The 48551-nt window shown below is 68.0% G+C and carries 50 protein-coding genes, 1 tRNA gene and 1 pseudogene; 16 read left to right on the top strand and 36 right to left on the bottom strand.

Annotated elements, in window-relative coordinates; all coding sequences use genetic code 11:
• Positions 1–525: 525 nt before the first annotated feature.
• On the top strand, positions 526–654 hold the full coding sequence (locus ACE3TL_RS06320) for a hypothetical protein (RefSeq protein WP_374577874.1): 129 nt from the start codon (positions 526–528) through the stop codon (positions 652–654).
• Between the two features lie 29 nt (positions 655–683).
• On the opposite strand, the gene ACE3TL_RS06315 is transcribed toward ACE3TL_RS06320, so the two are convergent.
• Positions 684–1952: a TCR/Tet family MFS transporter gene (locus ACE3TL_RS06315; protein ID WP_269628993.1), complete on the bottom strand. Its 1269-nt coding sequence runs from the start codon at positions 1950–1952 to the stop codon at positions 684–686.
• A 703-nt stretch (positions 1953–2655) separates the two neighbouring features.
• On the opposite strand from ACE3TL_RS06315, the gene ACE3TL_RS06310 reads away from it, so the two are divergent.
• Together ACE3TL_RS06310 and ACE3TL_RS06305 are read left to right on the top strand one after the other, a co-directional pair.
• The gene (locus tag ACE3TL_RS06310) at positions 2656–3180 is read left to right on the top strand and encodes a helix-turn-helix domain-containing protein (RefSeq protein ID WP_269628992.1); all 525 of its coding nucleotides are present in this window, start codon (positions 2656–2658) and stop codon (positions 3178–3180) included.
• A gap of 915 nt (positions 3181–4095) precedes the next feature.
• Positions 4096–4890: an SDR family NAD(P)-dependent oxidoreductase gene (locus ACE3TL_RS06305; protein WP_374577873.1), complete on the top strand. Its 795-nt coding sequence runs from the start codon at positions 4096–4098 to the stop codon at positions 4888–4890.
• 31 nt (positions 4891–4921) lie between these two features.
• Here the strand turns inward: ACE3TL_RS06305 and ACE3TL_RS06300 are convergent, their stop codons facing one another.
• From ACE3TL_RS06300 to ACE3TL_RS06285, 4 genes are all read right to left on the bottom strand, one after another.
• Positions 4922–5830: a U32 family peptidase gene (locus ACE3TL_RS06300; protein ID WP_374577872.1), complete on the bottom strand. Its 909-nt coding sequence runs from the start codon at positions 5828–5830 to the stop codon at positions 4922–4924.
• Positions 5827–6777, bottom strand: a complete 951-nt coding sequence (locus ACE3TL_RS06295) for a peptidase U32 family protein (RefSeq protein ID WP_374577871.1) — start codon at positions 6775–6777, stop codon at positions 5827–5829. The genes ACE3TL_RS06300 and ACE3TL_RS06295 overlap by 4 nt, the downstream gene beginning before the upstream one ends.
• Before the next feature lie 38 nt (positions 6778–6815).
• Complete coding sequence (locus ACE3TL_RS06290) at positions 6816–7331, bottom strand: SCP2 domain-containing protein (protein WP_374577870.1); 516 nt, start codon at positions 7329–7331, stop codon at positions 6816–6818.
• Between the two features lie 298 nt (positions 7332–7629).
• Complete coding sequence (locus ACE3TL_RS06285; protein ID WP_374577869.1) at positions 7630–9204, bottom strand: carboxylesterase/lipase family protein; 1575 nt, start codon at positions 9202–9204, stop codon at positions 7630–7632.
• Between the two features lie 92 nt (positions 9205–9296).
• Between ACE3TL_RS06285 and ACE3TL_RS06280 the strand changes: the two genes are divergently transcribed.
• Positions 9297–10598, top strand: coding sequence for a sorbosone dehydrogenase family protein (locus ACE3TL_RS06280; protein ID WP_374577868.1), 1302 nt, complete (start codon positions 9297–9299; stop codon positions 10596–10598).
• Positions 10599–10600: 2 nt separating this feature from the next.
• Here ACE3TL_RS06280 and ACE3TL_RS06275 read toward each other — a convergent pair whose 3' ends face one another.
• The 7 genes from ACE3TL_RS06275 to ACE3TL_RS06245 form a co-directional block, all read right to left on the bottom strand.
• Complete coding sequence (locus ACE3TL_RS06275) at positions 10601–11296, bottom strand: SDR family NAD(P)-dependent oxidoreductase (protein ID WP_374577867.1); 696 nt, start codon at positions 11294–11296, stop codon at positions 10601–10603.
• 16 nt (positions 11297–11312) lie between these two features.
• Positions 11313–12485, bottom strand: a complete 1173-nt coding sequence (locus ACE3TL_RS06270; RefSeq protein WP_374577866.1) for an acetyl-CoA C-acetyltransferase — start codon at positions 12483–12485, stop codon at positions 11313–11315.
• 116 nt (positions 12486–12601) lie between these two features.
• A complete protein-coding gene (locus ACE3TL_RS06265; RefSeq protein ID WP_374577865.1) occupies positions 12602–13072 on the bottom strand; it encodes a VOC family protein in 471 nt (156 codons plus the stop codon).
• 82 nt (positions 13073–13154) lie between these two features.
• Positions 13155–14066 carry a hypothetical protein gene (locus ACE3TL_RS06260; protein WP_374577864.1) on the bottom strand — a complete coding sequence of 304 codons (912 nt, stop codon included), beginning with the start codon at positions 14064–14066 and terminating at the stop codon, positions 13155–13157.
• Positions 14063–14995, bottom strand: coding sequence for a glycosyltransferase family 2 protein (locus ACE3TL_RS06255; protein WP_374577863.1), 933 nt, complete (start codon positions 14993–14995; stop codon positions 14063–14065). The genes ACE3TL_RS06260 and ACE3TL_RS06255 overlap by 4 nt, the downstream gene beginning before the upstream one ends.
• Positions 14996–14999: 4 nt before the next feature.
• A complete protein-coding gene (locus tag ACE3TL_RS06250) occupies positions 15000–16148 on the bottom strand; it encodes a GNAT family N-acetyltransferase (protein WP_374577875.1) in 1149 nt (382 codons plus the stop codon).
• A 56-nt stretch (positions 16149–16204) separates the two neighbouring features.
• Positions 16205–16702: a GAF domain-containing protein gene (locus tag ACE3TL_RS06245; protein ID WP_374577862.1), complete on the bottom strand. Its 498-nt coding sequence runs from the start codon at positions 16700–16702 to the stop codon at positions 16205–16207.
• 148 nt (positions 16703–16850) lie between these two features.
• Here ACE3TL_RS06245 and ACE3TL_RS06240 point away from each other — a divergent pair, with 148 nt between their 5' ends.
• Positions 16851–17237, top strand: coding sequence for a DUF3597 family protein (locus tag ACE3TL_RS06240; protein WP_374577861.1), 387 nt, complete (start codon positions 16851–16853; stop codon positions 17235–17237).
• A 65-nt stretch (positions 17238–17302) separates the two neighbouring features.
• Here the strand turns inward: ACE3TL_RS06240 and ACE3TL_RS06235 are convergent, their stop codons facing one another.
• Entirely contained in the window at positions 17303–17470 is a 168-nt protein-coding gene (locus ACE3TL_RS06235; protein ID WP_374577860.1) for a hypothetical protein, read from the bottom strand.
• Between the two features lie 325 nt (positions 17471–17795).
• Between ACE3TL_RS06235 and ACE3TL_RS06230 the strand changes: the two genes are divergently transcribed.
• The 3 genes from ACE3TL_RS06230 to ACE3TL_RS06220 are packed head-to-tail and all read left to right on the top strand — an operon-like array spanning position 17796 to position 22449.
• On the top strand, positions 17796–19574 hold the full coding sequence (locus tag ACE3TL_RS06230; RefSeq protein ID WP_374577859.1) for an FAD-dependent oxidoreductase: 1779 nt from the start codon (positions 17796–17798) through the stop codon (positions 19572–19574).
• Entirely contained in the window at positions 19571–21397 is a 1827-nt protein-coding gene (locus ACE3TL_RS06225) for a 2-oxoacid:acceptor oxidoreductase subunit alpha (RefSeq protein ID WP_374577858.1), read from the top strand. The genes ACE3TL_RS06230 and ACE3TL_RS06225 overlap by 4 nt, the downstream gene beginning before the upstream one ends.
• On the top strand, positions 21394–22449 hold the full coding sequence (locus tag ACE3TL_RS06220) for a 2-oxoacid:ferredoxin oxidoreductase subunit beta (protein ID WP_374577857.1): 1056 nt from the start codon (positions 21394–21396) through the stop codon (positions 22447–22449). Before ACE3TL_RS06225 ends, ACE3TL_RS06220 begins: the two co-directional genes overlap by 4 nt.
• 1 nt (position 22450) lies before the next feature.
• Here the strand turns inward: ACE3TL_RS06220 and ACE3TL_RS06215 are convergent, their stop codons facing one another.
• Entirely contained in the window at positions 22451–22576 is a 126-nt protein-coding gene (locus ACE3TL_RS06215; protein WP_374577856.1) for a hypothetical protein, read from the bottom strand.
• Between the two features lie 263 nt (positions 22577–22839).
• Complete coding sequence (locus ACE3TL_RS06210; protein WP_374577855.1) at positions 22840–24237, bottom strand: short-chain fatty acyl-CoA regulator family protein; 1398 nt, start codon at positions 24235–24237, stop codon at positions 22840–22842.
• A 125-nt stretch (positions 24238–24362) separates the two neighbouring features.
• Here ACE3TL_RS06210 and ACE3TL_RS06205 point away from each other — a divergent pair, with 125 nt between their 5' ends.
• On the top strand, positions 24363–24848 hold the full coding sequence (locus tag ACE3TL_RS06205; protein ID WP_374577854.1) for a MerR family transcriptional regulator: 486 nt from the start codon (positions 24363–24365) through the stop codon (positions 24846–24848).
• 3 nt (positions 24849–24851) lie between these two features.
• Here the strand turns inward: ACE3TL_RS06205 and ACE3TL_RS06200 are convergent, their stop codons facing one another.
• The 5 genes from ACE3TL_RS06200 to ACE3TL_RS06180 form a co-directional block, all read right to left on the bottom strand.
• On the bottom strand, positions 24852–25595 hold the full coding sequence (locus ACE3TL_RS06200) for an SDR family NAD(P)-dependent oxidoreductase (protein ID WP_374577853.1): 744 nt from the start codon (positions 25593–25595) through the stop codon (positions 24852–24854).
• A 20-nt stretch (positions 25596–25615) separates the two neighbouring features.
• Positions 25616–26230, bottom strand: coding sequence for a 2-hydroxychromene-2-carboxylate isomerase (locus ACE3TL_RS06195; RefSeq protein WP_374577852.1), 615 nt, complete (start codon positions 26228–26230; stop codon positions 25616–25618).
• 95 nt (positions 26231–26325) lie between these two features.
• Positions 26326–26817 (bottom strand): winged helix-turn-helix transcriptional regulator, encoded by a 492-nt coding sequence (locus ACE3TL_RS06190; RefSeq protein ID WP_374577851.1) that lies wholly within the window; start codon positions 26815–26817, stop codon positions 26326–26328.
• A 69-nt stretch (positions 26818–26886) separates the two neighbouring features.
• Positions 26887–27438, bottom strand: coding sequence for a gluconate 2-dehydrogenase subunit 3 family protein (locus tag ACE3TL_RS06185; RefSeq protein ID WP_374577850.1), 552 nt, complete (start codon positions 27436–27438; stop codon positions 26887–26889).
• Entirely contained in the window at positions 27438–29171 is a 1734-nt protein-coding gene (locus ACE3TL_RS06180; RefSeq protein ID WP_374577849.1) for a GMC oxidoreductase, read from the bottom strand. The genes ACE3TL_RS06185 and ACE3TL_RS06180 overlap by 1 nt, the downstream gene beginning before the upstream one ends.
• A 179-nt stretch (positions 29172–29350) precedes the next feature.
• Between ACE3TL_RS06180 and ACE3TL_RS06175 the strand changes: the two genes are divergently transcribed.
• On the top strand, positions 29351–30157 hold the full coding sequence (locus ACE3TL_RS06175) for a DUF1080 domain-containing protein (protein ID WP_374577848.1): 807 nt from the start codon (positions 29351–29353) through the stop codon (positions 30155–30157).
• Here ACE3TL_RS06175 and ACE3TL_RS06170 read toward each other — a convergent pair.
• From ACE3TL_RS06170 to ACE3TL_RS06155, 4 genes are read right to left on the bottom strand one after another with little or no spacing between them, the layout of a single operon-like run.
• Positions 30154–31209 (bottom strand): sugar phosphate isomerase/epimerase family protein, encoded by a 1056-nt coding sequence (locus ACE3TL_RS06170; protein ID WP_374577847.1) that lies wholly within the window; start codon positions 31207–31209, stop codon positions 30154–30156. The genes ACE3TL_RS06175 and ACE3TL_RS06170 overlap by 4 nt on opposite strands.
• The gene (locus tag ACE3TL_RS06165; protein ID WP_374577846.1) at positions 31206–32348 is read right to left on the bottom strand and encodes a Gfo/Idh/MocA family protein; all 1143 of its coding nucleotides are present in this window, start codon (positions 32346–32348) and stop codon (positions 31206–31208) included. The genes ACE3TL_RS06170 and ACE3TL_RS06165 overlap by 4 nt, the downstream gene beginning before the upstream one ends.
• A complete protein-coding gene (locus ACE3TL_RS06160; protein WP_374577845.1) occupies positions 32348–33361 on the bottom strand; it encodes a sugar phosphate isomerase/epimerase family protein in 1014 nt (337 codons plus the stop codon). The genes ACE3TL_RS06165 and ACE3TL_RS06160 overlap by 1 nt, the downstream gene beginning before the upstream one ends.
• A 26-nt stretch (positions 33362–33387) precedes the next feature.
• Positions 33388–34635, bottom strand: coding sequence for an MFS transporter (locus tag ACE3TL_RS06155; protein ID WP_374577844.1), 1248 nt, complete (start codon positions 34633–34635; stop codon positions 33388–33390).
• A 178-nt stretch (positions 34636–34813) separates the two neighbouring features.
• Here ACE3TL_RS06155 and ACE3TL_RS06150 point away from each other — a divergent pair, with 178 nt between their 5' ends.
• The gene (locus ACE3TL_RS06150; protein ID WP_374577843.1) at positions 34814–35821 is read left to right on the top strand and encodes a LacI family DNA-binding transcriptional regulator; all 1008 of its coding nucleotides are present in this window, start codon (positions 34814–34816) and stop codon (positions 35819–35821) included.
• A gap of 13 nt (positions 35822–35834) precedes the next feature.
• On the opposite strand, the pseudogene ACE3TL_RS06145 reads toward ACE3TL_RS06150, so the two are convergent.
• From ACE3TL_RS06145 to ACE3TL_RS06135, 3 genes and pseudogenes are all read right to left on the bottom strand, one after another.
• Positions 35835–36538 (bottom strand): annotated as a pseudogene (locus tag ACE3TL_RS06145) (IS5 family transposase).
• A 136-nt stretch (positions 36539–36674) separates the two neighbouring features.
• The gene (locus ACE3TL_RS06140; RefSeq protein WP_374577842.1) at positions 36675–37469 is read right to left on the bottom strand and encodes a DUF1080 domain-containing protein; all 795 of its coding nucleotides are present in this window, start codon (positions 37467–37469) and stop codon (positions 36675–36677) included.
• Between the two features lie 114 nt (positions 37470–37583).
• On the bottom strand, positions 37584–40133 hold the full coding sequence (locus ACE3TL_RS06135; RefSeq protein ID WP_374577841.1) for a hypothetical protein: 2550 nt from the start codon (positions 40131–40133) through the stop codon (positions 37584–37586).
• Between the two features lie 248 nt (positions 40134–40381).
• Here ACE3TL_RS06135 and ACE3TL_RS06130 point away from each other — a divergent pair, with 248 nt between their 5' ends.
• Positions 40382–40984, top strand: a complete 603-nt coding sequence (locus ACE3TL_RS06130) for a heme-binding beta-barrel domain-containing protein (protein WP_374577840.1) — start codon at positions 40382–40384, stop codon at positions 40982–40984.
• Between the two features lie 66 nt (positions 40985–41050).
• On the opposite strand, the gene ACE3TL_RS06125 is transcribed toward ACE3TL_RS06130, so the two are convergent.
• From ACE3TL_RS06125 to ACE3TL_RS06115, 3 genes are all read right to left on the bottom strand, one after another.
• Positions 41051–41323: a type II toxin-antitoxin system RelE/ParE family toxin gene (locus ACE3TL_RS06125; RefSeq protein WP_374577839.1), complete on the bottom strand. Its 273-nt coding sequence runs from the start codon at positions 41321–41323 to the stop codon at positions 41051–41053.
• Between the two features lie 10 nt (positions 41324–41333).
• A complete protein-coding gene (locus ACE3TL_RS06120) occupies positions 41334–41615 on the bottom strand; it encodes a type II toxin-antitoxin system ParD family antitoxin (protein WP_374577838.1) in 282 nt (93 codons plus the stop codon).
• 243 nt (positions 41616–41858) lie between these two features.
• Positions 41859–41934 (bottom strand) — tRNA-Ile (locus tag ACE3TL_RS06115).
• A 153-nt stretch (positions 41935–42087) separates the two neighbouring features.
• On the opposite strand from ACE3TL_RS06115, the gene ACE3TL_RS06110 reads away from it, so the two are divergent.
• Positions 42088–42831: an SIMPL domain-containing protein gene (locus ACE3TL_RS06110; protein WP_374577837.1), complete on the top strand. Its 744-nt coding sequence runs from the start codon at positions 42088–42090 to the stop codon at positions 42829–42831.
• Positions 42832–42864: 33 nt separating this feature from the next.
• Here the strand turns inward: ACE3TL_RS06110 and ACE3TL_RS06105 are convergent, their stop codons facing one another.
• From ACE3TL_RS06105 to ACE3TL_RS06095, 3 genes are all read right to left on the bottom strand, one after another.
• A complete protein-coding gene (locus ACE3TL_RS06105; protein ID WP_374577836.1) occupies positions 42865–43326 on the bottom strand; it encodes a hypothetical protein in 462 nt (153 codons plus the stop codon).
• Positions 43326–43682 carry an aspartate 1-decarboxylase gene (gene panD / locus ACE3TL_RS06100; protein ID WP_374577835.1) on the bottom strand — a complete coding sequence of 119 codons (357 nt, stop codon included), beginning with the start codon at positions 43680–43682 and terminating at the stop codon, positions 43326–43328. Before panD ends, ACE3TL_RS06105 begins: the two co-directional genes overlap by 1 nt.
• 223 nt (positions 43683–43905) lie before the next feature.
• Positions 43906–44775, bottom strand: coding sequence for an alpha/beta hydrolase (locus ACE3TL_RS06095; protein WP_374577834.1), 870 nt, complete (start codon positions 44773–44775; stop codon positions 43906–43908).
• Positions 44776–45049: 274 nt separating this feature from the next.
• Between ACE3TL_RS06095 and ACE3TL_RS06090 the strand changes: the two genes are divergently transcribed.
• Positions 45050–46306, top strand: a complete 1257-nt coding sequence (locus ACE3TL_RS06090; RefSeq protein WP_374577833.1) for a serine hydrolase domain-containing protein — start codon at positions 45050–45052, stop codon at positions 46304–46306.
• A 4-nt stretch (positions 46307–46310) separates the two neighbouring features.
• On the opposite strand, the gene ACE3TL_RS06085 is transcribed toward ACE3TL_RS06090, so the two are convergent.
• Positions 46311–46664 carry a hypothetical protein gene (locus tag ACE3TL_RS06085; protein ID WP_374577832.1) on the bottom strand — a complete coding sequence of 118 codons (354 nt, stop codon included), beginning with the start codon at positions 46662–46664 and terminating at the stop codon, positions 46311–46313.
• Between the two features lie 133 nt (positions 46665–46797).
• Here ACE3TL_RS06085 and ACE3TL_RS06080 point away from each other — a divergent pair, with 133 nt between their 5' ends.
• Together ACE3TL_RS06080 and ACE3TL_RS06075 are read left to right on the top strand one after the other, a co-directional pair.
• Positions 46798–47019, top strand: coding sequence for a flagellar basal body rod C-terminal domain-containing protein (locus ACE3TL_RS06080; protein ID WP_374577831.1), 222 nt, complete (start codon positions 46798–46800; stop codon positions 47017–47019).
• 32 nt (positions 47020–47051) lie between these two features.
• Positions 47052–47672 carry a TIGR02466 family protein gene (locus ACE3TL_RS06075; protein ID WP_374577830.1) on the top strand — a complete coding sequence of 207 codons (621 nt, stop codon included), beginning with the start codon at positions 47052–47054 and terminating at the stop codon, positions 47670–47672.
• 9 nt (positions 47673–47681) lie between these two features.
• Here ACE3TL_RS06075 and ACE3TL_RS06070 read toward each other — a convergent pair whose 3' ends face one another.
• Both ACE3TL_RS06070 and ACE3TL_RS06065 read right to left on the bottom strand, forming a co-directional pair.
• Positions 47682–48185, bottom strand: coding sequence for a hypothetical protein (locus tag ACE3TL_RS06070; protein ID WP_374577829.1), 504 nt, complete (start codon positions 48183–48185; stop codon positions 47682–47684).
• A gap of 134 nt (positions 48186–48319) precedes the next feature.
• On the bottom strand, positions 48320–48551 hold a 232-nt coding region (locus ACE3TL_RS06065; RefSeq protein ID WP_374577828.1), incomplete at its 5' end, for a sigma-70 family RNA polymerase sigma factor.

Here is a 48551-nt window from a genome sequence, read left to right as displayed (position 1 = left end):
ACCCTCGTGCCATGGGCGACCGCGCCAGCTCGATCGGAAAGCGCGCGCTCGCCCACCCCAACCATGGCGTCAGCAAACGCTGTGCACTAACATCGAAACTGGATCACCCCGTGGGGGCAGGCCACAGCCGCCCGACTGCCTCCGCAACGGTTTCAATGTTCCTATTTTCGAAAGCCGTTCGAGGCGTTTCAACCCACCTGCGCGAGCGTCTCCCGCGCACTTTCATTAACGGTGAAGGGCCCTCCCGGTTTCGGTTATTTTTGTTTTTTTTTTACCTGCCCGGGGGGGGGGGCCCCCCAATCCCGGGGGGGGACCGCGCCCTTCTTCTGCCAAGGGCCCCCGAGCTCTGCATCTTGCGTTGAGTTCCGTGTTCCACGCACAAGAGCGCTTCCCCGCCAACCAATGATCCACAGCAACAAGATGTCCCCGCGTCACCATGCCATGGTCGAGGCCAAGAGCCTTTGCCGCACGCTGCCAAGCGCCCCCTCCCCCCGTGAGCGCGCACAGGCCATACTGACGCTGTTGATGCGGGTCGAGACTTGGTCGCCCGCCCAGGAAGCCAGGATCATCGCTTTCAGCGATTGGCTGGCCACGCGGCCCCACGACGGGGTGCTGAGAGACAAGTGCAAGCAACTTCTCGCCGGCCTCAGCTGAGAGCCGTCGCAATGCGGCCGCCCTCGTCCCTAGGCTTCCTTCTCAGGAGGTTGCGCCTTCCAGAAGGCCAGCAAGACGGCAGCGACCATGAGGCCCGACGCCACGTAGAAGGCCAGCCCTGGAATCGATGAGATGGTCTCGTGGCGAACTGACCAAGCGAACACCATCCCAAAGATCATCGGCCCGGCGATCGAAGCGACACCCATCATACTTTGATTGGCGCCCTGCAACTGGCCCTGCTCCTCTGGCCGGACCAAGCGGGTCATGAGCCCCTGTAGACCAGGCATCAGGAATCCCTGCAGCGCCTGCAGAGCCGCGCCAACCAGGAACACCCATCCGTTCGCCATGGCGCCGTACCAGGCATAGCAAGCCGCGCCGGATACAGCCCCGAGCAAGATGGCGTTCCTCAAGCCAATCCGAGCGACGACGGGCCCGACCAGGACCATCTGAACAAAGACCCCAAGAACCCCGATCAGCAGAAAAGCGGCGCCCTCCATGCCGGTCGACCAACCGTAGCGGTGGGCGGTGTAGAGGACATAGATCGTGGGCAGGACCATTTGAGAAAGCTGGAAGAGAAAAGCCACGCCCGCGAGAGGAAGCAGGTCCGAGTGCGAGCGGAGCAGCCTCAAGGCGCCCAGCGGATTGGCCCGGCCCCACTCAAACCGTTTGGCGCGTCGCTCCTTCGGCAGCGACTCCGGCAAAACGAGCAGGCCATAGATCGCATTGGCGAAGGTAATGACGGCCGCGGCAATGAACGGTAGTCGCAGCCCGTACTCGCCCAGTAGCCCCCCGATCATCGGCCCCACGATGAAGCCGATGGAGAAGGCTGATGCCATCAGGCCAAAGGTCTTGGCGCGCTGATCTGGCGGTGTGACATCGGCGAGATAGGCGTTGGCGGTCGACATCGTGCTCGCCGTCGCGCCATTGAGCAGCCGTCCGGCGAGCAGCCACCAAAGGTTCGGCGCATAGGCCATGAGAAGGAAGTCCAAGCCGAGCCCGAAGAATGAGATCAACAGCACCGGCCGCCGCCCAATCCGATCGGACAGCATGCCGAGGAGCGGCCCGCAAAAGAGCTGCATCACACCCCAGCTGGTCGCGAAGAGCACGTTCCACTCAGATGCCGACGAAGTGTCGCCGCCGGCCAGCTCCCGAATAAGGTTTGGAACAATCGGCAGCATGATCCCGAACGAGATCGAGTTCATGAGAGCCGACGCGAAGATGAAGCCGAAGGCGGCCTGGCGCGGCGCCGAGCCTCTCGCCGACTGGCTCACCCCACCGGCGCTAGTCAAATCACCCATCCAAACTCCCCCCAGGCCACGTCATGGGGCTCAGGTGCCCTTGTCGCGTGCGCCAAATGTTCGGATCAGCCGCTGCTGCCGCCGCCGTACATCTCGCGGATTCGAATTGCGTTCGACAATCCGATCAGAATTCCCCCGCCAGAGCGCTTGTGAAACTCCGTTCGAAGCTTTCGAGATCTTCTTACCGTCAGTCGGGCGGGGTCGGGACTTGCTCCCGATCTCGTTCGGCCTGCTCGGCATTTTCTCCTTATTTCACTTTGGCTCCGCTCCCTGCGGGCGGAGCCAACTTTTCGACAGCGGCGAAACTCGCTCTACGTCCGTGCCGGGCGCGCCTTTTTTGGGCGCAGACCGCGCCAGTTTCCGGCGCAGCAAAATTGAGGTCGACGCGGCGCTCAGCGGAGCACTACTCAGACGACGTTGCTGGCGAGCGAAACGCGGGTCAAGCTTGCAGCCCGCTCATGCGCGCCAGATGATGGAGGCGGCGGGCGCCGTGAAGCGGCCGACGTTCAAGAGCCAGGGGCGACTCAGTCGCGAGGCGGCGAGCGCTCGGCGAGATAGCGGGCTTCGTGCTGCGAAGATTCCAACGCCCGCCCCCTCACTACCGCCCCTAGGTAAAGACGCAGAGAAAAATACAACTATACTTTGAGTCCATGCGCGCAATGCGCGAGGGTATCTATCCTCGAACGATGGCGGGCGGAGGGGTATGGACGACGCGACCCCAGGCAATGGTCTTAGCCAGGACGCCCTGCTGGCGGCCGCTCTGCGCGCCGTACGCCGGGCGCGCGGCATGCGCGCCACTGACGTCGCGCTAGCGATGGGCCTTCCCCTACGCACCTATCAGCACTTCGAGGAGGGAACGGGTCCGTTTGACCTTGAGAGAATTCGTCTGTTCTCGGAGGCGACCGATAGCGACCCGTTCGCCATTGTCGCCAGTATCTGGTTGCGGTCGCCCGAGTTTGCGGTTCGCTCGATCGACAGCAAGCCAATGGTGGTCATGATGCTGGCCCTGAGCCCATTCCAGGAGGAAATGGGCGACGACTTGGTGTTGATCGAACCGCGTGTCTGGTGGGGCGGGTTCAGGCGCCTGTTTCAGGATCTGACGGAACATGTTCGCAAGCGCGACCTCACGGCCGAGACGTGGCTTGATGAACAAGCCGGGCGATTGGGCCTGCGCTCAACCTTTCTTCCCAAGGGCCGGCGCCGCCACACAGGGGATGGCCAAGACTGACAATGGCTAAGCTCGGGCGCATAGTCACTGCATGGAGAATCGCTTCGCCATCCGGCCCGACCCAGGCGGCTTCAGTGTCTACGACCTGACGACCGGCGAGACGCTTATGATCGCGATGGAGCGGCAATCTGGCCTGTCGCGGGAAGACGCGGAGCATACCGCTACGGTCTTCAATCGAGGGGCCGACCTGCCAGCCCAGAAAACGCACTAGCACCGGTCGAACGGTTGCGCCTGCTCGCCCGTGCGCCGCCGAGGCTCTGCCCAGCCGCGACCTAGATTTGCGCCGCAGGCGAAAGCCCCTCCATCAGCCGCTGCAGTATCACCTCGACACCTCGCGGCCGCACAGGTCCAGAAAGTCGCCCCGGCGCGCCGGCGAGGTCCGTCGGCTCCTCCACGTCCGAAGTTTGCATTCGTACTTCGGACCGTGGGGCAGACCGACCAGCCTGACAGGACCAACTGTTCTCCCAGTCGGTCCAGTTCTGGAACTACCGACAGAGGCGCGAACAAACGCGAAAAACTGCGAGAACATTCGCGAACTAGCGGCGCACAAGACACGCCGTAACACTTTGATTTTTAAGCGAATTCCGTCCAGTCCATCATGGGCGCGACGGACAGCCTGGATGAGCGGAACTTCTCTGGCTTACTCATAAAAATCGGGAAGTTGGGCGGAACTGCAGCGCAAGCTTCTACGCCACTTCATCACAAAATTCGCCTGGTTTCAGCGACCGCCGGATATGGCTGCGCCAAGGCCGAGCGACGCGAGCGCCACATTGACGGCCGACAGGGCGCGCACCACGGTGACGGCTGCCGACGAAGGGCGCGGATGGCGGTTTCAGAACTCCTCGCCGAGCACGGGGCAGATCGCTCCACCGTCCCTGCCGCCGTAAGCTGATCGTCATCGGAAACGGGTAAACCATGGATAAGCCTTCAATTTTCATCAGCGGCGGGGCGGGCGGCATCGGTCTGGCGACCGCAAAATATTTCAGCGCGCGCGGATGGCGGGTCGGGATCGGCGACGTGAACCCCGCCCAGCTCGCCCAGGCCAGGGCCGAAGCCGATGTCGAAACCTTCACGCACGACGTCACCGACTATGCGGCGTGGGAGCAGGTCCTGGAGGCGTATTGCGGGCCAGACGGCGGACTGGACGTCCTGGTCAACAACGCCGGGCTGCTGACCTTCGGCTGGCTGGACGAGCAGGACCCGGCCTCGTTCGCCGCCGTGGTCGACGTCAACATCAAGGGCGTCCTCTACGGCAGCCATGCAGGCGTCAAGCGGCTCGCACGCGGAACCCACCCCTGCCTGGTGAACCTGGGATCGTTGGCTTCGCTGCAGGCGCCGCCGATCCTGGCGCTCTATGCGGCCACCAAGTTCGCCGTGCGGGGGCTCTCCGAAGCGCTCGACCTGGCCTATCTGCGGCACGGCGTTCGGGTGGCCTGCATCGAGCCTTTTTGCGTCGACACGCCCATGCTCGATGTCGACGCGCCTAGCGGCCAGAACTACCGGGCCGCCGTTCAGGCTCAGGACATCCTGGCCGTCGACGATGTCGCCAGCACCATCTGGGACGCCGTTCACGGAGAGGCCCTGCACTATCCGGTCGGCGCCGCCCCCAGCCAGATCATCTCCGAGATCGGGCCTCGCTTCGAAAGCGAAAGGGCCCGCGTCCGCCAGGCCTATGGGCTGCAGCCGCCCGCCCCGCGCCCCCGGCCGTAGCCGCCATCCAAAGCTCTCTCGCGGCCTGCGTTCACGCGTGGGCCGCCGCACGCATGCCCGCCGCGCCGGCCAGGTAGCCGCTGACGGCGGGGCCTGGCAGGCAGCTTGGGGGAAGCTCGGCTTGCAGGCCGGCGGCGTCGATCGCTCCGTCCGCGAAGCGCCTGTAGGCGGCTATGGCCCCGACCATGTCGCCGCTATGAGGCGACAGGCGCAGGGCGCCGATCCCCGCGGCCCGCAGGTCCTCGACCGAGACATCAAGGACCTGGACACCCTGCGACATCGTCATGACGCCGTTGAGAGCCAGAAAACCGTCCCCCTCCAGGGTCTCCACGGCCAGGCCGTCCGGATCGCGTTCGCATACGAACTGGCACCCGTCGCGCTGCAGGCGGTGCAGGTGGGCGTGGTGGCAACGGCCGGACAGGGCGAGCGGCAGGCGGCCGAACGAGAAGAGCTCGAGTTCGAGCTCGGGACAGGCGGCGTGGATCGCGCCGATCGCCTGGAGCGAAAGCTCGATGTTCGGGCAGAGCCGGCGGCATCCCAGCCGAACGAGCTCGGCGGCGGCGGCCTCGTTGTAGATGTTGAGGAAGGGGCCGGCCACGAACGTGGCCCCGGCCTGGATGCTGGACAGCCCGGAGATGTCGTTCAGCTCGATCAAGCCGCCCGTCAGGATCAGGTCCTGTGCTGCACGCCATTCGCGGCGGGTGATCGGGAGCGACGGGGTCGACCAGACCACCTGCTTGCCGGCGCGTTCGAGAAGGTCGGCCGCCTCGACTTGGGCGGCTTCCAGCAGCGGCGCGCGCTTGCCGCAGACGACCTCGCCCAGATAGACCCTGTCGATCCCGCTGGCCTGGGCGATGGAGCGGTAGAAATCCAGCATGACCGCAGCGGGCCAGTTGAAGAGCAGCGGGCCGAGGGTCAGCGAGAGCGGCTTCTGGTTCATCGCCAGACCTTTCGATATGCGCCTGCGGTCTCGCGCCCGCCTTCGGCGAGATCGGTCAGCAGTTTCTCGAAGGGCGCGGTCTCCTCGCCGCGTTCGAGCGCGTCGATGGCGCCGCGGAACGCAGCCGCGACCCTGGCGACATAGGCCTTGCCGCGCTGCCGGCCCTCGATCTTCACCGCGCGCACGCCGGCCGCGCGCAGCGACTTCAGAAGCCCCATGGCGTTGAGGCTGACCGGCTCCTCGAAGAGATAGCCCTCGCCCTGGGCCGTGGAGAACCGCCCCTTGCAGAGCGTCGGATAGCCCGTCGTCTCGCCATCCTCGAAGCGGTCGACCGCCAGGCCGGCCAGGCGCGGCGTGAGCACGCCGCCCGACCGGTCGAAGCTGACAGCCTCGGGCGGCGAGCAGACCCCGGACAGGTTCGGCGAGCGGCCGGTGGCGTAGGACGACAGCGCGCATCGGCCCTCGGCCATCACGCAGAGGCCGCCGAAGACGAAGGCCTCGACCTCGACCGGCGCCTCGCCGACCAGGACGGCGACCTCCTGGGCCGACAGCACGCGCGGCAGCACCACGCGCTTGACCCCATAGTTCGCGGCGTAGAAGGCGATGGCGTCCGGGGAATTGGCGGCGGCCTGGACCGACAGATGCAGGCGCAGGCCGGGGTGCTGGTCCCTGGCGTAGGCGAGGACGGCGAGGTCGGCGGCGATGAGGGCGTCGGCGCCCGCGGCGACGGCGGTGTCGACCGCCCGGCGCCAGGCGTCCGTCCCGCCGGCGCGGGCGAATGTGTTTACCGCCACCAGCACCTTGGCGGCGTGCTGGTGCGCGAAGGCGACGCTGTCGGCGAGTTCGGCGGCCGAGAAGTTCAGGCCCGGGAAGTTGCGGGCGTTGGTTTCGTCGCGAAGGCCGCAATAGACGCTGTCGGCGCCCGCTTCGATGGCGCTGCGCAGCATGGCGGGAGACCCGCCAGGGCAAACCAGTTCGATAGAGCTCATCGGGCGGCCCGGCGCATGCGCCGCACGGCCGCCCGCGCCGAACGCGAGGCCCGGTCGAGAACAGCGCCGCCGATCGGAACCAGATCGGCCACCGAAAGCTCGGCGGCCTCCAGGGCGTTGTGCAGGGCCAGGACCGCGCCGGTGTCGCCTTCCACCTGGACGGTTCGGTTGAAGAAGGCCGCATCGGCATCGAGGCTGCCGTCGAAAAGATCGAGCAGATCCTCCAGCCGCCCCTCTATGCGCGCGGTGAAGTCGCCCGGCGAACCGGCTGGCACCACCCTGACGGCGCCGTCGGCCCGGGGCGTCAGGGCGAAGGCCACCGGCCATTGAGCCGGAGCGATGAGGAAGGTGGCCGAACCATAGGCCTGGAGGCGTTCGAATACGCCGGGCTGACGGCGGGAGATGCGACGCAACGCCTGCCCCAGGACATGCTCGACAGGCGAACGCAGCGCCATCATCGGCCCGGCCAACCAGTCGGCGGACGGGGAAACGGGGCGTCGGCGGGTGCGCATGTCGGAAATCTCCTCCGCGCCGACCCTATGCACGCGCGGGTATTGCCCGAACGGCGCCGGTCAAGCCGGGCCTTGATCTGCGTCAGGGCCGAACGGCGTCGGGCCACCTGCCGACCTTGCCTTGGTCAAGGCGCGCACGCGCCAAGGGGCCTAAGGTCTTCTGGTCAGTTCCGCATGCTCTCCTCTCGCGGAGCCGCCAACGACGCCGATGCGCCGGCCCCCTCCCAAGCCCGGTCGCGGCGGAGTTTCACTGAGCCGCCCTCCCCCCACGGAGGCGGCTTTTTCTTTTGCGCCAGCTCTACTTGCCGTCCGCAACGGCTTCGATCAGGTCCAGCCGCGCCTTCCAGGGATCGGGACCGGCGACCGGGCCGGCGTTGCTGAAGTCGAGGATGCGGTCGCTGGCGGCGTCATAGGCCGGCCAGGCTGGCAGGCCCGTAGCGTTCGGGCTCCCGGTCTTGGCGAAGGCGACCCAATAGGCGCTCGCGGCCTTGGCGGCCGCAGCGTCGGCCGGCGTCAGCGCCGAACCGTACTTGGCCGCCACGGTGTCGAAGACATAGGGAATATCGGTGGCGTGCGGGGCGCCACGCCACTGGCCGCGCATGGATTCGGCGACATAGGAGAACCGGAAAGCGTAGACCGGCCGTCCGGCCCTGGCCCAGGCCTTGGCCACGAAGCGGGCCGGTTCGACCATCATGGTGTCGCTGGCCACCAGGGTTCCGATCGCGCGGACGTCGCCGCTCCCCTTGGGGTCGAAGGCCTTTTCCGCCTCGGCGCGGCGAGCGGGGCCGAAGGGGACGTAGACCTCGTCCAGCGACCTGGCCATGGAAAAGCCGATGTCCATGCTGTTGGCGCCGACCATCAGCGGCACGTCGGCCCCGCCGCCGGCGCCGTAGACCTTGCCTGGTTCGTCCACCAGGATCTGGCCGTCGATCATCGGACCGGCATAGGTCGGGGTGAACATGGCCGCCAGGTTGAGGCCGGCGATCACCGCATCGGCCGGCAACCTGCGCAGGGCGGCCAGGGCAGCGGCGTCCTCGCCCTCGATCCCGACGCTCTTGGCGAAGGCCAGGCCCACCTGCTCGCCGGAGGGCGGGCCGCCGGGCGCCTGACCGCTGACGCGGCGTCCTGGGATGAGCGCGCTGCGCCCGCCGCCCGACTGGATGATCGCCTTGTGGAACAACCCCTTGGCCGCCGGAGTGGTCAGCAGGGTGTGGATCGACGAGCCGCCCGCGGACTCGCCGAAGACCGTGACATTGCCCGGATCGCCGCCGAACGCGGCGATGTTCCGCTGCACCCATTTCAGGGCGGCGATCTGATCCATGAAGCCGTAGTTGCCCAGCGGCCCGTTCGGGCTCTCCTTGCTCAGCGCCGGATGGGCGAAGAAGCCGAAACGCCCGAGCCGGTAGTTGAAGCTGACCAGGACCACGCCCTGCCTGGCGAACTGATGGCCGGAATAGACCTCCGGCGAGGAGCCGCCGTTCACGAAGCCGCCGCCGTAGATCCAGACCATGACCGGCAGCCGCGCGTCGGCCGGCGCGCCCGCGGGGCGCCAGACGTTGAGCACCAGGCAATCCTCCGCCGGGGTCGCGCCAAGCGGGGCCGCATCGCTGGGAAACGGCTTTTGCGAGCAGTCGTGACCGTAGTCCGCGGCGGAGCGGACGCCTTGCCACGCCAGGGCCGGCTGGGGCGGGCGCCAGCGCAGGTCCCCCACCGGCGGGGCGGCGTAGGGCACGCCCTTGAAAGCCACGACCTGACCCTCGACCACGCCGCGAAGCTGGCCGCTTTCGATCCCGACCAGATCGGCCTGCGCGGCCGCGCCGCTCGCCAGGCCTGCCGCAAGCACAGCGCCGAGCGCCGCCGCCTTCTCGATCATGACGTCCTCCCCTTCCCGGTCGCCGCCGGTTCGGGCCGATTGGGTCGGGCCGTGCTAAGCTTGTCAACGCCGTTGCGCGAGGAGCCTTTGCGATGCGTTCAGCCCCCCTGCTTTCGATCCTGGCGACGCTGCTGCTGGCGGCTTGCGCGCAGGGCTCGCCGCAGCCGTTCGCCGGGTTCGGCGAGCAGCCTGAACTGCCTGCGCCGAAACAGGGTCTGATCCCGACGCTCAATGCGCGGCCGGCGGTAGGATGGCCGGCGGGCGCCGCGCCGGTCGCGCCCGCCGGCTTCAAGGTCACGCAGTTCGCGGGCGGCCTGGCCCATCCACGCTGGCTGCTGGTGCTACCGAACGGCGACGTGCTGGTGTCCGAAGCCTCGTCGGAGGCCAAGCCGCCCAAGGGGCTTCAGGATCGGATCGCCAACTGGCTGCAGAACAAGGCCGGAGCGACGATGCGGAGCCCCAACCGCATCACCCTGTTGCGCGACGCCGACAGCGACGGGACGGCCGAAACGAGGACCGTCTTCGCCCAGGGCCTGAAGCGGCCGTTCGGCATGACCCTGACCGGCGGCAAGCTCTATGTCGCCAATGACGACGGCGTGGTCGCCTTCTCCTATGCCGACGGCCAGACCAGCGTCTCCGGCCCTGGCGACAAGGTGTTCGACCTGCCCGGCGGCCCGATCAACCACCACTGGACCAAGAACGTCGTCGCCAGCCCCGACGGGACACGGCTGTTTGCGACCGTGGGCTCGAACTCCAACATCGGCGAGAACGGGATCGAGAACGAGACCGACCGGGCCGCAGTGATGGTCTATCCCCTGCCCGCCGGGCCTTTGCGGGTCTATGCCTCGGGTTTGCGCAACCCGAACGGACTGGATTTCGAGCCGACGACCGGGACGCCATGGACGGCGGTGAACGAGCGCGACATGCTGGGCGACGACCTCGTGCCCGACTACATGACCAGCCTGCAGGACGGCGGCTTCTATGGCTGGCCCTACAGCTATTTCGGCCAGAACGTCGATGCGCGGGTCAAGCCGCAGCGGCCCGACCTCGTCGCCAAGGCGATCAGGCCCGACTATGCGCTGGGCGCGCACACCGCCTCGCTGGGGCTGGCCTTCTACACGGCCGACCTGTTCCCGGCCCGCTACAAGGGCGGGGTGTTCATCGGCCAGCACGGATCGTGGAACCGCCGGCCGCCCAGCGGCTACCGGGTGGTGTTCGTGCCGTTTGCGGGCGGCAAGCCCAGCGGGCCGCCGCAAGCCTTCCTGACCGGCTTCCTCGACGCCAAGGGCCAGGCCCGGGGCCGCCCGGTCGGGGTGGCCGTCGACAAGGCCGGCGCCCTGCTGGTGGCGGACGACGTGGGCAAGGCGGTTTGGCGGGTGGCGCCCGCCCAGTAGCCTCAGACGCGGCCGACGACCGGGAGCAGCGCGCCGGTGATCGCCCGCGCCTCTCCGGAGGCCAGGAACAGGATGGCGGCGGCGAGGTCCTGGGGCGCGACCCAGGCCGAAAAGTCGGCGTTCGGCATGTCGGCCCGGTTGGTCGGGGTGTCGATGATCGAGGGCAGGACGGCGTTGACGGTCACCCCGTCGGCCTTCAGCTCTTCAGATAGCGCTTCGGTCAGCTTGTGGACGCCGGCCTTGGAGGCCGCATAGGCGCCCATGCCCATGGCCGCCTTCACCGCGCCGTTGGCGCCGATATTGACGATGCGGCCAGAGCCGCTGCGCTTCAGGTGGGGGATGGCCGCGCGGCTGGCGTTGGTGGCGGTCAGCACGTTCATCCGGAACATGGCGGGCCAGGTCTCCCAGGACCCGGCTTCCAGCGTCTCCCAGCGGAAGCCGCCGGCGACATTGACCAGGGCGTCGAGGCCGCCGAAGCGGTCGGCCACGGCGTCGATCGCCGCCCCGGCCGCGACGGCGTCGGTGAGGTCGACATTACCCTGGAAGAAGGTTTCGGGGCCGAGTTCGTCGACCACGGCGGCGCTCGGCGCGTAGTCGATCAGGGCGACGCGCGCCCCGCCGGCCGCGGCGGCGCGAGCCACCGCCGCTCCCAGGACCCCGGACGCACCCGTGATGGCGAAGATGCGTCCGGCGGCCATGGGAATCCTTAGCGCTTTAGAGGCGTTCGACGATGGTGACGTTGGCCATACCACCGCCTTCGCACATCGTCTGCAGGCCGTAGCGGCCGCCGCGCTGTTCGAGGGCGTTGAGCAGGGTCGCCATCAGCTTGGTCCCCGAGGCGCCGAGCGGGTGGCCGAGCGCGATGGCGCCGCCATTGACGTTGATCTTGTCGCGGTCGACGCCGAGCGACTTCATGTAGGCGACCGGCACCGAGCCAAAGGCCTCGTTGACCTCGAAGACGTCGATGTCACCAACGGTCATGCCGGCGCGCTTGAGAGCCCGTTCGGAGGCCGGCAGCGGGGCTTCCAGCATGATCACCGGATCGTGGCCCAGCAGCGACAGGTGGTGGATGCGGGCCAACGGCTTGACGCCCAGCTCCTTCAGGCCCTTTTCCGACACGACCATCACCGCCGAGGCGCCGTCGCAGATCTGGCTGGACGAAGCGGCGGTCAGGGCGCCGCCTTCCTGCAGCAGCTTCACGCCCTTGATGCCGTCGAGGCTGGCGTCGAAACGGATGCCTTCATCGACGGTGTGCAGGGACTTATTGCCCTCGGCGTCGACGATCTCGACCTCGACGATCTCGTTCTTGAAGTGGCCGGCCTGGGTGGCGGCGATGGCGCGCTGGTGGGACTGGAACGAATATTCGTCGATCTGGTCCTTGGTCAGGCCGTACTTCTTGGCGACCATCTCGGCGCCCACGAACTGGCTGAACTGGATGTTCGGATAACGCTCCTGCATCCGCGGGCTCATATAGTTGCCAAAGCCGTTCTGGGCCGGCAGGGCGGCCGACAGGCCCATGGGCACGCGGGTCATGCTTTCGACGCCGGCGGCGATCACCACGTCCATGGTGCCGCTCATCACCGCCTGGGCGGCGAATTGCAGAGCCTGCTGGGAGGAGCCGCACTGGCGGTCGACGCTGGTGGCCGGCACGCTCTCGGGCAGCTTGGAGGCCAGGACGGCGTTGCGCGCCACATTGATCGCCTGTTCGCCCACCTGGCCGACGCAGCCCATGACCACATCCTCGACCAGGGCCGGATCGGCGCCGGTGCGGGCGATGATGTCGTTGAGGACGACCGCGCCGAGATCGACCGGATGCCAGTCCTTCAGCTTGCCGCCCTTGCGCCCACCGGCCGTACGCGTCGCTGCGACGATATAGGCTTCGCCCATGATTTCGCTCCCGATTTCCTGCGCGTCCGCCGCGCTTGGCGAGTCATTTAGGAGCGCGACGCAGCGTAAGCCAACCGGCTTTACGCGCACGTGAAGCCGGTTGGCGGAAGGGCCGTTCAGCCCCGGACCGCGGCCTCCAGCGGGGCAATGTCCAGCTTGACCATCTGCATCATCGCCTCGGTCACGCGGCGGACCTTGGCGGGATCGGGGTCGTTCATCAACTCGCGCAGGCGCGTGGGCGCGATCTGCCAGCAGAGGCCCCAGCGGTCGCGCAGCCACCCGCATTGCTCGACGGCGCCGCCCTCCTTCAGCGCATCCCACAGGCGGTCGAGCTCGGCCTGGGTGTCGCAGTCGACCATGATCGAGAAACTGTGGTTGAACGGATCGAGGGGACCGGCCTCGATGGCCATGTAGTTCTGGTCGCCCAGGGTGAACTCGGCGATCCGCACGCTGCCGGCCGGGCCCGAAGGATTGTCGGCCATCACCGCCGACAGCGCGCCGAGCTTCGAGCCCGGAATCAGCGAGGTGTAGAAGCGGACAGCCGCCTCCATGTCCTTCTCGAACCAGAGATGCTGGGTGACCTTCATGGCGTCGTCCTCCTGGGTGAGAGCCTCGGGCGATGCGCCCGGTTCCATCCAAGGACGTGCGAGGCCCGCGCGATCCGACAGCCTATGCCGGCAAGAGAGTTCCCGGCCGGCCGGCGTCGAGCTGGAAGGTCACCGGCAGCACGCGTTCGCGCGGAGTCTGGAGCTTCAGGGCCTTGGCCGCGCGGGCGAGCGCGACCTTGCCGAGGCCCACGGGGCCGAAGCCGTCCTGCACCTTAGGATGCAGGCCGGCGCGGCGGCGCAGGACGCCGTTGGCGTAGATGACATTGGCGCGCATCAGGGCGGCCGGGGTCATGAATTCGATGGAGAGCGAGACGTTGAGCATCGGGCCGTTCTCGATCCGGTGCGGGGCGTTCTGGGCCCAGGTGACCATCGCGCCCGGCGTCAGGTCGTAGACCTCGGCGCCCTTGTCCCAGGCGGGATCGAAGGTGAACTGCTCGGCGGTCTCCTTGAGGACGATCCGCTCCAGAGTCTCCTGGCCGACATAGGGGGCTTCCACCGGATAGACCCAGACCCGCTTGCGGCCGCGCAGTTGCCAGAGCGACACCAACGGCACGTCGAGGTGATAGAACACCTGGGCGTTGGCCGAGGAGATCAGCATCCCGAGGTCGTGCTTGAAGGTCTTGCGGCCGGACTGAGCCTGTTTCTCGGCGAAGATCTCCTCGCCCAGGGCGGCGTATTCCGGGAGACAGGCGTTGGCGGCGCGCAGGTTGAGCCAGATGCGCCCGGCCTGGGCCGCCTCCAGCAGCCGCGAACCGGTCATGGCGCCGGCCGAGCCCTTGCGCCAGGTGGTCCAGGCGACCGGGTCCTCGCCCATGGTGAAGACGCCCAGCTTCTCGCGCGGATAGCGGTCGAGCAGTTCCTCGAGGCCCGCCTCGTCGAACATCGGTCGCTCGTGCAGGCCGTGACGGAACGAGAGGTTGCTCCGGGTGAAGGCCCGCGCCTTTTCCGGCGTCCAGTCGGTGATGATGCTCATGCCCCGGCCCTCAAGCCATAGAACTGAATCTTGAACGGCCCCCACCACAGGGTCTTGCCCAGGCCACGCGCGGCGCGGTCGAGGGTGAAGGCGAAGTCCGGCGCGCGGACCAGCCACTTGACGCCGGCCCAAGCGCCGAAGACCGCCGCCTGGGCCAGGCCCTGGGCCATCCAGCGGGCAAGGCCCAGGCGGTCCGGGGGGCTGGCCGCGGCGCAGGCGGCCGAGGGTCCCTGGCCATAGGCGAAGGCGCGCGCGATGGCGTAGCGCAGGGTCAGGCGCGAGGGGACGGGATCCTCCCACACCCAGGCGGCCGGCTCCCAGGCGAAGACCGCGCCGGCCGCGGCCATCTGGCCGAACAGGTAGTCGTCCTCGCCGCCGATGAAGTTGCGGAAAGCGGCGAAGGGTCGGTCGGGATCGGGCATGGCGGCGCGGCGGATCAGGCTGTCGCCGCAACCGTAGTGATGGGCGATGACGCCAGCCTCGGCCGGGCCTTCGCGCGAGAAGAAGCGTTCCAGATAGTTGCGATGGCGGACGACCTGGCGCGGAGCGCGACCGCGGACCGGGCCGAAGACGACGTCGGCTCCATAGCGGACCTGGGCCGCCAGCAAGGCGGCGAGCCAGCCCTCGGGCGCCTCCTCGTCGTCGTCGAGGAAGGCGATCAGCCCGCCGCGCGCGCGGGCCATGGCCGCATTGCGGGCGTTGGCGACGCCGGGCTCCGGTTCGTGGACATAGACCAGCGGAAACGGCGCCTCGGCCGCCAGGCGCTCGGCGAGAGCCTGGGCGGACGGAAGTTGGTCGTTGTCGACCACGACCAGTTCCAGCTCTCCCGGGTCGACCCCAGCCTGGCGGAAGGTCGAGCGCGCCGCCGTCTCCAGTCCGGCGAGCCGGCGCTGGGTCGGGATGATCAGGCTGACGCGAGGAGCGGCCATCGACTCAGAGCACCTCGGCGCCCGAGGCCGCACCGGGCCGCAGGGCGCGAGCGGCGATGGCTCCGGCCAACCCCCGCGCCCTGCCGCGGAGCGAAAGCTCGCTGGTGGCGATGATGTCGAGGCGGCGGCGCAGGCGGCCAACGGGTCCAGGACCATGGGCGCCGGCGAGGGTCCAGGCGCGTTCGGCGGCGACGGCGTGGCGGCCGCGCGGACCGGCGGCGGCCATGGTCCCCTCGCCCACCGTCCGGGTGGCAAGGGCGTAGGGCCGCTTGTAGTGATCGTGGCCAGGACCGAGGTCATAGGTCCGCAGGCCCAGGCCCGGCATGGCGGCGATGGCGCGCAGCAGGAAGATCTGGCCCGGCGACCACTGGCCCATGGCAGGATCAGTCGAGGCGATCCACGGATGGTAGACCTCGCCGACCCGCACGCCGATGTGGCCGGCCAGCAGGCGGTCGCCGCAATAGAGATTGATCATCAACCCCTGGAACGGCCCCTCGCGCATGTCGAGGAACGAGGCCAGCAGGTCGCGGGTCCATTGCGGGGCCAGGAAATCGTGGGCGCCGGTGCGGTCGAGCTGCTGGCGCTTCCAGGCCAGAAGCTGGTCGAAGGAGGCGCGGTCGAAGTCGGGTGCGCGCAGACTGAGGGGGCCGACCTCGCGGTCCAGCTTTCCCTCCAGGCGGCGATAGTTCTTGAACCGCTTGGCGCTGGCCGCGCGGATACGCTCCAGATAGTCCGGCGCCGAGCCATCGAGCTGGATGACATAGGCCGGCGCCTGGCTCGCCACCGCGTCGGCGAAGTCGCCGTACGGATCGATCAGGCTGGTGAAGCGGAAGGCCGAGAGCCCGAACTCGGCCAGATCCTGGCGGATGTCGAGCGGGCGGTCGGCGACCAGGGCGTGATAGTCGCAGAGCGGCGCGCCGATCGGCCGGGCCATGCCGCCGGGCCGGTGGTGATAGGCCAGGAAACCCACCGGAGCGGCGGCTTCGCGCCAGATCGCGACCCGGGCGTCAGGCCGCACGGCGCCGACCGCGCGCGCGAAGTCGGGCCCCATCAGCGGGCTCGAGAATTCCGGGCGCGAAGCGCAGAGCCGCCGCCAGGCGACGATGTCGGCATCGGTCAGTTCGGACGGATGGAGGGTTTCCAGTCGCAGCATCTCGAACACGGTAGCGTCTCCCGGTTAGGGAAAGTTTGCCGTGGAGGTTGCAAAACTCAGGCCGAGAAGGTGTCCCGCACGATCTTCTCCAGCCATTCGACATCGACCTCGTCGAAGGCGGCCGGGCGGTCGGAATCCACGTCGAGGACGGCGATCAGGCGGCCGGAGGCCTCGAACACCGGCACGACGACCTCGCTGCGCGAGCGGCCGTCGCAGGCGATGTGGCCGGGGAAGGCGTGAACGTCGGGGACGAGCTGCGTCCGGCCGCTGGCCGCCGCCGCCCCGCAGACGCCGCGGCCGAAGGCGATGCGCAGGCACCCGAGCGTGCCCTGGTACGGGCCGACCACCAGCTCGCGCTCGCGGGCCGGGTCGACCACGTAGAAGCCGGTCCAGAAGAAGGCCTCGAAACTGGCGGCCAGCATCGAGGCGACGGTCGCCATGCGGGCGGTCAGGTTGGGTTCGCCCTCCAGCACCGCGGCGATCTCCTCGGCCACGGCGGCGTAGCGCTCGGCCTTGACGGCCGGCAGGGTCAGTTCGTTGAAGGCTTCGGCCATGGCCGGCTATATACTGAGCCCTGTCGGCGGCCGCCAGCCGCGGGCTCGCCGACAGGGCCGCAACCGCATTCGTAAACCTTTGCAACCGCGGGAACTCACGCCCAAGCTGAGCCTTCTAGCAACGCCAGCCATCATGGAGACAAGGCGCATGGGCATCTTCAGCTCGATCATGAACAAGATCCTACACAAGAAGCCGGCGGAAACGCCGGCCGCGACGCCTGCTGCGCCCGCCGCCGCCGCGCCGGCCCCGGCGGCCGCGCCCGCCCCTGCGCCCGAGCCGGTGGACGTCGAGGCGGTGCTGACCCAGATCGCCGCGATGAAGGGCGGCGGCGGCAACTGGCGCACCTCGATCGTCGACCTGCTCAAGCTGCTGGACCTGGATTCCAGCCTGGACGCGCGTAAGGAACTGGCCGGGGAACTGGGCGTGAACGCCGGCCCGCACGGCAGCGCCGAACAGAACATCGCGCTCATCAAGGCGGTGTGGGGCGCGCTGGAAAAGAACGGCGGCGTGGTGCCCGCCAGCCTGCGCGACTAAGGGCCTGAACCCCGCGCGGCCACCGCGGCGCGGGGTTTCACTGCGGATCGCGGATTGCAGCGCGCCTAGAGCGCGCGGGCGAGCCTGAGGTTCTCGCTGTGCTCGGCCGCTGCACGCCGGGCGTTGATCTCCGACGACCGGGCGTCGATCACTTCCTCGGCGAGGACGTCGATCAGCGTCTCGAGGGCCTGGGCCTCATCGAACGGGGACGCGACTTCGAATGGATTGGGCATCGGCGCATCTCCCTGGCTGGCGCGGGCGAAGTGTTAAGCAGCGCTTAATCGGAGGCCAAGCCCCCCACGCAGCGCAAACCGGGGTTTTCGCTGGAGATCACAGCGAGTTGAGCGCACGGACCGTCAGGAAATTTTGCGCTGCAGCAAGTTTTCGACGGCCTTGTTGCGACTAATTCTCAGCCATTCTTTTTGCAAGAAAGGTATTGGCTGACGCTCCGATAGCACCCTACGATCCCCTAGAACGCTGCGTCGCGGCAGACGAGTCTGTTTTCACTGACTTTCGTCTTGCACCCGCGGGAGAACGGCGTCGTGGAAGGAAACGATTGTGCAGCGCACGAGTACCGAGGGGCCTGACTACTTTCACAAGGTCGTCGATTGCCAGTGGGCCTGTCCGGCCCACACGCCCGTACCCGAATACATCCGGCTGATCGCCGAGGGACGCTACACCGACGCCTATATGGTCAACTGGAAATCCAACGTCTTTCCCGGGATTCTCGGGCGGACGTGCGACCGCCCCTGCGAGCCGGCCTGCCGGCGCGGGCGGGTCGAGGAGGAGCCGGTCGCCATCTGTCGCCTGAAGCGGGTGGCCGCCGACAACAAGGACGACATCTCCAATCGGTTGCCGGCGCCGGTCGCGGTGTCGAACGGCAAGCGCATCGCGCTGGTCGGGGCCGGGCCGGCCTCGTTGACCGTAGCGCGCGACCTCGCCCCGCTCGGCTACGAGCTGACCCTGTTCGACGGCGAGGCCAAGTCCGGCGGCATGATCCGCAGCCAGATCCCCCGCTTCCGCCTGCCCGAGGAGGTGATCGACGAGGAGGTCGGCTACATCACCAGCCTGGGGATGGAGCTTCACCTGGGCCAGCGTATCGACAGCCTGCGAGCGCTGTTGGACGAGGGCTATGACGCGGTGTTCGTCGGATCGGGCGCGCCGCGCGGGCGCGACCTCGACGTGCCCGGCCGCCAGGAAGGCGCGGCCAATATCCATATCGGCATCGACTGGCTTTCCAACGTCTCGTTCGGCCATATCGACAGGATCGGCCGCCGGGTGATCGTGCTGGGCGGCGGCAATACGGCCATGGACTGCTGCCGCACCGCCCGCCGCCTGGGCGGGGCCGACGTGAAGGTGATCGTCCGCTCCGGCTTCGAGGAGATGAAGGCCAGCCCCTGGGAGAAGGAAGACGCGATCCACGAGGACATTCCGATCCTCAACTACCTGGTCCCCAAGGCCTTCACCCACGAGAACGGCAGGCTGACCGGCGTCACCTTCGAGAAGGTGCGGCCCGAATACGATGCGCGCGGCCGCCGCAAGCTGGTCTCCTCCGGCGAGCCGGACGAGCATTACGAATGCGACGACGTGCTGGTGGCCGTGGGCCAGGAGAACGCCTTTCCCTGGATCGAGCGCGACCTGGGCCTGGCCTTCGACGAATGGGACATGCCCAAGGTCGATCCGGTCACCTTCCAGTCGACGGCCGGCAAGGTGTTCTTCGGCGGCGACGCCGCCTTCGGCCCCAAGAACATCATCTGGGCGGTGGCGCAGGGCCACGAGGCGGCGATCTCCATCGACCTGTTCTGCAAGGGCGAGGACCTGACCGAACGGCCGGCGCCGGCGACCAGCCTGGTCAGCCAGAAGATGGGCATCCACGAGTGGAGCTATGACAACGCCCCGGCCAACGACCTGCGCTTCAAGGTTCCGATGCGCGAGAAGGACCAGGCACTGAAGGACGTGCGGCTGGAGGTCGAGCTCGGCTTCGACCGCGAGATCGCCTATCGCGAGACCCAGCGCTGCCTGAACTGCGACGTGCAGACGGTGTTCACCGAGGCCGCCTGCATCGAGTGCGACGCCTGCGTCGACATCTGCCCGACCGATTGCATCACCTTCACCGCGAACGGCGAGGAGGAAGACCTGCGCGGACGGCTGAAGGCCCCTGCCCTCAACCTCGACCAGGACATCCTCGTCTCGGGCGAACTGCCCACCGGGCGGGTGATGGTGAAGGACGAGGATGTCTGCCTGCATTGCGGCCTCTGCGCCGAGCGCTGTCCGACCGGCGCCTGGGACATGCAGAAGTTCCTGCTGGAAATGACCCATGCGGGGGGATGCCGATGAGCGGCGCGATCGACGCGACCAACGACTTCGTCGTCAAGTTCGCGAACGTCAACGGATCGGGCTCTGCCAGCGCCAACGGCATGTTCGCCAAGTCGATCCTGCGGATGGGCGTGCCGGTGGCGGCCCGCAACATCTTCCCGTCCAACATCCAGGGCCTGCCGACCTGGTTCGAGGTGCGGATCACCGAGGCTGGCCACCTGGGCCGGCGCGGCGGGGTGGACCTGATGGTCGCCATGAACCCGCAGACCTGGGACCGCGACATCGCCGAGATCGAGCCCGGCGGCTATCTCTTCTACGATTCCACCAAGCCGCTGCCGGCCTCGAAGTTCCGCGACGACATCACCGTGGTCGGGGTGCCGCTGACGGCGATGTGCAATGCAGCCTACCAGATCCCGCGCGAGCGGCAGCTCTTCAAGAACATCATCTATGTGGGGGCGCTGGCCGCCCTGCTGGACATCGAGATCGGGGTGATCGAGCAACTGCTGGCCGAGCAGTTCGCCGGCAAGGACCGGCTGATCACGGCCAATGTCGCGGCCCTGCACATGGGCCGCGACTATGTGGCCGAGCACCTGGAGCCGCTGAAGCTGAAGGTGCGCCGGGCCGACAAGGTCGGAGAGCGCATCTTCGTCGAGGGCAATTCCGCCGCCGCCCTGGGCGCGGTCTATGGCGGGGCCAGCGTCTGCGCCTGGTATCCGATCACGCCCTCGACCTCGCTGGCCGAGGCCTTCGCCGACTATTGCCACAAGCTGCGGATCGATCCGGCGAGCGGCAAGGCGCGCTACGCCATCGTCCAGGCCGAGGACGAGATCGCCTCCATCGGCGTGGTGGTCGGGGCCGGCTGGAACGGAGCGCGGGCCTTCACCGCTACCTCAGGGCCGGGCGTGTCGCTGATGACCGAGTTCATCGGCCTCTCCTATTTCGCCGAGATCCCCGCGGTGATCTTCGACGTGCAGCGCGGCGGCCCCTCGACCGGCATGCCGACCCGCACGCAGCAGGCCGACCTGCTGGCCGCGGCCTATGCCGGCCACGGCGACACCAAGCATCCGCTGCTGCTGCCGGCCGATCCAGGCGAATGCTTCGAGATGGGGGCTCAGGCCTTCGACCTCGCCGACCGGCTGCAGACCACGATCTTCGTCATGCTCGACCTCGACATCGGCATGAACGAATGGCTGACCGAGCCCTTCGCCTGGGACGATGCGCGCCAGCTCGACCGCGGCAAGGTGATGACCTTCGAGGATCTTGAGGCCGGACGCGACTTCGGCCGCTATCTGGAGGTCGACGGCGACGGCATCCCCTTCCGCACCTATCCGGGCACGCACCCGACGCGGGGCGGCTATTTCACCCGCGGCACCTCGCGCAACCCTTATGCTCGCTACAGCGAGGAAGGGAGCGTCTATGTCGGCAACATGGAGCGGCTGCTGCGCAAGTTCGACACCGCGCGCAGCCTGGTCCCCGGCCCAATCACACGCAACGCCGCTCGGCGGACACGCGAGGGGGTGATCTATTTCGGCTCCTCCACGCCGGCTGTGCACGAGGCGCTGGAGACGCTGGAGGCCCGCGGCCTGCACCTCGACGGCCTGCGCGTGCGCGGCTTCCCCTTCGCCCAGGAGATCTACGACTTCGTCGAGGCCCACGACCGGGTGTTCGTGATCGAACAGAACCGCGACGGCCAGCTTCGCACCCTGCTGATCAACGAGGGCGAGATCGACCCGTCGCGGCTGACCGCCGTGCTGCACTACGACGGCACGCCGATCACCGCCCGCTTCATCGCCGGCGCCGTGCAGGACCTGATGGCCGGCCGCCTGCCGGAGGCCGCCGAATGACCTACATCACCAAGCCGCAACTGCATCACCCGCAGCTCAGGACCAACGCCCTGGGCTATACGCGCCGCGACTACGAGGGCTCGGTCTCGACCCTCTGCGCCGGGTGCGGACACGACTCGATCTCGGCCTCGATCATCCAGGCCTGCTACGAACTGGACCTGCCGCCGCACCGGATCGCCAAGCTGTCGGGCATCGGCTGTTCCTCGAAGACGCCGGACTACTTCCTCGGCAACTCCCACGGCTTCAACACCGTGCATGGGCGCATGCCCTCGGTGCTGACCGGGGCGAACCTCGCCAACCGCGACCTGATCTATCTGGGCGTGTCGGGGGACGGCGACAGCGCCTCCATCGGGCTCGGGCAGTTCGCCCACTCGATCCGCCGCGGCGTCAACATGCTCTACATCGTCGAGAACAACGGCGTGTACGGCCTGACCAAGGGCCAGTTCTCGGCCACCTCCGACAAGGGCTCCAAGTCGAAGAAGGGCGTCATCAACCACGACGCCGGCATCGATCTGGTCAGCCTGGCCCTGCAGATGGGCGCGACCTTCGTGGCCCGCTCGTTCTCCGGCGACAAGGCCCAACTCGTGCCGCTGATCAAGGCGGCTTTGTCGCATAAGGGCGCGGCCTTCATCGACTGCATCAGCCCCTGCGTGCAGTTCAACAACCACGCGGGATCGACCAAGTCCTACGACTATGTGCGCGAGCACAACGAGGCGGTGAACAGCATGGACCTGATCCCCGCGCGCGAGACGATCACGGTCGACTACGCACCTGGAGAGACGGTTCCGGTCGCCCAACACGACGGCTCCATCCTGCACCTGCACAAGCTGGCCGAGCATTACGACCCGTCCGACCGGGTCGGGGCCATGGCCTATCTGCAGGCGCGTCAGGCGTTGGGAGAGATCGTCACCGGCCTGCTGTTCCTCGATCCCCAGGCGCGGGACCTGCACGAGAACCTCGGCACGGTGGACGCGCCGCTCAACTCGCTGGGATCGCGCGAACTGACGCCCGGCGCCGCGGCGCTGGCGGCGATCAACGCCTCGCTGAGATAAGCTACCCCTCGCCCACTGGACGCGGGCTCCAGAGCGCCGGCGCCGAGGCCGGAACGCCGCGTCCAGCCAGTCGGCCGCTGATCGCCCAGACCAGGAGCGTGAGGACCAGGGAGACGTAGCCGTCCACGGCGTCCTAAGATCGTCAAAAATCGCGAATAATCGATATTGGCCTATGCTTAATCTGTTCCTTGATGGACCATGGCAAGGCGAGCACCAGAGTAGAGACACCGCCTGACGAGCCTTGTGATGGAGACGTCGTCGCCGACAAGGAACGCAAGGCGGCGCGGCCGGCGCCCACGGCCGATGCAGAACCCGATCGTCAGTGAATCCGAGCCACCCGATCGGCAGCCGCCGGCTTTCAGATCCTGAGCCGGCGGCGTTCTGCCTCCCCTATCCCGACCGGCCAAGCTGAAACGGCACGATGGCCCGTTCGTCGCCAGGCACGACCAGGCGGCGGTCGACGGGCGGAAAGGCGCGCTGGGAACAGTCGTCACGCTCGCAGATCCGGCAACTGACGCCGATCCGCGCGGGCGGAGCCTTCAGGTCGAGGCCGGCCGAATAGACCATCTCCTGGGCGTGCTCGAGCTCGCAGCCGAAGCCCAGGACATAGCGGCGCACCGGCGCCAGATAGCCGCCGGACCGCTTGGCGATGCCGCGGGCGACGCAGAGGTATCTGGCCCCGTCCGGCATTTCGGCGACCTGGACCACGTAGCGATCGGGCGCGCCGGCCGCGTCGTGCACGTTCCAGAGTGGGCAGGTGCCGCCGAAGCGCGCGAACCGGAACCGGGTGGCGCTATGGCGCTTGGTGATGTTCCCGGCATGATCCATCCGCACGAAGTAGATCGGCACGCCGCGCTCGCCCGGCCGCTGGAGGTTGCTGAGGCGGTGGCACACCTGCTCCAAGCTGACCTCGAACAGGCGGGCCAGTTCGTCGACGTCGTGGCGATGGGCCCGAGCTGCAGCGGCGAAGCGCCGATAGGGCATGAGGAAAGCCCCGGCCGCATAGTTGCCGAGCCCGATCCGGCAGATGTCCAGCGCCTCGCGACTTTTCAGACCCGACACCGCCAGCTCTTGTTCGATCAGGTCCGCCAGCCGGGTCGAGACCAGGTGGAAGGCCGTCTGGAAACGGCGGGTCTCCTCGGGCAGGGCCGAGTTGAGCCAGAGCGTGCGGGCCCCGGCGTCGTAGCGGCGCATCACCTCGCCCAGGTCGGCCAGCCGCACCGCGGCGCCGAGCGCGGCCTCCATGGGGGCGCCAGCGGATTCCTGGGCCAGCGCTTCGGCCGCCGCGTCCAGTTCGTGGATGTAGTTGTCCTTGTAGTGGAAGAAGTCGCGCACTTCCTCGTAGGGCAGCAGGGAGCTTGCGGCCGCCGCCTCGTCCAGGGCCACCGCCTCCTCGGTCTGACGCAGGCGCTCGTCCAGCCGGCGATAGGCGCGATGCAGGTCGAGATAGCGGTGGGCCAGGGCCGGCGCCTGGAGGGCGGCGGCGCGCAGCTCCGACATCCCCACCGGAGAATCGCGGCCGCCGAAGTCGGCCAGGGCTTCGCGCAGATCGGCGACCAGGCGATCGTCGTCCGCCGCATCGAGCGCGGCGGCGGAGACCTCGAAGGCGTCCGTCAGGGCGACCAGCACCCGCGAGGTGACCGGCCGCTGATTGGATTCGATCTGCGAGAGATAGCTGATCGAGACGCCCAGCCGGCGGGCGCAGACGTCCAGAGTCCAGCCCTTTGCTTCACGCAGGCTACGGACCTTGGGGCCGACAAACAGCTTCTGGATTCTTCGCAATTTCACAAATTCCGCCGCGTCAGGCGCGAAGATTTGGCACGAATTCAGGCCATTCCCAAGGTTTTTGCACAGATTGGCGTCGCCGGCTGGAGTACGAAGAGTCCATCCATCAACTCAGTTTCGCAAATCTGATGACCAGCCTATCGGAAGACGCCGGGCTCCGGCGGTTGCGGCTCGTGCCACGCAGCGGCTCCTACGCTTCGCTCGGCGCGGCGATGCGCGAGTTTGGCCTGACCGCCCGCGCCCTGCGCTATTACGAGGAAGTCGGCCTGATCGAGGCCGACCGCGACCGGCTCAACTGCCGCCGCTATGACGAACGGGCCATGGAGCGCCTGCGCCTGATCGCCCAGTTCCGCCGCGCGGGCCTGGACGTGCGCGACATCCGCCTGATCCTCGAACGCCGCGAGCAGGCGGGCGGCGAGACCTATGTGGACTGCGCCGTCGCGCGGCTGGAAGAGCGTCTCGCCGTCATCGAGGCCGAGCGCCGCCAGATCGAAGAAGCCCTGGCCCTGCTGGGCGAGCGGCGGACCGAACAGGCGCCCGCCGAGGCGCCGCCACGCACGGCCGCGGCGATCCTGCGCCAGTCGCGGCCAGGGCGGCAGGCGGCCGCGCGCTGAGCCCTACCAGCTCTCGCTCCAGGGCCGCAGGTCCAGTTCGTGCGTCCAGGCCGAGCGCCGCTGGCGATGAAGGTCGAGATAGGTCTGGGCGATGTCGGCCGGCTTGAGCACGCGATCCTCGGCCAGCCGCCGCTCAAGGTCCGGGATGTTCTGACGCGAGAAGACGCCGTCGATGCCGCGGACGCAGATCCGGGGGGCCACGGGGATGCCCTGCGCCCCCCGCGCGCGCGCCAGGCTCGGGGCCTGGGCGCGCAAGCCCGCCTTGGCCGCGGCGAAGGCGGCGAAGCCGTCGCGGCCGCGCAGGCTGGCCGTCGCGCCGGTGAAGAGGATGGTTCCACGCCCGCGCGGGACCATCGCCTTGGCCGCCTCGCGCCCGGCCAGGAAGCCAGCGAAACAGGCCATTTCCCAGACCTTGCTGAACACCCGCGCCGTCGTCTCCTCGATGCCGAAGCGCACGTTCGCGCCGATATTGAAGACCACGACCTCCAGCGGGCCGATGTCGCGCTCGATCTCGGCGAACAGTGCGACCGTCTCCTCCTCCGAGCGGGCGTCGACCCCGCGGATGTGGACGATCCCGCCCTCGGCGCGGATGCCGGCGGCCAGCGACTCCAGTTGATCGAGATTGCGCGCGCGCCGGGTGACGACCGTCTCGTTGCCGTCGAGGGCGAAGGCCCTGGCGATGGCCCCGCCCACGCCGTCGCCGGCGCCGATGACCAGGCATGCGCCCTTGGATGGCTTGTCGCTCATGAGATTCTCCGATCCCGGCTTCAGGCCGCCTTGGCCTGGCGAAGGATTTCGTCCTCGACGGCGCCCAGGCGATCCTTGCCGAAGAAGAGTTCGCTTCCGACCAGGAAGCTCGGCGCGCCGAACACGCCGGCCTCCACCGCCGCCTCGGTATTGGCGACCAGACGCGCCTTGACCTCGTCGCTGGCGCTCGCCGCCAGCAGGTCTTCGACCGGCAGGCCGCCGTCGGCCAGGGCCTGACGCATCACCTGCGGGTCGTCCATCTTCAGGCCCCGCTCCCACATGTCGGCGAAGACCTGCGCTACATAGGCGTCAAACACACCGAGCGCCTGGGCCGCCACCGCGCCTCGCATGATCTGCAACGTGTTGACCGGGAAATGCGGGTTCATGCGGAACGCCGTCAGGCCATGCCGCGCGACGAAGCGGCGCGTCTCCAGGCTCTCATAGGCCAGCTTGTTGCGGATGCCGGCGAAGGCCAGGGCCGGCGACTGGTTGCCGGTCAGCTTGAACACCCCGCCCAGCAGGATCGGCGCATAGTCGAAGCGCACGCCGGTCCGCGCCTCGATCTGCGGGATCACCTTATGGCTGAGATAGGCGTTCGGGCTGCCGAAATCGAACAGGAACTTCACCTCGGGCATGGCGCCCTCCCCTTTATCGGCGCGCCGCGCCTATCAGTTCTATTTTTGAACTTAATACCCGCATTTGCGCCGTGGCAAGCCGGCTCAGGCATGTTTCAGGCGGAGCGTTCGTCGCCCGGCGGCAGATGGTGGGGATCGACTCCGCCCGGCCCGACCAGGACCTGCACCTGGCGGGGCGTCACCTCCTCGCGGCATTCGGAGCAGACCATCACCGGGTCGAACTGGCATCCGCACGACAGGTGACGATGAAGGACCGGAGGCCCCGCCTCGCCGGCCAGATGCGCATCGCCCCAGTGGACCATCGCCATGATGACGGGATGCAGCGCCAGGCCCTTGTCGGTCAGGCGGTATTCGTAGCGAACGGGGCGTTGCTGATAGGCGACCTTGGCCAGGACGCGGTTGCGGGTCAGCTTCTCCAGGCGGTCGGCCAGGATGGCGCGCGACACTCCAAGCCGGACCTGGAAATCCTCGAACCTCCGCACTTTCAAAAAGCAGTCACGCAGGATCAGCAGCGTCCAGCGGTCGCCGATCACCCCGACCGTGCGGGCCAGCGAGCAGGCCTCGCCTTCAAGTTCGTTCCAGCGCATGGCGGCCTCCCGCAAAGGAAGGTTCCAAATTTGAATGCAGCCGCCCCTGCGTCAATCCCGCAACCTGCGTCAGGTCGCCCAGGCGCGCCCGATCTCCGACAGCGGGATGCAGGCGCGATAGGCGCCGGGCACCGGATCGTAGCGCAGGGCGAGGGTCGCCCCCGGCTCGGAGGTGAAGTACCCGATGGTGACCAGTTCCTTCAGAGACTTGAAGAAGTGCGGCTGGCCCCAGGCCGCCTTGGCTTCCTTGTCGTAGGCGGCCAGTTGCTCAGTCTGCTGCTGGGCGCTGAGGGCGACGAAGGGGACGCCGTGGGCTGCGCGGGCGTCGGCGTCCATCCGCGCCAGGCCGTTCCGCAGGAGGTCGCCCTGCTTCTGATCGCACCAGCCGGCCAGCGTCCGGTCGATGAACTGCGGCACGCCCGCCTGGCGCGCGCCAGGCGTATCGGTCGCCGGCACGATCAGCTCGGCCACCACGTCCACCAGCCGGGCCTGGTCGGGCGTCAGGGCCTGGGGCGTCCAGGAGAGCGGCGGCATGGCCGCGGCGACCGGGCCGGCGAACCCGGCGGAGGCGACGCCCAAGGTGAGCGCCAGACCGCGGATCGCATCTCGTCTGCTCAGCATCACAGATCGCCCTTCTTCTTAGCCTGGACGGCGTGATCGACGGCGCGCGCAGTCAGCGCCATATAGGTCAGCGAGGGGTTCACGCAGGAAGCCGAGGTCATGGCCGCCCCGTCGGTGACATAGACGTTCTTGCACTCATGCACCTGGTTGTGGGCGTTGAGCACCGAGGTCTTCGGATCGCGGCCCATGCGCGCGGTCCCCATCTCGTGAATGCCGAGGCCCGGCGCATAGCCGAGGTCCGCTCCTTGGACATTCTTGAAGCCAGCGGCCTCCAGCATCTCGACCGCGGCGGCCATCATGTCCTTGCGCATGGCCTTTTCGTTTTCGCGGATCGTCACCTTGGCCGAGAGCGTCGGCAGGCCGTGCTTGTCCTTGCGGTCGTGGTCGAGGGTGACGCGATTGTCCTCATAGGGAAGGATCTCGCCAAAGGCGCCCAGTTGCATGACCCAGGGCCCCGGCTGGCTGAGTTCGGCCTTGCGCGCCGCGCCGAACCCCTCGCCGGTCAGGTCGCGGTCCCAGCCGGGCCGCCCGCCGCCGCCCTGATAGCCGAAGCCGCGGATGTAATCCTTCCGCGCGGTGGCCGCATCGCCGAGGTTGCGGAAGCGCGGGACGTAGATGCCGTTCGGCCGGCGGCCGGAATAGTACTTGTCGGAGAACTCGTCGACCACGGCGCGGGCGCCGACGCGGAAGTGGTGGTCCATGACGTTGCGGCCGAGCTGGTCGCTGCCGTTGCCGAAGCCGTTGGGGAACCGCGAGCTGGTGGAGTTCAGCATGATCCAGGCGGTGTTCAGGGCCGAGGCGCAGAGGAACACCACCTCGGCGTAGAACTCTTCCTCCTGGCCGGTCTCGCTGTCGAGGATGCGCACCCCGGCCGCCTTGCCGGCCTTCTCATCGTAGATCAGCGAGGTGACGATGGCGTTGGGCCGCATGCGCAGGTTGCCGGTGCGCTCGGCCGCCACCAGGGTCGCGGAGTTCGAGCTGAAATAGCCGCCGAACGGACAGCCGCGCATGCACATGTTGCGGTACTGGCACTTGGTCCGCCCCAGGCTGAGCTGCTCCTCGGTCGGCTCGGTGAGGTGGGCGGTGCGCCCGATGGTGATGCGCCGCTCGGGAAAGCGGGACTCGATGCGGGTCTTGAAGGCCTTTTCGACGCAGTTCATCTCCATCGGCGGCTGGAACTGGCCGTCCGGCAGATGCGCCAGCCCCTCGTTCTGGCCCGAGACGCCGACGAAGCGCTCCACATAGTCGTACCAGGGGGCGAGATCGGCGTAGCGGATGGGCCAGTCGACTCCGACGCCGTCGCGGGCGTTGGCCTCGAAGTCCATCGGGCTATGGCGATAGCTCTGGCGTCCCCAGGTCAGCGACCGCCCGCCGACCTGATAGCTGCGGATCCAGTCGAAAGGGGCTTCCTCGGTGTAGGGGTTCTCATCGTCCCGCACGAAGAAGTGCTTGGTGAGTTCGGTGACCGTGTAGCCGGTGCGGCTCTGGACCGGGTAGCGGCTCTTCAGCTCGTCGGCCGGCAGCTTGCCTTGCGGATACTGCGCCTGCCACGGGTCCATGACGGCGGTCGGATAGTCCTCGAGGTGGCGCACCATTGGGCCGCGTTCGAGGACGAGGGTCTTCAGGCCCTTCTGCGTAAGTTCCTTGGCGGCCCACCCGCCGCTGATGCCGCTGCCGACGACGATGGCGTCATAGGTGTTTTCCTGGCGCGCACGACCATTGAGATTGGCCATGTTCCCCCCTCGTCCAGGTCCGGCGGTTCATCCGCCAGACGGTCTTGTTCGACGATGCGTCGCAGTCTGCTCCGCGTCGCCCATTTTGCAATCCACAGCTTTCATGAAATGGGTTACATTGCAAGCCTACAAGGGGCGGCGCAGCGCGTCCCGATCCGGAAGCGCCAGGGAGGGCCGCCATGGAACGCCGTCTGATCGTCGCCGCATTGGCTGCGTGCGCGGCGCTTGCCGCAGCCCTTCCCGCCCAGGGCGCGGAAGCGCAGGCCGGGCCCTGGAAGAGCCTCTTCGACGGTCGCAGCCTGGAGGGCTGGGTCCCCAAGATCGCGGGCCATCCCGCCGGCGAGAACTACCAGCAGACCTTCGTTGTGCGGGACGGCGCGATCGCGGTCTCCTATGCGGGCTACGACGCCTTCAAGAACCGTTTTGGGCACCTCTTCTACAAGACGCCGTTCAAGGCCTATCGCCTGCGGCTCAGCTACCGCTTCCTGGACCAGGGCCCGCCCGACACGCCGGCCTGGGCGCGCAGCAATAGCGGGGTGATGTTCCACAGCCAGAGTCCGCAGAGCATGGAGCTGGACCAGCCCTTCCCCATGTCAGTCGAATTCCAGACGCTGGGCCGCGACGGCGAGGCGTCCAGGCCGACCGGCGCGGTCTGCACGCCAGGGACCAGCGTCGCCTTCGACGGCGTTCGCGCCAAGGCCCACTGCATCTCTCCGGCGAACGGGCCGACCATCCCCAACGGAACCTGGGTGCGGCTGGAACTGGATGTCCTGCCCGGCGGCGAGGTGATCCAGAAGATCGACGGCGCGGTGGTGCAGCGCTACGGCGCGGTCGAACTGGACCCGGCCGATCCGTTCGCCGCGGCGGCCAAGCGCTACATGGCAGACTTTCCGGGTCCCGTCCCGCTGACCGAGGGCTACATCGCCCTACAGAGCGAGGGCTGGCCGATCGAGTTCAAGGACATCGAGATCCAGGAGCTTCGCTAAAGGCCCAGCAGCCGGCGGTTGCGCGCCCTATCGGTCTCCACGCCCGCGAAGTCGTCGAACGCTCGGTCGGTGACGCGAATGATGTGGTCGCAGATGAACGGCGCGCCCTCGGCCGCGCCCTGCTCGGGGTGCTTGAGCGCGCACTCCCATTCCAGCACCGCCCAGCCGGGGTAATCGTACTGGGCGAGCTTGGAGAAGATCGACTTGAAGTCCACCTGGCCGTCGCCCAGCGAGCGGAAACGGCCGGGCCGCTCGACCCAGCCCTGATAGCCGCCATAGACCCCCGAGGCGGCGTTGGGGCGGAATTCGGCGTCCTTCACGTGGAAGGCGCGGATGCGCTCGTGATAGCGGTCGATATAGCCGAGATAGTCGAGTTGCTGCAGCAGCAGGTGGCTGGGATCGTAGAGGATGTTGGCGCGGGGATGGCCGCCGACCTCGTCCAGGAACCGCTCGAAGGTCGCCCCGTCATGCAGGTCTTCGCCGGGGTGGATCTCGTAGCAGGCGTCGACGCCCTGCTCCTCGAAGACGTCGAGGATCGGCCGCCAGCGCCGGCCGAGCTCGGCGAAGGCCTCCTCGACCAGGCCCGCCGGCCGCTGCGGCCACGGATAGAAATAGGGCCAGGCCAGAGCGCCGGAAAAAGTGGCGTGGGCGGTCAGGCCCAACCGGCGGCTGGCGACGGCGCCGGCCTTCACCTGGGCGACGGCCCAGGCCTGGCGTTCGGTCGGCTTGCCGCGCAACTGCGGCGGGGCGAAGGCGTCGAAGAGCTCGTCATAGGCCGGATGGACGGCGACGAGCTGGCCCTGGAGGTGGGTCGAGAGCTCGGTGATCTGCAGGCCATGCTCGGCCAGCACGCCGGCGATCTCGTCGCAATAGGTCTGACTCTCGGCGGCCAGTTCGAGGTTGAAGAACGAGTCCGCCCCGCCGGTCGGCATCTGCACGCCGACATAGCCCAAGCTCGAAACCCACTGGGCCATGGTGTCCAGCCGGTCGAACGGCGGCTCGGTCCCGATGAACTGGGCGAGGAAAATGCCCGGCCCCTTGAGCGTCTTCATCGCCCTGCTCCTTCCAGTTCGACCCAGCCCAAGCCCTCGCGGCTGGCGGCGACGGCGCGCTCCACGAAGGCCATGCCGCGCACGCCCTCGGCGATGCCCGGAACCAGGGGCGCGCCCTCCCCGCCCACGGCGCGGGCGAAGTCGCGATAGATGTTGGCGAAGGCCTCGATGAAGCCTTCCGGGTGACCGGTCGGGATGCGTGATGCGGCCTGGGCGACTGCGCTCAGATAGGGCGAGCCGGCGTGCAGAACCTGACTGGGAGCGTCCAGCCAGTCGAGCGTCAGTTCTGTGTGCCGCTCGTGCGACCAGGTCAGGCCGCCTTTCTCGCCATAGACCTTGATGGTCAGGCCGTTGCGGGCGCCGGCCGAGATCTGCGAGGCGATCAGCACGCCGCGCGCGCCACCGCCGAACCGCAGGAGGATATTGCAGTCGTCGTCCAACACCCGGCCCGGCACCACGGCGGCGAGGTCGGCGCACAGCCGCTCGACCGGCGCGCCCGTCACGAACTCTGCCAGATTGAAGGCGTGGACGCCGATGTCGCCAATACAGCCGCCGACGCCGGACTGAGCCGGATCGGCCCGCCAGCCGGCCTGCTTGTTGTCGTCCCGTTCGATCGGCTGCGACAGCCAGCCCTGGGAATATTCCACGATGACCTTGCGCACCGTCCCGAGGTCGCCGCGGGCCACGATCTCGCGCGCCTCGCGGACCATGGGATAGCCGGTATAGACATAGGTCAGGCCGTACTGCCGGCCCGAGGCGGCCACGACCTGGGCCAGGGCCTTGGCCTGGGCGAGGTCGAGCGTGGCGGGCTTGTCGCTCATCACGTGCAGGCCCGCCTCTAGCGCAGCCTTGGCGACCTCGAAATGCAGATGGTTGGGCGTGACGACCGCGACCATGTCGATCCCGTCCTGGCGCCCACGCTCGGCCTCGATCATGGCGCGGTAGTCGGGATAGACGCGGTCCGGCGCGATGGCCCAGGCCGCGCCGGCCGCAGCGTTCCTGTCGCCATCCCGGCTGAAGACCCCCGCGGTCAGGTGGATGGCGCCGTCCAACTCGGCGGCCATTCGGTGAACGGGACCAATGAAAGAACCCGGCCCGCCCCCGACCAGGGCGAGCCGCAAGGGCGCAACCGAACTCATCAGGCGATGACGCCCGCCAGATAGTCGTAGCTGACCTTCACCGAGTCGATGCGCTCACCCGGGAACGGCGGCTCCTGCTCGACGAAGAACTGGCGCACGCCCGAGGCGTAGGCCGCCGGCAGCAGCTTCTTCCAGTCGATCATCCCCGACCCGACCTCGGTCGGGTCCTGCCTCAGGGCGAAGTTCGCCTGGGTGGTCGGCTTGATATCCTTCACGTGCATCAGGGTGAAGCGGCCTTTGTGGGTCTTCAGCAGTTCGAACGGATCGCGCCCGGCCGCCGTCACCCAGCCGGCGTCCATCTCGAAGGTCACCAGCGACGGGTCGGTCTCCTTCAGCAGGATGTCGATCGGAGTGGTGTCGCCCAGCGGCGCGAACTCGTTGTTGTGGTTGTGATAGCCGACGGCGATGCCCGCCGCCTTGAGCGCCTCGCCCTTCTTGTTGAGGAAGTCGGCGTTCCACTTCCAGTCGTCGACCGTCATCTGGCCGGCCAGGCGGGTGAGGAAGGCCGGCCCGTTCTCGCCCCGGTTCGGCTTCAGCTCGAAACGGTCGGGAATGTAGAACAGCGGCATGACGGCGTACTTGACGCCGATGACGTTCAGATCGTCGGCCAGTTTGGCGAGGTCGCCGCCGAAGCTCTGCGAACCCATCGCCCGCCCCTGGATGTGCGCGCTGGTGCAGACGAGGCCCACGCGGTCCATGGCCGCCTTCATTTCCGCCGCCGTGCGCCCCAGCAGACCGGCCAGCTCGATGGCGCGGTAGCCGATCCTGGACACCGCCGAGAGCGTGCCGTCGAGGTCCTTCTGGGCGTCCGGGCCGAGGGTGTAGAGTTGCAGGCCGACGGGCAGGCCGTGGCGCTGGAAGAAAGGCTGGCTGGCGGCGCTGGCCGAGCCGCCGCCCGCCGCGCCCATGGCCGCGACGCCCGCGGCGAGCACGCTGCGGCGATTGAGGGTGAATTCCAGGCCGGCGACGGCCTCATCGCCGGTGGCGGCGGTGCGGGTGGTGTCTGGACGCACGACGGATCTCCTCGGGATGGCTAGGACTAGGGGGTGACGCCTTCGGGCAGGGCCGAAGCGTCCTCGGGCTGGGCGGCCGGCCCGCGCGAGGGCGGCCGGAAGAAGACGGCGAGCAGGACCACCGCAGCCAGGGCCAGGGCGGTCGGAACCATGAACAGGGCCGCATAGTCGACCGCGCCGGTGGCCGGGTCGGTCAGGCGGGCGGCGAGCGCCGGGAACAGGAAGGCCGCGGCCACATTGCCGATCCCCAGGATCAGCAGGTTGAACAGGCCCTGGGCGCTGGATCGTACGTCGTTGGGAAAGACCGCATCGACGAAGATGTACACGGTGGCGAAGAAGAAGGCGTAGCAGACGCCGTGCAGCAACTGGACCGCCACGATGACCGGAACGCTGTCGGCGAACAGGGAGAAGACCGCAAAGCGCGCCGCGTGGCCCAGAATGCCGACGATCATCGTCACCTTCCAGCCCAGCCTGGCCAGCACCCGGCCCAATATGAACATGGTGACGATCTCGGCCACCTGGCCAAGGCTCAGCACCACCATCGACAGATTGCCGGCGATGCCGACCCGATCGGTGAGGAAGGCGTCGGAAACCACGAAGTAGCCGTTGTGGATCACCGAATCGATGAAGGTGACCACGAACAGCACCAGCACGAAGGGCGTGCCCAGCAGGGTCAGGGCCCGCCGCCAGGCCAGCTTGTCGATGCCCGGCGCATCCTTGCGCGGCGGGGTGTGCGGCAAGGTCAGGGAATAGGCGGCCGCGGCGAAGGAAATGATCGCCGCCACCAGGAAGATCCAGCGCACCTGCTCTGGCCCCGCATGCGCGCCCAGCAGGAAGACGAACGGCCAGCTCACCAGCACCCAGCCGACCGTGCCGCCCATGCGCACCGCGCCGAAGTCGGCGGCCGGGTCGCGCAGATTGGCGAAGGCGATGGAATTGGTCACCGACAGGGTCGGCACATAGACCAGGCTGAAGATCAGGTAGCAGGCGAAGAACGGCCAGAAGCTGGTGGCGAAGGCCGCCCCGACCAGGGCGATCCCGCCGATCAGGTGGCTTGCCGCCAGGAACCGCTCGGCTGCGAAATTGCGGTCGGCGAACTGGTTGGAGAAGAAGATGCCGACCAGGGCGGCTACGCCCCAGGAACTGCCGACCAACGACTGCTGCCAGGCCGAGAAGCCCAGCATGCCCATATAGGGGAACAGCTTGGGCGCCCACGCGCCCCAGATGGCGAGCTGCAGCACCATCATCAGGAAAAGCCGAACGCTCGCCGTCATCTTGCCTCCCCAGGCGTCCGGTCGGCAGTCCTGCGGGCTGGAGACAGCCCCTGCTCGCCCGATGTAATCGAAATCATCGATAACAGGCGCCGGAACGGGCGGCAACCGGCTTGTCGGGCGCCCGCCAGGCCCAGCTTCGCCTTGAAATACCGCCAGCTTGGCCCCAGGGTCTGCGCCCATGCCTACTATTCAAGATGTCGCGCGCGATGCGGGCGTATCCACCGCAACGGTTTCGCGCGTGTTCAGCGCACCCGAACTCGTGCTGGAGCCGACCCGCCAGAAGGTGATGGAGTCGGTCGCCCGGCTCGGATACCAGCCGAACTTCGCGGCCAAGAGCCTGCGCACCCTGCGCACCGAGAAGATCCTGGTGACGGTGCCGGACATCTCCAACCCGTTCTTCTCCCAGGTGATCCGCGGCGTCGAGGAAGCGGCCCACGCTGCGGGTTATTCCGTCCTGCTCGGCGACACGCGCCACGAGGAGGAGCGCGAGGAGCAGTACGCCACCATGCTCCGCCGCAAGGAGGCCGACGGCCTGATCTTCCTCGGCCATCGCCTGCCCGGCGCCCTGGCGGCCATGGTCTCGACCATGGGCCCGCGCACGCCGATCGTGAACGGCTGCGAATTCCGTCCCGACATCGGAGTCTCCAGCGCCCATATCGACAACGAGCAGGCTGCAGCCGAGGTGATGGAGCACCTCTACAGCCTGGGCCACACTCACATCGGCGTGGTCACCGGCCCGCTGGCCAGCCCGATCAGCAGCGACCGCCTGACCGGCGTGAAGGCCGCGACCGCACGTCATGGCGAGTCCGACGCCTTGCAGATCGTGACCGGCGACTTCTCCATCGAGTCCGGCGTGCGCGAGACCCTGGCCCTGCTCGACGAGGAGGTCCGCCCCACGGCGATCTTCTGCTTCAGCGACGAGATGGCGATGGGCGCCCTGGAGGCGATCCGCCGCCGCGGCCTGCGCTGCCCGCAGGATGTCTCGCTGGTCGGTTTCGACGACATCCGCTTCGCCCAGTACCTCGACCCGCAATTAACCACCGTCAGCCAGCCCATGGACCAGATCGGCCATGAGGTAGTGCGGCTGCTGCTCGACATCCTGAGCGGCCGGGCGAGCGGCCTGCAGCACGTCACCCTGCCCCACAAGCTGGTCGTGCGCGCCAGCACCGGACCGGTCCCGGTCTAGGCTGAATCGACATTCATTTCATCCAGAGCATGGCGGCTGCGAGGTGGATGAAGGCGAGGAAGTGGATGGCCCGTCTATCGTAGCGGGTGGCGAAGCGCCTGAAGTGCTTGAGCTTGTTGAAGCAGCGCTCGATTTGGTTGCGGTGACGATAGATGGTCCGGTCATGCGGGATGATCGTCTTGCGGGTCGGATTTGAGGGAATGACGGCCTGGGCGCCGCTGTCGGCGATGATCTGGCGCAGGGCGTTGGAGTCATAGGCGGTGTCGGCCAGGACGGCTTGGGCCTGCAATCCTTCGAGCAGAGCGGGGGCGCTAAGCACGTCCCCGACCTGGCCGGCGGTAAGGATGAAGCGCAGGGGTCGGCCGAGGCTGTCGGCGACCATGTGGATCTTGGTGGTCAGTCCGCCTCGGGAACGCCTCAGAGCCTGATCCGAGGCCCCCCTTTTCCGGTCGCCGCCTGCTGATGGGCGCGAACCAGGGTCGTGTCGAGCATCAGGTAGCGGTTGTCCCGATCCTTGATCAGCGAGGAGAAGACCGCGTCCCAGACCCCGGCCTTGGCCCAACGGGTGAAACGCTTGTGCAGCGTCTTCCACTTGCCGTAGCGCTCTGGAAGATCACGCCAGTGCGCGCCTGACCGCAGCACCCACAGGCAGCCGTTGACGAACAGCCGGTTGTCGCTGCCTGTCCGACCAGGATCAGACGACTTTCCTGGCAACATCGGAGCGATCCGCTCCCACTGCGCCTGGCTCAGCTCATAGCGCTTCGGCTGAAGCATCATCCCGTTCCGAATCATCAAACCCGGAACGGAATGAATCACCGCTCACCCCACAGCGGAACCTGAATGTCGATTGGTCCTAGGATCTTGGCGGCAGTTCGCGCACCCAGATGTTGCGGAAGCTGATCGGCGCGCTGGGATCGCCGTGCGCCTGGAGCTTGATCGGCAAACGGTCGTGGGCGGCCTTGTACTCCGGCTTGCCGATGAACACCGTCTCGCCGGTGAACGCCACATCGTCCTGCACGAGCACGCCATTGTGGATGACCGTCACCCGCGCCGGGGCGGCGAGCGATCCATCCTCGCTGAAGCGCGGCGCATGCCAGACAATGTCATAGGTCTGCCACTCGCCGGGCGGGCGGGCGGCGTTGGCCAGCGGCGGATGCTGCTTGTAGACCGCGCCGGCCTGGCCGTTGACGTAGGTCTCGTTCTGATAGGAATCGAGGATCTGAATCTCGTAGCCGCGGTCGCCCGTCCCGGTGGAGGCCAGGAACAGGCCGCTGTTGCCGCGATACTGGCCCGAACCGGTGATTCCCTCGGGAATGCGCCATTCCAGGTGCAGTTGATAGTCGCCGAAGGCGCGCCGCGTTTTGATGTTGCCGCGCGACTTCTCGACGGTCATGACGCCGTCCTCGACCTGCCAGCCGGCCGGCGACTTGTCACGGACCGAGACCCATTCGCTGAGGTCCTTGCCGTCGAACAGCACGATGGCGTCCGACGGCGCCGCGCCCGGGGCGGTCCCCGGCGTGACGACCGGCGGGACCGGCGTCCACACCTCGGTGTCCTGCGGCTTGGACTGGGCGCAGGCGACGCCGCCGGCGGCCAGCGCCATGCTGGCGAGCGCGCCCCAACCGATGGCGAATCCTCTGTTCCTCATGATCCCCTCCTGGAGCGTGATCCGTTTCGGCAGCCGCTTCGGCGGAAAATGCTCTAGCGTCTCCGTCCATTGAGGACCATGACGCGGCCTGGGGCAACGCCCCACGGCCTAGCGTCAGAAGATCAGCTTGCGAAGCGTCAGGCGCACCGTGCGCCCCACGGGGTCCATCAGGTCGGGCTGATAACTGATCGGAGTGGTCCCGGCGCTGCTGCGCACCTCCTGGCGCTCGTCGAACAGGTTGTCGATGGAGAGCGTCGCGCGCGCGCCGCGCATCCAGGTGTGCTCGCGCGCCATGGGCTGGGCGCCGAGGTCGGCGAACAGGCGCAGGTTGACGGTCGTGAAGTCCGAGAACTTCAGATCCTCGCCGGCCGGGCCGCCGATCACGTGGGTGGAGCTGTTCCACTTGGCGTTCATCGCCACCCCCAGGCCGCTGCGCGAATAATTGGCCTGCAGATCGACCTGGTGTCGGGGCGAGCCGCCGCCCGAGCCGATCGCCGCCCCATCCAGCAGGTCGAGCGCCGGCAGGCCCGAGCGGATCAGCACTTCGTCCTTGAAGGCGTAGGTGTGGTAGAGGCCGACCTGGAAGACGCCGCTGCGCGGGCCGCCGCCAAAGCCGCCGAAACCACCTCGGCCGCCCGGTCCGCCAGGGCCGCCCGGCCCGCGGAATTCTCCACCCGGGGGCGGGCCGCCCGTCGGAGGCTGGCCGCCCTCGGGCGGTCGCTCGCCCTGCCCCTGCTGGGCGCCCTGGCCGGCCGCCTGGCCTTGGGCGGACGATTGCCCCTGTCCTGTCTGGCCCTGCCCAGCCTGTCCCTGGGTGGACTGTCCCTGCGTAGCCTGACCGCCCTGCTCCTGCGCCGCGCGCGCTTCCTGGAAGCGCCGGCGCATCTCGGCCATCTGCTCGGGCGTCGGCTGTGGGCCGACCGGGCGCGAATAGGTGAAGCCCCAGCGCAGTTCCTGCCGGTCCTGGCGCTCGAAATTGACCGGCCGCGCATCGATCTGGATCAGGTTGCCGGACGCATCGCGGGTGAAGCGGTCGGGGAACGCCGCCTCGACCTGAGTCGAGGCCGAGGGGAAGGAGACGATGGCGTCGCGCGTACGGCTGTCGACATAGTTGGCCTGGAAGGTCAGGTTGATCTTCTCGGACGGCCTGTAGGTCAGGCCCAGCTTAAAGACGTCGCGCTGGCCCGCATCGAGGTCGCGAGACCCGCCGGTGATCCGCGTCACCTCCACCGTCTGACCGCTCGTCAGGTCGAACATGCGCACGCCGGGCGTGACCGTGATGGGATCGCCGAGCTGGTTGAGGCTCGGCGCCTGGTCCGAGCGGGTGAAGGACGCCAGCACGCGCAGCGGCTTGACCGGGGTCCAGTTGACGCCCGCGCCCACCGTCTGCAGGTCGCCGAAGTCGGACAGGCGCTGATAGTCGAAGTTGAGGTTGGCCGAGAGCTTGCCGAACATCTCGTCGGTCCGGCTGATCGGCACGTCGAAACTGGCGCGAAGCTGGCCGATGTCGCGCGACAGCTCGCTCGACTGGGTGACGCCGTTGCGCCAGGCGTCGCTGTCGAAGTCGAGGGTCGAGGCGCGCGCGGTCAGCGTGCTGGTGACCTTGCCCGCCGGCAGTTCCCAAAGGGCGCGGTTCAGCACCACGTCGGCCTGGGCCGTGGTGGTCACCGCCTTGGTCCAGTCGGAATAGGGCGCGCCGTTGATCACGCGGTCGGTGTCGGAGCGCGAGACGCTGCGCTCGACCTGAGCGGTGGACGACCATTGCCAACCGTTCCAGGCGCCGCTGGCCGAGCCGGCGAGCTGGGCGTCCTCGCCTTTGCTCCGCCGCAGCAGGGCCTCGGGCGACAGCGGCGAAAGGCCGAGCCGGGATTCGCTGTCGGTCGCCTCGAACGAGCCGTTGATCGAGGCCGAGACGCCGTTGTCGAACGGCCGGGCGAACACGGCGTTCAGCGTCACGTCCGAAGACTTCGGCTGCAGGCTGCGGAACGCGCCCTCCCCGCCGGCCACGTCCCGGTCGCTTTCGAGGATGGACGAGGTCTGGTTGGCCTTGGCGTCCAGCATCAGGCGCTGGCCCTGGCGGATGCGCAGCAGGCCCGCGTGGGCCCCGACCGTTTCACCGCCCCCGCCCTGGGTCGGAGTGGTGGCCGTCGCCTCGGCCAGCCAGGCGCGGAAGCGCTGGCGCAGCACGATGTTCACCACCTTCTGGTCGGAAGGATAGCCGTATTTGAGCGAGACCTCCTCGGGCAGGATCTCCACCCGGGCGATCGCCTCGGTCGGCAGGTCGCGGATCTCGGCGAAGCCGGACACCCGCCCGCCGTTGATCAGCGTCACCGGACGGCCGCCCCCGCCCTGAGCGCTGGAGAGCTGCGGCGCCAGCGCCTCCAGCAGTTCGGTGACATTGGCCGCGCCATAGGCCCGGATCTCGCGCGGGGAGATCGTCAGTTCCGGGGTGATGTCGCCGGCCACCGATCCAGGCAGGGTCCGCGCGCCGGCCACCACGACCAGTTCCTCGACCTCGGTTTCGCCATAGGGATCGTCGGCATAGGGCGAGGAGGAGTCCTGGGCCAGGGCGGGCGTACTGCAGAGCGCGGCGAAGGCCACGCCCGCAAGCAGGCGGCGGGAGAGACGAACGGCGTTCGGCCGGCGGCGAGACGGAAGGCGCAAGCGGTATGTTCCTGAAGCTGGGGAGAGAGACAGGTGAGCCTCTTTAGGGCCCTTGCTTCCTGAACGTGCGATGAGCGGCTTTCCGTCGCGCTCCGCGACGAATTTTTCCAGCCTCGCCGCCGCTCAGTAGATCGAACCCGCGCTTGTCATGAAAATATTTCATGAATACTGCGCGAACATTTCGTTGGTTTTCGTATTTGCCACGCCGTTAGCGTGAAGCCTCCAGATCGGAAAGAGGAGGCGTCGACATGCCGAACGACATCCGCGGTCCGCGTAAGTTGGGGCCGTTGACGCCGCTGGTAGGGGAATGGGAAGGCGACGTCGGGGTCGACCTCTCCTATCACAACAAGGACGACGAGACGTCCGAGACCACCTATTTCGAAAAGGCCTGGTTCAAGCCGATCCCGATCCAGGAAAATGGCCACCAGGAACTGTGGGGCCTGCACTATGGCATGACCGCCTGGCGCCACGGCGAGGAAGCCATGGACCCGTTCCACGACGAGGTCGGCTTCCTGCTCTGGGACAAGATCCACGGCGAGGTCATGCGCACCGTGGTGTTCGGACGCGGCATCGCCATCCTGGCCGGCAGCAGCGCCAAGCCCGACGACCGGACCCTGACCTTCGACGCCCGCCCGGGCGAGGCGCACTACGGCGTGCTTCAGAACAAGTACCTGCTGGAGCGCGCCGAAATCCGCGACTTCAAGAGCACCTTCACCATCAACGACGACGGCACGCTCGGCTACACGTCCGACCTACTCCTGAAGCTCGCCGCCACCGGCGAAGAAATGCACCACACCGACCGCAACACCCTGCGCCGCGTCCGCCGCTATCACCCCAGCGCCGAGGGCTGACTACTGGGCGATCACGCCGTCGCCGGCTGATCGCCCGCCCCGCGGCCGCCACGCCGATAGCAAGCGCTACTCAACACCATCCGAGCGCCAGTCCTCGCGGCCATGTCGGATACGCTGGACGAAGATGTCCGCGCCATCGGGACGATAGAAGATCATATGCGCCCGATAGGGATGGCCACGGGTCGTCGGTCCAAGTTCCGGCCGCGCCTTCGACGCCTGCGGATAGGTTGAGAGAAAATCCAGCGCCTCGATCAAGCCCGTATAGTAGCGCTCGCTCTGTTCGACGCCGAACTCCAGCGCGCCGTGGATGTAGAGGTTCTCAAGGTCCTCTGCGGCCATGCGGCTGAATCTATAGGCCACGCTCGCCTACGCCCGCACGTTTGCGCGCCTTCGCCCTGATCTCTTCGGCGGACAGCGGGCTGACGCCGCTTTCCTCGCCTTCCTCAATGAGCCTTTGAAGCGCGGCGAGCTTCTCCGCCCGCTCCTGATCCCGGCGGATCAGGTCTCGCACATAGTCGCTGGCATTGCTGTATCGGCCCGTTTCGGCGCGGCCTTCCACCCAGTCCTTCATCGCGTCTGGAAGCGAAACATTCATGGTCGCCATAGCGCACCTCCAGCCTCCATATCGCATATTTTGGCAAAGATTGCCACTATTCACTATACTGGTGAAAAGCGACCTTGAAGAGGACCCCGCCTGTCTGAGCGCTATCGCCTCGATCCCTAACGAGACTCCCAAGGCGCTGACCTGGAAGCGTCACCTAACGCCTCCATGTGCAGATTGCATGGCCCAGGCTTCCAAGCTTCCTTCAGGCGCTCGCCCCCGCAGCCGCCACGAACGGCTCGCCGAGCCGTAGCTCGCAAAGCGAGCGAAGGCTGGTGGGCCCGGTAGGACTCGAACCTACAACCAGACCGTTATGAGCGGTCGGCTCTAACCATTGAGCTACAGGCCCCTGCCGCGAAGCAGGGCTGCGGGTTACCACGACCTGCACGCGCCTTAAAGCCGCCGTTCAGCTTGGCTTTGTCAGAACCTGCAACCTCGGCTCGCCATCCGGCGTTCGGAGACGTTAAATCGCCTGTCCATGCGGGCACCTCAGGAGATACCGATGAAGACCCTCGTTCGCGCCGGCGCCATGGCCCTGCTGCTCGCCACCGCCGCCGCGCCCGCCGCCTTCGCTCAAACCGCCCGGCCCACGGCAGACACGATGTTCCAAACCACCACGCTCAATCTATCGGCCTATGGCGAGACGCGCGTCGCGCCCGACAAGGCGACGATCAATCTCGGCGTCACCAGCGAGGCCCCGACCGCAGCCGCCGCCCTGGCCGCCAACAGCGAGCAGATGAACAAGGTCATCGCCGCCCTGCGCAAGGGAGGGGTCGCCGACAAGGACATCCAGACCTCCGGCCTCAACCTCTCGCCGCAGTACGACTACGTGCAGAACGAGCCGCCGCGGCTGCGCGGCTACCAGGTCTCGAACCAGGTGACGGTGACGGTGAACGACTTGGCCAGGCTGGGCGCGGCGGTCGACGCCACGGTCAAGGCCGGCGCCAACCAGGTGAACGGCGTTTCCTTCGGGCTCAAGGACCCGACCGCCGCCGAGAACGCCGCACGTCAGGAGGCGGTGAAGGCCCTGCAAGCCAAGGCCGACCTCTACGCCAAGGCCACCGGCCATCGCGTGAGCCGCCTGGTCAATCTGAGCGAAGGCGGCGGCTACACTCCGGCCCCGCCGCCGATGCCGATGCTGGCCTATGCCCGGATGGAGAAGGACGCCTCCGGCGGCGCGCCGGTCTCGGCCGGCGAACTGGCCGTCCGCGTCGACGTCAACGGCCTCTACGAACTGTCGCGCTAAACGAAAGCGGCCCTTCCCGCCCCTGGGAAGGGCCTATTTCGATCCGAGGCCCGCGCGCTGGAAGGCGGTCTGCAGCTTGTCGGCGACGACGAGGCCCGGCGGAACCAGGTCGCCTTCCATCACGGCGGCGTAGACCATGTCCCCGCCGGCCACCGGGCCGGCGGCCCAGGCGACGATGCGGGTCCGTTCGGGATTGCTGCGGCAGCTGGCGGTCTTCGGATCGCCCGCCGTGGGCGCGTCCTTCAAGAGATCGGCCAGGGTGCGCGTCGCCGTCCCTTCGCAGGTCGGCAGGACGCGGCCGCAGACCATATGGGTGCCGTACTGGTAGACGACCTCGCCCTTCTGGGCGATCAGAACGCAGGTGCCCGGATCGCCGATCGCCTGGGAAATCGCCTCGTCGAGGATGTTCTTGTCGACCCCGGCCGGGGCCTTGGGCGTGCAGGCGGCCAGCACGCCCGCCATCGCCACCGCCGCGATGACGCCGAGGCGGCGCATCAGGCGGCCTGCTTGATCTCGTTGCCGTCGCCCAGCAGCACGACGGTCGGCGAATAGTTGCGGGCCTCTTCGGCGGGCAGCATGCCGTAAGTGACCACGATCACCCTGTCGCCCTTCTGGACCAGGCGCGCGGCCGCGCCGTTGACGCCGATCACCTTCGACCCGCGGGGAGCCTCGATGGCGTAGGTGGTGAAACGGGCGCCGGTGGTGATGTTCAATACGTCGACCTGTTCGTGCGGCAGGATGCCCGACGCATCCAGCAGGTCACGGTCGATAGCGATGGAGCCTTCATACTCGAGGTCGGCCTGGGTCACCGTGGCGCGGTGCAGCTTGGCCTTCATCAGGGTCACCAGCATGGGCGGTCCTTCTTAAGTGCGGCGCACAAACCCCCTGAAACTCAAGGGTCGCTGGATATAGCGTCGAAATCCTCCCACCACAATTGCGGCGACGCAGCACAGGTGGAACAATAGCAATAGGCAGCGCACGCCCCGAGGGCGGCCACGGCCCGATTTCCGAGACGAATCAAACTCCAGGGGCGCTGGCTGCGTGCGCGCCGCCCATGGTGACAAACACGTGAGATCAGTCGGTGACGCGGTCCAGGAAACTGGTCACGTCGTCCAGCACGCTGGCGCGGTCGCGGAAGGGGCGCGAGATCGCCGCCATGATCTCGTTATGGCCGACCCCCGGATAGAGGTGGAACTCCACCGGCGCTCCTACGTCGCGCAGCGCCCGGGCCAGGGCCTCGGAGTCGCTGGGCGGCACCACCTCGTCCCCCCCGCCGGTGGCCAGCAGCATGGGCGGCGCATGGCGGCGCACGCGCCGGACCGGCTGGGTCGCCGCCGGGTCCCTGGCCGCGCCGAAGACCTCGGCCCGATGACCGGCCAGAGGCAGGAAATCATAAGGCCCCGAAAGCCCGACCACGCCCTTGATGCGCGCCGGATCGACGCCCTCTGCGGCCAGGTAACGCTTGTCCAGCGCCAGCATCACGGCGTTGTAGGCGCCCGCCGAATGCCCCAGCAGCACGATACGGGACGGATCGCCGCCATAGGCGCCCGCATGATCGACCGCCCAACGCACCGCCTTGGCGCTGTCCTGCAGGAAGACCGGGAACTTGACCTGCGGATAGAGCCGGTAGTCCGGCAGCACCACCACATAACCTCGGGCGGCCAGGGCCTGGGCGACCCAGCCGTAGTCCCATTTTCGGCCCCGCTCCCAGCCGCCGCCGTAGAAGAACACCGCCACCGGCCGCGCGACACTCATATGGGGCGGCGCATAGACGTCCAGAGTCTGCCGGGCCTTCGGGCCATAGGCCTGGCCCGCCGCCCGCACGATGGCCGGATCGCGCGGCGTGAAGGTGGCGAACACCCCGAGCGGCGTGCAGGCCGCCAAGGCGGCCGCGGCGCAAGCCAGCGCAACGCCCCTGGCCGACTTCCTCAATCCCTGGCGCATCGACCACATGCCAAATGGGTAGGAGGGTTTCGACGCGCCTGCAACCACGCCCCCCTCGCCCGAAGTCGATCCGACGAAAGGGGCTGCTGTGATCCAACCGCCCATTCCGGCGGGAGCCTCGCCGTCGCCAAGGGCGCGATGATGGCGACCTATGAGGCGCCGACCCGGCGCCCGGCATGAAGAAAAAGCCTGTTGACGCGCCTTGCGTCAGTCGCGGCATATCGCGTCTCAATCAGGCTGGCGCAAACGCCGGCGACGACAGGGACGAAACGACATGGACGGCGATCTGGCTCTCGGCGGCTTTTCTTCTGATGGCCTGGGGGCCATTCCGACGGCCCTGCAGCCGGTGATCGATGCGGGCGACCTTTCGGGCTTCGTGACCCTGCTCTGGCGCAAGGGCGAGACCGCCCAGGTCAACACCCTCGGCTGGCGCGACGTCGAGGCCAAGACCCCGATGACCCGCGACACCCTGTTCCGCATCGCCTCCATGACCAAACCGATCACCTCGGTCGCGGCCCTGATGCTGCTGGAGGAAGGCAAGCTGCGCCTGGACGATCCGGTCACCAAATGGATGCCCGAGCTCAAGGACCTGCGGGTGCTGAAGGAGGCCACTGGCCCGCTCGACGCGACGGTCCCGGCAGAGCGCGACATCACGGTGGACGACCTGATGACCCACCGCTCGGGCCTGGCCTACGCCTTCACTTCCATCGGCCCGATCGCCCAAGCCTACGAGACGGCGCTGGGCTCGCCTCTGGGCACCCACCTGTCGACCGACGAATGGCTGGCGGCCCTGGGGACCCTGCCCCTCTCCTACCAGCCGGGCGAGCGCTTCCACTACAGCCACGCCACCGACGTCCTGGGCTTCCTGGTCGGGCGCATCGCCGGGACCAGCTATCGCGACTTCATCATGCAGCGGATCCTGAAACCGCTCGGCATGGACGACACCGATTTCTGGTGCCCGCCAGAAAAGCGCGACCGCATGGCCAAGCTCTATCGGATCAATCCGAAGACCGACGCCATGGAGGACGTCTCCCTGCCCCACCTGCCCGGCCCGCCGGAGTTCTGCGCCGGCGGCGGCGGCCTGATCTCGACCGCAGACGACTATCTGCGGTTCGCCCGCATGATGCTGAACGGCGGCGAGCTCGACGGGACGCGCTACCTCAAGCCCGAGACCGTCGCCCTGATGCGCCAGAACCGGCTCTCCGACGCCCAGCGTCAGGTTCCGTTCATGGGCATTCCGTTCTGGCTGGGCCAAGGCTTCGGCCTGGGCGTCTCGGTCATCACCGATCCGGAGAAGCAGGCCTGGATGGGCGCAGGCTCCGAAGGCTCGTTCGGCTGGCCGGGCGCCTTCGGGACCTGGTGGCAGGCCGACCCGGAGGAGGACATGGTGATGCTCTACCTCATCCAGAACTCCATGCCGCTGGAGCCGGAATCCGCCGCGCAACTGGCCACCGGTCAGCGCACGGGCGGGCGCGTCGCCCTGCCGGCGTTCCAGAAACTGACCTACGCGGCGCTCGGCAAGGCGCTGTAGGCCCTCAGTCCAGGCGGCCGGCGACGCACATCGGCCGCCCCTCATAGAGGTCGCCGATCAGGCTGCCGTCGCGGGCCGCGGCCTTGCGGGCCTTTTCGTAGGCTCGCGTCTCGGGCGGCGGCCTGACGCCTTCGGGGCAGATCGGAACATCGACGCGCGCGCCCGCATGGCAGACGCAGATGTCCTCGCGCTTGTCCAATCGGCTGCTCGGCGCGCGGCACACGGCCGGCAGGCTCTGGCCGCCGACATCCAGGCAGATCACCGTCTGGGCAGGCGGATTCTGGTTCAACGGGGCCTGGGCCAAGGCCAAACCGGCGGCCATCGACAGCGCCGCCCCCATCAAGACCGTGCGGATCATCGTAAAAGTCCTCCAGTGAGCCATTCAACCGGCCGAGCATGGCGCATTTCAGGCCGTTGACGCTGCATTCACCACGCCCCTCCGTGAAGACTTAACCGCGGCGCGGGCATTGTGACGACGGGAGGGCCTCGGCATGGATCCTATCGCCACCGCTCAGTACGGCCTGCTGGCCGCCAGCCGACGCTTCGAGGCGTCGGCCTCGCGCGTCGCCCGCATGGGAGTCGAGGGCGAGAACGTCGACCTCGCCGCCGAGGTCGTCCAGCAGATCAACGCCAAGACCGAGTTCTCGGCCAATCTCTCGGTCCTCCGCACCGCTCAGGACATGACCGGCGAGCTTCTGGACATCCTGGCCTAGACAAGCTGCGGCCAGGGAGGTAGCGCGCGGCCATGACCCTGCGCCCCCTCTTCGTCACCCAGGTCTATGAAGCCTCTCTCGCGGGCGACAAGGGCTTCGCCGCCTTCAACGCCGAGCTCGAGGACACCTGCCGCATGCTGGCCGACGAGGATCTCGCCGGCCAGGCCTGGTGCCGCGACCATGCCTATGGCGGCTACACCTCCTACGCCTCGCTGGACGACCTGCCGATGCGCGCCAGCATCTTTGCGGACCTGAAGCGCAAGCTGGACCGGCATGCGGGCGCTTATGCCGATGCGCTGCACCTCGACCTTGGCCGGCGGCGGCTGAAGCTCGACAGTCTTTGGGTCAATATCCTGGAGCCCGGGGCCGCCCATTCCGGCCACATCCATCCGCACAGCGTCCTTTCGGGCACGGTCTATGTCACGATCCCGAAGGGCGCGAGCGCGCTGAAGCTGGAAGACCCGCGCCTGCCGCTGATGATGGCCGCCCCGCCGCGCAGCGCCGATGCGCCCGAGGACGCGCGCAGCTTCGTCTATCTCCAGCCCCAGGCCGGGACGATCCTGATGTGGGAGAGCTGGCTGCGGCACGAGGTTCCGGCCAACGCAGCGCGCAAGGAACGGATCTCGGTCAGCTTCAACTACGCCTGGAAGTAGCCCCGCGCCTCAGCGCCCGGCGCAGGCGCCGGGCTGATAGGCCTTGTTGCGGAATTTCGCATAGTCGCGCCCGTTATAGCGGACCACCGGGAAGCAGAAGCCCGGCCCGCCCAGCTCGATGTCGGGCCAGCCGCCGACGCCCTTGGTCGCCTGGAAGTTGGGAATGCCCTGGGACTCGAAAAAGGTCTTCCAGCCGCCAGCCGGCGTCTTCTGCATGATGTAGAAGCCCTGGCCAGTGGCGCCGTAGCAGAACGTCCCGGTCTCGGTGATGATGATCTCGGCCGTCCCGTCGCCGTTGAGGTCGCGCACGTCCTGCGGCTCGATCATCGCCTCGCAATTGCCGTCGCCGCCCAGCCACTTGCCGCCCTTGGAGACGAATCCCGCCGCGCGCATCACCGCCGTCCGGTCCGCCGCGCTCACCGCCTGTTGCGCAGGCGCAGCGACGGCTGGAACCGCGCAGACCGCCATAGCGCCCGCAACGAGGCTTCCCGCCAACAGTCCGATCGTCCGCATGGGGCCTGCCTCCCTGAAGCCGGCCAAATATATACCATCGTTATCCAGGATCGTCACGCTTCGCCGCAGATACGAAAACGCCCTCGAAAGCCCGGCAGGGGTTTTCGAGGGCGCTTGAGACGCGACTGACGCGTCTAGCTGTCGAGGAACGAGCGCAGCTTGCGCGAGCGGCTGGGGTGCTTGAGCTTGCGCAGCGCCTTGGCCTCGATCTGGCGGATCCGTTCGCGGGTGACGCTGAACTGCTGGCCGACCTCCTCGAGGGTATGGTCGGTGTTCATGCCGATGCCGAAGCGCATGCGCAGCACCCGCTCTTCGCGCGGGGTGAGCGAGGCCAGCACCCGCGTCGTGGCAGTTCGGCGCCACCGG

It is taken from the genome of Phenylobacterium sp. (genome assembly GCF_041920015.1).
Lineage (GTDB): Bacteria > Pseudomonadota > Alphaproteobacteria > Caulobacterales > Caulobacteraceae > Phenylobacterium.
The sequence above is the reverse complement of the archived record's forward strand: the minus strand, read 5'-3'. Positions and strand labels throughout refer to the sequence as shown.

Coding starts and splice junctions, on each gene's coding strand:
- ACE3TL_RS06320 (WP_374577874.1), top strand. CDS start 526: ATGCGGGTCGAGACTTGGTCGCCCGCCCAGGAAGCCAGGATCATCGCT.
- ACE3TL_RS06315 (WP_269628993.1), bottom strand. CDS start 1,952: ATGGGTGATTTGACTAGCGCCGGTGGGGTGAGCCAGTCGGCGAGAGGC.
- ACE3TL_RS06310 (WP_269628992.1), top strand. CDS start 2,656: ATGGACGACGCGACCCCAGGCAATGGTCTTAGCCAGGACGCCCTGCTG.
- ACE3TL_RS06305 (WP_374577873.1), top strand. CDS start 4,096: ATGGATAAGCCTTCAATTTTCATCAGCGGCGGGGCGGGCGGCATCGGT.
- ACE3TL_RS06300 (WP_374577872.1), bottom strand. CDS start 5,830: ATGAACCAGAAGCCGCTCTCGCTGACCCTCGGCCCGCTGCTCTTCAAC.
- ACE3TL_RS06295 (WP_374577871.1), bottom strand. CDS start 6,777: ATGCTGCGCAGCGCCATCGAAGCGGGCGCCGACAGCGTCTATTGCGGC.
- ACE3TL_RS06290 (WP_374577870.1), bottom strand. CDS start 7,331: ATGCGCACCCGCCGACGCCCCGTTTCCCCGTCCGCCGACTGGTTGGCC.
- ACE3TL_RS06285 (WP_374577869.1), bottom strand. CDS start 9,204: ATGATCGAGAAGGCGGCGGCGCTCGGCGCTGTGCTTGCGGCAGGCCTG.
- ACE3TL_RS06280 (WP_374577868.1), top strand. CDS start 9,297: ATGCGTTCAGCCCCCCTGCTTTCGATCCTGGCGACGCTGCTGCTGGCG.
- ACE3TL_RS06275 (WP_374577867.1), bottom strand. CDS start 11,296: ATGGCCGCCGGACGCATCTTCGCCATCACGGGTGCGTCCGGGGTCCTG.
- ACE3TL_RS06270 (WP_374577866.1), bottom strand. CDS start 12,485: ATGGGCGAAGCCTATATCGTCGCAGCGACGCGTACGGCCGGTGGGCGC.
- ACE3TL_RS06265 (WP_374577865.1), bottom strand. CDS start 13,072: ATGAAGGTCACCCAGCATCTCTGGTTCGAGAAGGACATGGAGGCGGCT.
- ACE3TL_RS06260 (WP_374577864.1), bottom strand. CDS start 14,066: ATGAGCATCATCACCGACTGGACGCCGGAAAAGGCGCGGGCCTTCACC.
- ACE3TL_RS06255 (WP_374577863.1), bottom strand. CDS start 14,995: ATGGCCGCTCCTCGCGTCAGCCTGATCATCCCGACCCAGCGCCGGCTC.
- ACE3TL_RS06250 (WP_374577875.1), bottom strand. CDS start 16,148: ATGCTGCGACTGGAAACCCTCCATCCGTCCGAACTGACCGATGCCGAC.
- ACE3TL_RS06245 (WP_374577862.1), bottom strand. CDS start 16,702: ATGGCCGAAGCCTTCAACGAACTGACCCTGCCGGCCGTCAAGGCCGAG.
- ACE3TL_RS06240 (WP_374577861.1), top strand. CDS start 16,851: ATGGGCATCTTCAGCTCGATCATGAACAAGATCCTACACAAGAAGCCG.
- ACE3TL_RS06235 (WP_374577860.1), bottom strand. CDS start 17,470: ATGCCCAATCCATTCGAAGTCGCGTCCCCGTTCGATGAGGCCCAGGCC.
- ACE3TL_RS06225 (WP_374577858.1), top strand. CDS start 19,571: ATGAGCGGCGCGATCGACGCGACCAACGACTTCGTCGTCAAGTTCGCG.
- ACE3TL_RS06220 (WP_374577857.1), top strand. CDS start 21,394: ATGACCTACATCACCAAGCCGCAACTGCATCACCCGCAGCTCAGGACC.
- ACE3TL_RS06205 (WP_374577854.1), top strand. CDS start 24,363: ATGACCAGCCTATCGGAAGACGCCGGGCTCCGGCGGTTGCGGCTCGTG.
- ACE3TL_RS06200 (WP_374577853.1), bottom strand. CDS start 25,595: ATGAGCGACAAGCCATCCAAGGGCGCATGCCTGGTCATCGGCGCCGGC.
- ACE3TL_RS06195 (WP_374577852.1), bottom strand. CDS start 26,230: ATGCCCGAGGTGAAGTTCCTGTTCGATTTCGGCAGCCCGAACGCCTAT.
- ACE3TL_RS06190 (WP_374577851.1), bottom strand. CDS start 26,817: ATGCGCTGGAACGAACTTGAAGGCGAGGCCTGCTCGCTGGCCCGCACG.
- ACE3TL_RS06185 (WP_374577850.1), bottom strand. CDS start 27,438: ATGCTGAGCAGACGAGATGCGATCCGCGGTCTGGCGCTCACCTTGGGC.
- ACE3TL_RS06180 (WP_374577849.1), bottom strand. CDS start 29,171: ATGGCCAATCTCAATGGTCGTGCGCGCCAGGAAAACACCTATGACGCC.
- ACE3TL_RS06175 (WP_374577848.1), top strand. CDS start 29,351: ATGGAACGCCGTCTGATCGTCGCCGCATTGGCTGCGTGCGCGGCGCTT.
- ACE3TL_RS06170 (WP_374577847.1), bottom strand. CDS start 31,209: ATGAAGACGCTCAAGGGGCCGGGCATTTTCCTCGCCCAGTTCATCGGG.
- ACE3TL_RS06165 (WP_374577846.1), bottom strand. CDS start 32,348: ATGAGTTCGGTTGCGCCCTTGCGGCTCGCCCTGGTCGGGGGCGGGCCG.
- ACE3TL_RS06155 (WP_374577844.1), bottom strand. CDS start 34,635: ATGACGGCGAGCGTTCGGCTTTTCCTGATGATGGTGCTGCAGCTCGCC.
- ACE3TL_RS06150 (WP_374577843.1), top strand. CDS start 34,814: ATGCCTACTATTCAAGATGTCGCGCGCGATGCGGGCGTATCCACCGCA.
- ACE3TL_RS06140 (WP_374577842.1), bottom strand. CDS start 37,469: ATGAGGAACAGAGGATTCGCCATCGGTTGGGGCGCGCTCGCCAGCATG.
- ACE3TL_RS06130 (WP_374577840.1), top strand. CDS start 40,382: ATGCCGAACGACATCCGCGGTCCGCGTAAGTTGGGGCCGTTGACGCCG.
- ACE3TL_RS06125 (WP_374577839.1), bottom strand. CDS start 41,323: ATGGCCGCAGAGGACCTTGAGAACCTCTACATCCACGGCGCGCTGGAG.
- ACE3TL_RS06120 (WP_374577838.1), bottom strand. CDS start 41,615: ATGCGATATGGAGGCTGGAGGTGCGCTATGGCGACCATGAATGTTTCG.
- ACE3TL_RS06110 (WP_374577837.1), top strand. CDS start 42,088: ATGAAGACCCTCGTTCGCGCCGGCGCCATGGCCCTGCTGCTCGCCACC.
- ACE3TL_RS06105 (WP_374577836.1), bottom strand. CDS start 43,326: ATGCGCCGCCTCGGCGTCATCGCGGCGGTGGCGATGGCGGGCGTGCTG.
- panD (WP_374577835.1), bottom strand. CDS start 43,682: ATGCTGGTGACCCTGATGAAGGCCAAGCTGCACCGCGCCACGGTGACC.
- ACE3TL_RS06095 (WP_374577834.1), bottom strand. CDS start 44,775: ATGCGCCAGGGATTGAGGAAGTCGGCCAGGGGCGTTGCGCTGGCTTGC.
- ACE3TL_RS06090 (WP_374577833.1), top strand. CDS start 45,050: ATGGACGGCGATCTGGCTCTCGGCGGCTTTTCTTCTGATGGCCTGGGG.
- ACE3TL_RS06085 (WP_374577832.1), bottom strand. CDS start 46,664: ATGATCCGCACGGTCTTGATGGGGGCGGCGCTGTCGATGGCCGCCGGT.
- ACE3TL_RS06080 (WP_374577831.1), top strand. CDS start 46,798: ATGGATCCTATCGCCACCGCTCAGTACGGCCTGCTGGCCGCCAGCCGA.
- ACE3TL_RS06075 (WP_374577830.1), top strand. CDS start 47,052: ATGACCCTGCGCCCCCTCTTCGTCACCCAGGTCTATGAAGCCTCTCTC.
- ACE3TL_RS06070 (WP_374577829.1), bottom strand. CDS start 48,185: ATGCGGACGATCGGACTGTTGGCGGGAAGCCTCGTTGCGGGCGCTATG.